Raw genomic sequence first — 45,256 nt, 5'->3', positions numbered from 1 at the left:
AACAGTTTAAGTTTGGCGGCCATAGCGAGTTGGTCCCACGCCTTCCCATCCCGAACAGGACCGTGAAACGACTCAGCGCCGATGATAGTGTGGTTCTTCCATGTGAAAGTAGGTCACCGCCAAACACTCATTCCGAAGCCCCCGACTGATGTCGGGGGCTTTTTACATGCCTGTCGGTTCTGTCGGTTTGATGACTCATGCATTCTTGTTGTTTAAATTAAAGGATGATAACTATGTTGTTATTCTTGAACATAAAGTGCCGAAAGTTACGGTTAACTGTTTAGAATATTTGAAATCGAACGGTATTTGCGTTATTATGTCGTATGCATTTATATGGAATAGGGCCGTGTTCTACTGTCGTGTGGCAGTGTCTGCGGGGAAGTAAAACTGTCCTGCAGCCGGCCCGGTTGATTCAATCCAACACGTTATAGGAAAACCCTGATGAAGAAATTTTTATTTGGTGTCTTTGCCGCCGTGTGTACGGCATTCTCTTTGGCTGCCGTGAACGTCAATACGGCCTCTTCTGCCGAACTGGAGGCATTGCCGGGTATCGGCCCGGCTAAGGCGAAAGCGATTGTGGAATATCGTCAGAAGAACGGTGCGTTCAAATCGGTGGAGGAGCTGAAAAACGTGAAGGGCATCGGTGATGCGGTGCTGAACAAGTTGAAGGCGGAGGCGACGGTTTCTTCTGCCGCGCCTAAGGCCGCGCAGCCTGCCGTGAAAAAATAAGTCTGACGGACGTTTGTGCCGTATATGCCGCCCCGAGGCCGAACCGTTTGCCGGTTGGGCCACGGGGCGGCTTTGTTTGGGGGTGGGAATAAAACTTGAACCAGTGGAGACTTTACATGGGGTGAAGGGATAAACGGATAGGGTGCCTCTTGTTGGATAGAGATATAGAAGATAAAGGGAAGAAAGATATGTACTTAAAGGCATTTGACAGAAAATGGGATAGGGCAACTGTGCAGAGGGGCTACTCCTTGATACAGCTGCTGGTGGTGATGCTGCTGGTTTCGATCTTGGCAACGGCGGCCTTTACGGTCTATCGGGAATCGGTCCGCTCGGCCAACCTGCGTGCGGCTCATGCAGCGCTGCTGGAAAATGCGCGCTTTATGGAGCAGTTCTATACGAAAAAGGGCAGCTTTAAGCTGACGTCGACGAAGTGGCCGGAACTGCCGGTGAAGGAGGCGGGCGGTTTCTGTATCAGGATGAGCGGTCAGGCTAAGGGCATCCTGGAGGGTAAGTTTACCTTGAAGGCGGTGGCGCTGGACAGGGAGGCGGAGCCGAGGGTGCTGCGCTTGAACGAGTCGCTGACGGCGGTGGTGTGCGGGAAGATGAAGGGGAAGGGCAGCTGTACGGACGGTGAGGAGATATTTAGGGGCAATGATGCGGAGTGTCGGCCTTTTACGGGGTAGAAACCTGATCTAAAGGGAGGAAGCGGATAAAGAAATAGGACGTGCTCAGGCACGTCCTTTAGGGAGAGGGGCTATTCGCTCCAGCTGACCCAGCCCAGCATCCAAGTAAGGAGAATCAGACCACCAAATACAATACGGTAGTAGGCAAAAGGTACATAGTTTTTACTGGAGATAAATTTCAGCAAAGCTTTTACTGCCAATAGACCGGCGATAAATGCTGCGATAAAACCGATGGCAATTTGTCCGACATCTTGTAAGGTAAAGAGTTTGTAGTTTTTTAAGATGTCGTAACCTGTTGCCGCAATCATCATTGGTACAGCAAGGAAGAATGAAAATTCGGTAGCCGTTTTACGTTCTAATCCCCACAGCATACCGCCCATGATGGTGCTGCCTGAACGTGATGTCCCAGGGATAAGGGCACAAATTTGGGCGCATCCTACAACAAATGCGTCGATTGGGCGCATATCGTCTACATGATTGACTTTAGGTTTGGCTGTTGTTTGGCGTTTTTCAACCCATAAAATGAAGAAACCACCGAGTACTAGCATAGTAGCAACAGTAATGGGGTTGAAAAGATGCAATTTAATTTGTTTACTGAATAAGAGGCCAACAATCGCAGCGGGGATGAACGCGATAAATAAATTCAGCACAAAGCGATTGGCTGTTCGCTCTTTGCCTAGTCCTTTTATGATATGGGTAAATCGTTGGCGATATTCGAATACGACGGCTAATACGGCACCGAGCTGGATGGCAATTTCGAATACTTTTCCGTTGCTTTGGAAATTCATTAAGTCGCCAAATACAATCAAGTGACCGGTACTTGAAATAGGGAGGAACTCGGTTAAACCTTCGATAATACCGAGAATAAGTGCTTTAAATAAAATCAAAATGTCCATAAGTTTTCAGACGGCCTTGAGGCCGTCTTTCTTTTGTTGAATAGTTAAAGTGGTTTTGAGGATTGTTCGCGGCGGACTTTGACGATGAGCTCGTCTATGGTTTTCATACCGACTTTCCAGTCGCTACCATTGAAATTGACTTTGTATTTACCACCGACGATGACAGTTGGTGTGTTTTCAATTCGATAAGTTTCCGTCAATTGCTGCATTTTTGCAGCAGCCGACGCGGCAGCAGGGCTATTGTAGGTTTGAAGTAGTTTTTGACTGTCAAAACTTGTCTGTTTGCCGACCCATGATCGGAATACATTTGCATCAGCCAAGTTAATCTTCTGTTCGTAAACAGCTTTGAAGATGACTGGATTGGCCTGATATTTTAAACCTGAAAGATTGACGGCAGCGGCTACTTTGGCCAAGCCTAACATTTCAGGCATCCAAACGACGTGTTCTGTCCGTAAGGAAACATCTTTGGCAAAGGTTTTGCTGTGTTGCAACAAAACTGGATCGAGATGGTAACAATGGACGCAGAAGTAGCCGAAAAATTCTAGCACTTCAATTTTTCCGGCTTGCTGCTGCGGGATAGGGCGACTAAGAACGGTATAGTCCACGCCTTCGGTAGCAGCCTGCGCACTCAGACTGAGCAGGATCAGGCTGAGTACGGCAATGGTTTGTTTCATACGCTGCTTCATCAGTGATTCCATTATTTGGTAGAACGAATCAAGCTGTTGATATTATGGTCTTGCAGGTTTTTTTGCAGTTTCACAGCGGCTTCCTGCTGCATAGTGTTACTTTGAACTCGGTAAATGGTTTTGTCGCCGTTTTGCGATTCAACCACTTTGGAAGAAACACCTAAAATAGCCAGTTTTGCACGTTGTGAATCTGCGCTGGAACGGTCTGCATATGAACCAAGTTGCAGGAAGGCTTTTTTACCGCTGTTGGCAGCTGCTTCGGCTTTTTCTGCTGACTGTTTATTTGCAGCGTTGCTGCTTTCTTTTGTTGCAGAGGCATTTGCTGCTTTACGTGCTTTTTCGATGCTGCCGCTGTTGAGGATTTGCTCAGGTGTCGGCTTGTTTTGTTTTTTGGCTTCGGCTGCTTTTTTCTCAGCCAATTTGCGCTCGGCACGCTCTTTTTGTTTGTCGGTCAGTTGGTCGGCTGCTTTTTTATCTTTTGCAGTTTTATCAGTAGCTTCTTTTTCAGCTTTGGCTTTTTCTGCGCGTTTTTTCTCTAATTCGGCTTTTTTCTCGGACAGTTTTTTCTTGGCGGCTTCTTTTTCTGCTTCCGTTTTTGCGGCTTTTTCTTTGGCTTCACGTTCGGCTTTGTCGGCGGCGGCTTTTTCAGCTTTTTCTTTGGCTTCACGTTCTGCTTGTTCGGCTTTTTCCTGAGCTTCTTTTTCCGCTTGAGCTTTTTCTTCAGCTTCTTTGGCAGCCTTTTCAGCCTCTTCTTTAGCTTTGGCTTCTTTCTCAGCAGCTTCTTTTTCTGCTTTGGCTTTTTCTTCATCTGCTTGGGTAGATGAAGTGTCGGTGGTTGGGCGTTTCTCTGCTTTGTCCTGAGGTTTCAGGATTTCAGGTTCTTCGCTTTGTTTAGGCTGAGTCAGCTCTTTGAAAACGTTTTGGTTGCCTTGGTTCAAGAAGAACAAAATACCGGCAATAATACCTGTTGCCAGTATCAGGCCGAAAAAGAAACCGGCCAAGCCTTTGCCATATTGTGTAGATTTTTTCATGACTTACCTTGTAATAATGTGTTCAGACGGCCTGAAGGGAGACTGTCTGAGTTTGGATTCGATATTTTATCAATAACCGTTATGGACGGCAAAATCCTGATGCTTTGTTTACTCTAGTTTTACTTAAACATAAAGATTCAGGCCGTCTGAAAAGTTAAAGGGCGCGACGGAAGCCGATGGCTTTCATCACATGGGTTTTGCTGACTTCTTCGTCGCCTGCCAAATCAGCCAGCGTACGGGCAACGCGCATGATGCGGTGGAAGCTTCGAGCGGAAAGGGATAGTTTTTCGAGCATGGTTCCCAAGGCTTCTTGCGCTTCTTTTTGGATGCGGGCTTTACCATCGAGCTCGCTGACACTCAGTTCGGCATTGACTTTGCCTTGTCTGTTGTATTGGATTTTGCGTGCGGCGGTAACGCGTTCCAATACTGTGGCACTGGATTCGCCTGCTTCTTGTTGCATCAATTCGGCAGCGGAAAGGCTGGGTACTTCGATGGTTAAATCAATACGGTCGAGCAATGGCCCTGAAATTTTGTTGCGGTAGCGGGCAACGCTTTCAGGCGTGCAGCAGCAAGGTTTGGATGGATGACCAAGATAGCCGCAAGGGCAGGGGTTCATGGCGGCGACAAGTTGGAACTTGGCCGGATAAACTGCTTGGCGTGCGGCGCGGGAAATATGGATTTCGCCGTTTTCCAAAGGTTCGCGCAACACTTCTAATACTTTACGGTCAAACTCGGGCAATTCGTCTAAAAACAACACTCCGTGGTGCGCCAATGAAATTTCGCCCGGACGCGGGTCTGAACCGCCACCCACCATAGCAGCCGAGCTGGCACTGTGATGAGGGCTGCGGAAAGGACGGTTGCTGTCGAGTTGCTGTTGATGGTTGGGCAGGAGCGAACGCAAAGCCCATACTTCGACCAATTCGTCTTCGGTCAAAGGCGGAAGGATGCCGGGCAAACGTTGCGAAAGCATGGATTTGCCCGTACCCGGCGGGCCCATCATCAACAGGCTGTGTCCGCCTGCCGCTGCGATTTCTAAAGCAAGGCGAGCGGTATGCTGGCCTTTAACATCGGCTAAATCAGGTATTTTACTTTGTTCAGACGGCCTTTGCGTCAGCTTGCATTCAGTTTGTGTCAGCGGTTCGATACCGTTTAAATGTGCGGCCACTTCGCCTAAAGAACGCGCACCATAAACCGCGATACCGCGCATAACGGCAGCCTGTTCGGCATTTTCTTGCGGCAAGACGAACGAACGACCTGCCTGCATTCCCTGCCATGCCATGGCCAGCGCGCCGCGTACGGGACGCAGCAGCCCGGACAGCGCCAATTCTCCGGCAAACTCATATTGCGCGAGCTTTTCAGGATTAATTTGTCCCGATGCGGCAAGAATGCCCAAGGCAATCGGTAAATCGAAACGGCCGGATTCTTTGGGGAGGTCGGCCGGTGCGAGGTTGACGGTAATTTTCTTGGCGGGGAAGTCGAAACCGCTTTGGATGATGGCGGCACGCACACGGTCGCGGCTTTCTTTGACTTCAGTATCGGGCAAGCCGACGATATTGAAATGTGGCAAGCCGTTGGCAAGGTGGGCTTCCACTTCGACCAACGGCGCATTCATGCCGCTTAAGGCGCGGCTGTAAACCAAAGCAAGCGACATGTTTCAGACGGCCTTATTCGGCAGCTTCAGTTTGTTGTTTGATTTCGGCAACAGCTTCTTCCGCAGCAGCTTCGGCCGCTTTCAAAGCAGCTTCTTCAGGCTCTTGAGCGGCTTCGAGTTTGACCAAACGGGCTTCCAATTCGGCCAGTTTGGTACGGGTTTTAATCAAAACCTGTTGTTGGATGTCGAATTCTTCGCGGGTCACCAAGTCCATGCGGTTGAACGCGCTGCCGAGCATGGCTTTAACGTTTTTTTCCATGTCTTTGGCAGGGCTGTTGGCGATGGTTTCGCTGATTTTGGAGCTGACTTCTTCAAAAAGTTGTTTGCCGAACATAATCCGTATCCTTTATTCAGAATGTATATAGAAATTCAAGTGGCTATTGTATAAGGAAAAAGGCCGTCTGAAAACGGGAATTTTGAGACGGCCTTTGCTTTCTATCGTAAATATTCCGTGTATTTTAACGTTCAACACGGGCTTCAAAAATAGGCATCAGCCACGCGCCGCCTGTGAAGCCTTTGCATGAACCGGTGGTGTGTTCCTCACTGCGGACAAACGTTTTACCGTCCCACACCGCTGCATTACCAGACCAGCAGTCGCCGATCCCTCGGCCTTTGAAGCTGCCGCTAAGGGTGGCTGTTTTCTCATCGAATCCACCGTGACCGCCGTATGTCATTGGCGGTAGCACTTGTTCGATTTTGGTTAATTCTTTGTTGGCAATGGCATAGTAGCCGCCGGTTTGATAGGCTCCGCCGATACAGATGGCCTCTACCAATACTTGTTGTTTGTTGAGCGGATAAATACTTAGGCTGCGATTCCAATCCATGTGCTCTTTATCATGCAGGGCGGGGCAGTAATTGTCATCGTCAGTGGGAGCATAGTTGTTGCTGTCTCGCAGCAGTTTCATGACGGCATTGTGGCGCGGCGTGTTTTGCTCCAGCGTATCGCCTGCATTTTTCGGCACGGCAACGGCGCGGATAACGGGTTTGGGTTGAGGATTGAGGACTGCCTGACTGCTGTTGCCTTTGCGTATCAGTGCGGAAGGTGTGTTCAGACGGCCTTGGAATTCGTCCGTTTTCAACATCGCCGCCGCTGCGCCTTTGTCGGACAAATGCCATTCATATTTTCCAGAGCGGATGCTGATTTTGCTCTCTTTTTTCAATGCTTCGAGTAAGGCACTGGTTTGCGCGCTGCTCAATTTGCCTTGGCCTTTTTTATTGAACGCCAATTTGCCCAGTGATTTACCGTTCAATACCAATTCGTTGCGGGTTGCAATGCTGGCGAGTTGTGCTTCATCGTCATTAAATGGCAGTAGGGAAACTTCGCCAATTACTGCGGCATTCGCCCCTGCTTGTCGGGTAAACAGGATAGAAACCGGTGGTTCTATTTCATCTGCTTGGTATCCGGCAAGACGGCAGGTGCCGGTATTGTCGCAAGCAATGTCCCAGTCTTTGTAATTTTGATAAAAGCCTTGAGGCGGAGCAGCCAGTGCGGTGGCAGGCAAAACAGCCAGCAGCCATTTCTTCATGATGTATGCTTTCAATTTTATTTATGTAGATTCACAAAGACAGCATAGCAATCCAAGGTTTCGTTGCGCTGTTTTTGTGAAAATACGATGTGTCGTTCGTAAAAAGGTTTTGAATATTTAGATGTAAAAAGGCCGTCTGAAACTCCCGTTCAGACGACCTTTATTATTTTTTTACACGCCTGCGGCTGCTTTCAATGCGGCTGATTTGTCGGTGCACTCCCAAGTAAATTCAGGCTCTTCGCGACCGAAGTGGCCGTAGGCGGCGGATTTTCCGTAAATCGGGCGCAGCAGGTCGAGCATTTGGACGATGCCTTTAGGGCGCAGGTCGAAATGTTCGCGAACCAGGGCAATCAGTTTTTCTTCGCTGATTTTGCCGGTGCCGAAAGTATCGATGGAAATCGAAGTCGGTTCGGCAACGCCGATGGCGTAGGAAACTTGGATTTGGCATTGGGTTGCCAAACCGGCGGCGACGATGTTTTTCGCAACGTAGCGGCAGGCGTAAGCGGCGGAACGGTCCACTTTGGACGGATCTTTGCCGGAGAATGCACCGCCACCGTGCGGAGCTGCGCCGCCGTAGGTATCGACGATGATTTTGCGGCCGGTCAAACCGCAGTCGCCTTGCGGGCCGCCGATAACGAAGCGGCCGGTCGGGTTGATCAGGTATTTGGTTTCGTCGGTCAGCAGTTCAGACGGCAGAACCGGTTTGATGATGTGTTCGATCACGGCGTTTTTCAGCTCTTCGTAACCGATAGACGGATCGTGCTGGGTAGACAGGACGACTGTGTCGATGCGTTTTACTTTGCCGGTTTCGCTGTCGTAAACCACGGTCAGTTGGGCTTTGGCATCAGGACGCAGCCAAGGCAGGCGGCCGTCTTTGCGCAATTCGCTTTGGCGTTGCATCAGGCGGTGGCTGTAATAGATGGCAAACGGCATCAGGGTAGGGGTTTCGTCGCAGGCATAGCCGAACATCAAACCTTGATCGCCCGCGCCTTGGTTCAGGTCGATGCCTTCGCCTTCGTTCACGCCTTGGGCGATGTCCGGAGATTGTTGGTCGTAGTACACGCCGACTGCGCAGCCGTTGGCATCAAAGCCCAGCTCGGAGGAGTTGTAGCCGATGCGTTTGATGGTTTCGCGTGCAACTTTGATGTAGTCCACTTGGGCGGTGGTAGTGATTTCGCCTGCCAATACGCACAAGCCTGTGTTGACCAAGGTTTCTGCTGCGACACGCGCTTTGGGGTCTTGCGCCAAGATGGCATCCAAAATCGCATCGGATACTTGGTCGGCAACTTTATCCGGATGGCCTTCGGATACCGATTCGGAAGTAAACAGATATTCGCTCATTGCTATTCTTTCATTAAAAACAGGCTGCTGTGTTTTCAGACAGCCTTTTATTTCGGACAGCGGAAATCATAACAAAAACTCCGCTTTTTCTCTATACAAGTGAGAAACATTCGCACTTGTCTGCTGTTTCGGAATCCTGTTGCACGTTTCTTACAGGCAAAAAAATTCCCGCATTAAGCGGGTTTGGATTGCTCTGGCGAGCCACATCGGTTTTTCAACCGTCCACCTTACCTTTCCGTTTGAAAAGCAGGTTGGCATGGAATTCCCAACTCTTAATGCAGCGCGGATAGTAGCAGAAAAGCAGGTGTGCCGCAATATATTTGCCCGAAGTCTGTTTTGTTCAGACGGCCTGTTTCGTTTACAATCTGTCCACTTCATTTTGGTAAAACCTTATGCAAACGCTTGTTACCTTTGTTTTTAAATTTTTGGCCGCGCTGCCTTTGGCTTGGTTGCACAAATTAGGCAATCTGCTGGGCAGTTTGGGTTTCCGTTTGCTGTCGAAAGATCGCCGACGTGTTTTCGAAAACATGAAACTTGCCGGCTTGAACCCGACGGACGAGGCGGTGAAAAAAGTTTTCCGTGAAACGGCAAAAGGCGGCTTGGAATTGCCGGTGGCGTTTTTCAGACGGCCTGAGGAAATTGAAAACCTGTTTGTCAGCGTCAATGGTTGGGAACATGTTCAGACGGCCTTGAGCGCGGGCGAAGGTTTGCTGTTTATCACGCCGCACATCGGCAGCTATGATTTGGCCGGCCGCTACATCAGCCAGCAGCTGCCGTTTCCGCTGACGGCGATGTACAAGCCTCCGAAAATCAAGGCTTTTGATGCGGTGATGCAGGCGGGGCGCGTGCGTGGCAAGGGTAAGACTGCGCCGACCAGCATTCAGGGCGTCAAACAAATCATCAAAGCGCTGCGCGGCGGCGAAGCGACCATTGTGTTGCCGGACCATGTGCCGTCTCCGGAAGAAGGCGGCGACGGCGTGTGGGTAGACTTTTTCGGCAAACCTGCCTACACTATGACGTTGGCGGGCAAGCTGGCGCAAGTCAAAGGCGTGAAGGCTTTGTTTTTCTGCGGCGAGCGTCTGCCCGATGGGAAAGGCTTTGTCTTGCACATCGAGCCTTTGCGCGGCGAATTGAACGGTGATAAGGAGCACGACGCGCGTGTTATCAATGAAAATACCGAATATTGGATACGCCGTTTTCCGGAACAATATTTGTTTATGTACAACCGCTACAAACATCCCGAAGGCGCGCCTTTCCCGCCGGAAGTATAGGCTTGCCGAATGTAAAAAAACCTGCTTGGACTCAAGCAGGTTTTGTATTTGGTCGGAATGAGAGGATTCGAACCTCCGACCCCTTCGTCCCGAACGAAGTGCGCTACCGGGCTGCGCTACATTCCGAATGTGGGAAATTATAGGATAGGGGAAGCCGGTTTGTACAGAGGTCGATAAATAATTAATAATTGGCTGCTGATGGGTTTGTTGTGTTTTAGGCCGTCTGAAGCGATGTGTTTCAGACGGCCTGTGTTTTTGTTTGCCGCTTCTGCTGAAGCATTTGTCCTAATGGCATTATAATGTGGGCAATTGTTTTTTAGATTGTCTGCTATGTTTTATCTTTATCAGTCCGACCGTTTGGAAGCGCTTGCCGAAATGTGCGCGCATATTCATCAGGCCTTGCCTTTGGATGTGGTATTGGCACAGGAAGAAGTGGTGGTGCAGAGCCAGGGGATGCGGCGTTATCTGAATGTGTTTTTCGCGCGCAAACTCGGCGTGGCGGCGAATTTGAAGTTCAGCCTGCCTGCCGGTTTGGCGTGGCAGCTGATGCGCAAATTGGTTCCCGATGTGCCGCCGCTCAGTCCGTTTTCGCCTGAAGTTATGCGCTGGCGTTTGCTGGATTTGTTCCGCAGCGAAGCGTTTCAGACGGCCCCGGAGTACGAAAACGTGCGCCTGAAGCTGGAAAGTTATTTGCACAGCTCGGCATCGGCGGATTATCAGCTTGCCGGACAGATGGCAGATATTTTCGACCAATATTTGGTGTACCGCCCGGATTGGATTGATGCGTGGCAGGCTGGGAAGCTGCTGGGTTTGGGCGATGATGAGGATTGGCAGGCGCGGCTGTGGCGTTATTTGGATGATGGCAGCCAATCGGCGCCGCACCGCGTGGCCTTGTGGGAAAAGCTGTTGGCGCAGTTGGATAAATCGGTTTTGCCGCAAAGGTTGTTTGTATTCGGCATTTCGACAATGGCACCGATGTATCTGCAACTGCTGCACCAAATTTCCAAGCATTGCGATGTGTTTGTGTTCGCGCTCAACCCGAGCAGCCAATATTGGGGCGAGGTCATCGACGAGGCGCAAATTTTGAAAAGGGGCGATGAGGCGGATTTGTCGCAGGCAGGGCATCCGCTGTTGGCTTCTTTGGGCAAGCAGGGACGCGATTTCTTTGATTTTCTGTCGGAAGTGGAAACCGAGCAGGATATTCAGGTTTATGAAGAGGGAAGAGACGATACCTTGTTGCATTGCCTGCAAAACGATATCCAAAACTTGATCATGCCGTCTGAACGCTTATATCAACAGGAAGAAGGCGAAGCAGGCGCGCAGCAGGCTTTGGTTCAGGTTCACGATGCGGACGGCAATCCAGTGTGTGTCGAGCCGGACAAGCTGCTGAACGACGGCTCAGTCAAAATCGTTGCGGCACACAGCCCTTTGCGCGAATTGCAGATTTTGAAAGAAGAGCTGTCGCTGGTGTTGCAAAAAAATCCCGACTGGCAGCCGCACGATATTGCCGTTTTGACGCCGAACATCGAGCCGTACAGTCCGTTTATCGAAGCCGTTTTTGGACAGGAGCATGTAGGCAGCCAGGCTTTGCCGTATTCGATTTCGGATGTGAAACTCAGCCGCCGTCAGCCCTTGCTGTATGCTTTGGCGCAAACTTTGGACTTGCTGGAGAGCCGGTTTGAAGTGGACAAGGTTTTGCCTTTACTGGAGAGTTGGTTGGTGCTGCAACGCTTCGGTTTGAGCGAAGAGGATGTGCCGCTGCTGCATGAGACTGTTGCCGGATTGAATGTGCATTGGGGGTTGGACCAAACCATGCGCGAGGGTAAAGACAACCTCTTTACTTGGCAGCAGGCGGTAGAGCGTTTGGCCTTGGGCTGGATGCTGCCTGAAGGCGGCAACGGCATGTGGCAGGGCGTGAGCGCGTGGCATAGCAATGTCAATCAGCTGGACGTGTTCAGCGGTTTTGCCGAATTTATCCGTACTTTAGCCGATATGGCGGCGCAATGGCAAGAGCCTGCCAATGTGGAGAGCTGGGTGCAGCGTTGCCGTGATTTGCTGGAGAAACTGTTTGCTCCGGATACGGACGACCAATACGCCAAGCAGCAGTTTGAGCAGTCTTTGGCGAAATGGCAGGAAGAGGCGCAGTTGGCCGAATTTGACGGATTGTTGCCGTGTAAAACCGTTATCCGCCATATCCGCCGCTTTTTGGACAGCGAAAGCCAAGCCGGATTTTTGAGCGGCGGCATCACTTTTTGCAGTATGGTGCCGATGCGCAGCCTGCCGTTTAAAATGGTTTGCCTACTGGGTTTGAATGACGGCGATTTTCCTCGCAATACCAAAGCGGCGGTGTTCGACCTGATTGCCAAACATCCGAAAAAAGGCGACCGCGCCCGCCGTGACGACGACCGTTATCTCTTCCTCGAAGCCTTAATCAGCGCGCGCGAAATGTTGTATTTGTCTTATATCGGCCGCGATATACGCAATGATGCCGAGTTTGCGCCGTCTTCATTAATCAGCGAGCTGCTGGATACCATCGCCGCCATGACGGGGAAAAGCGGGCGTGAGTTGTCGGAGAAATGGGTGAAACATCATCCTTTGCAGGCGTTTTCGCGCCGTTATTTCCAAAAGGACGCGCTTTCAGACGGCCTCTTCAGTACGCGCCAAGATTATGCCGATGCATTGAACCAACCGCAAGCGGAAGCGCAGCCGTTTTTCCTTGAGGCTTTAAGTCAGGAAGAGCCGGGCAAAACCATTCATCAAGGCGAACTCATCAGTTTTTGGCGCAATCCTGTCAAAGTTTGGCTGAAGAAAAATTTAAGCTGGGATCAGCCGTATCTGGACGGCGCATGGGAATCTGCCGAACCGTTTGAGCCGCAACATGAAGGTCGGATTGCCGATGCCTATTTGGATGCGCGGCGCAAAGGTGAAGATTTTGAAGATACGGCCATTCGGCTGAATGCAGAAAGTCTGATGCCGGTAGGCGAGTTGGGCGGCTTATGGCAGAAGCAGTATCAGATATCTGCGAAAAACGTGGATACCGAGTTGATACACAGTAACAAAAGGCCGTCTGAACCTTATGAAGAATCCTTTGACGATTTGGTTTTACAAGGCACCATCGGCAATCTTTATGAGTGCGGCCGCATTGTGTTCCTAAATCAAAAAGACAATGCACCCAACCGCATTGCCCGTTTATTGGAGCATTTGATTTTTTGCGCCATCGCCCCTAAATCCGTTGAAAGCCGACAAACCTATATTGTCAGCCTGGGACAGACCGAAACCTATGCCGCCATCGGGCAAGAGGTGGCGAGGGCACTTTTGAAAGAATGGTTGGTATATTTCCGAATCGGACAAAATACCCCCTTGCCGTTTTTTGCCAAAACCAGCCTTGCCGCTGCGGAGGAGTACAACAAGAAAGAGGATTGGGATGCTGCCTTGAGAAAAGCCCATGATGTTTTTAATGGCAATAAAATGAGCAAAGGGCAGAAAGAATATACCGAAGTGAAGCTGGTGTTTGGTCATTCGGAAGAATCGCCGCTTGATGAGCCACTATTTGAAAACCTCGTCGTCAATCTACTTGTTCCACTTTTGACCGGCGTAGCAGGGAAAACCAATGCAACAGAACAGGAGTAAAGCATGGCCACTTATGCAGAATATTTGGATTTTGATACTGAAGAAGACAAATTGAAACAGCAGCAACTCTATCAGGCGACCGAGTTGTCGGCGCAAACGGTAGCAGAGGTTAAAAAGATCAGTCGTCCGCAAAACTGGTTGCTTGCCGCTGCGCCATATTGTCCTGATTGTCGCGTGTTTGTGCCGTTTATTCAGAAAATGGCGGAGTTGAACCCCAATATCCGCGTCAACTATATTGCCCGTAACGATTTTGACGACAGCAGCCGTTTCGATAATCCTCGCCAACAGGAAATCGTCCGTACCAACCAAAAAATTCCTGCACTGTTCCTGATGGGGCATGAAGAGGCCGGGCCTGTGTTTAACGAGTTTCCGCAAGTGGTGTTAAACCAAATTGCGGCAGATGAAACCGGTCGCACGGAATTGCGCGATGCGTACCGTGCCGGCGAATTTAATGCCGATATTGAGGCTCAGATTGTAGCGGCGTTGGCATGGGCAGAGCAGCGTTGTTGAGTAGATATTGTTGGTGTGTAAGACTATATTTTGAGCCACTTTGATAAAGGGGACAATTTCTAGTGTAATTTAGTTCTTACCTAGATTTTCTCATTATGTATTTACGTTCTGGAACTTCAATGGTTTGAACAATTTCAAATCCCTCTTTTTGGTAGAGGTCTCTAGCTATTTGATTTGACTCAAAAACCGTTAGGGAAATACTTTCTATTTCTTCATTTTCAAACATTTCTTGAAGAAAGTATTGAAAAGCTTTTCTACCTAATCCTTTTCCCTGCTTCTGTGGAGCTATGAGAAATCTTCCAATATGAAGATTTTTATCTTCTAGTTTGATTTTCTGGATGATGCCTACAAACTCTTCTCCAACAAAAATGGAAAAAATCCCTTCCATCTTTTGCAAGGATTGGGCAATCAAGGGATAAGAAATCTTTGGCCCCATCCATTGCTTCTGAAAACTTTCTCCCAAAGCATTAGACCACTGACAAATGAGTTGGGCATTTTCTAACTGAAGTCCTTTTTCAAAGTGAATTTTCATATTTGCTCCTAAAACTTCTCTTATATCCAACTATTATACTCTTTCTCATATTTTTTCCGAATAATTAAGTATGATTCAACTTTATTTTTTTCTTGTTGGAACGATTCTTGCTTCCTTTCTTTGCTTTGTAATAAAAAGGCCGTCTGAAAAGATTTCAGACGGCCTTTTTTGATGCTCAACGTTTGATCAAATCTCGATTTTATTCGGCGTAAAGGTTTGCCATTTGTTGCAGGCTGGGCAGTGCCAGAAGAAGACTTGGGATTTGAAGTGGCAGTTGCGGCAGCGGTACATAACGCTTTTTTGCAGCTGGCGGCCGATAATGGAACGAATCATATCGGTGTCGGCTTTCCACTCCGGATTCATACTGCTGAGTTTCAAGCCAAGCAGGCGGTACACGCCGTTGAGGTCGGGTTTTTGGCGGACGAGTTCGACAGCGATTTGCGCCGCTTCGGTTTCGCCTTTGAGCAGCAGAGCCTTTTCGTAGATGACGTTGATCAGGTCAAGATCGGGAAAGGTTTGCATATAGCCGATGAGGCGGTTGAGGCCTTCTTCCTGCTTGCCTTGCGCGGCATAGGCTTCATAGAGCTTCTCGCCGACCATGCTCAGATAGGCGTGGTTTTGCTGCTCGATGGCGGAATACGCTTCCACTGCGGCAGGGAAGTTGCCCTGACGGTATTCGATGTCGCCGAGGATGATGTTGGCGCGCGTACATTTCTTGTTGGCTTCGAGTGCTTTGCCGATGTTGTAGCGTGCGGCGTCGAAGTTGGACTTGAACAGTGCGGCTTGGGCGATTTCGCAATAGAACTGGGCGATTTCAAACTGGTAGGTTTGTTCGTCATGGCTCAAGAGTTGCGCCATTTCGATGGCTTTTTCCCAGTCGCGGTCTTGTTGGTAAATACTCAAAAGGTGTTGGCGGGCTTCGCGTGCCATATCGCCTTCCTGCAAGCCGAGGAAGATTTGTTCGGCACGGTCCACCAAGCCTGCGCTTTGGTAGTTTTGCGCCAATTCAAAAAGCACGCGCGCGCGTTTTTCGTTGACTGTGTCGGGCGAATCGAGCAGGGCGCGGTGCATATTGATGGCTTTGTCGTTTTCGCCGCGTTGACGGTAGAGCTTGCCTAGGGTCAGGTTTAAGTCGTATGACTGCGGCTGTTGGTCAATCACTTCCGCCAATTCGCGCGCGGCGCGGCCACTGTTGCGGTCAACGAGGGCGTCAAGGCTTTTGTAAAACCCTGCCGGTATGCTTTTAGCCTGTTTCAGGACGGTCTTCATATCGACGCGCGCGGCAAACCAGCCCATAGCGAAGAAAACGGGGAGGAGGACGATGGGCAGTAAGATGACCCACAATTCGTTGTCCATGGTATTCCTTTATTGATTGGTGGCATTACGCTTTGGGAGTGGCTTCGGAAGTCGTTGCCGGTGTTTCGGTTTTGACCGGGGTCAGGTCTTTTTCGGAAAGGTGGGCGTATTTTTTCACTTCGGCACGCAGGCGGTTGTTTTCGCTGCGCAGGGACAGCAGACGGCCGAAGAGGGCAAACATACCGAACACGATACCGATAATAAATGCACCGAAAAGCACGACAATTAGCGGCAGATTGATGTTTTGGCCGGGCAGGTAGAAGAAGGATACGGTGTGGGTATTGGTAATGGCCAGCAGGAGGAAAACAAGAAGAATCAGGATTTTGATGATGGTATAGATGAGTTTCATGGGTTACTCCGGGTTGGCTGCGGTTGGGGCAGGCCGTCTGAAAAATGGTATCAGTTTAAACGATTTGCCGGATTTCGGATAGAACGGCATGTTTCAGACGGCAGGGGAGATGGTGTCTTTATGCTGACGGGTACTTGTCAAACCCATATTGAAAGGCGTATTGTTCAGTCTTTAGTTATTATCTTACAAATCAGAATAAGAAAGGCAATCATCATGAGCAGACCAGTCCCAGCCGTATTCGGCAGCGTTTTCCACGCTGAAATGCCCGTTATCGCTTATCGTGAAGGTAAATGGCAACCGGTAGAATGGCAATCTTCCAAAGACCTGACACTCGCCCCCGGCGCACATGCTTTGCATTATGGCAGCGAATGTTTTGAAGGTTTGAAGGCATTCCGTCAGGCAAACGGCAAAATCGTGATGTTCCGCCCGACTGCTAACATCGCGCGTATGCAGCAAAGCGCAGATATTCTGCACCTACCGTGTCCTGAGACAGAGGCTTATTTGAATGCTTTGATCGAATTGGTCAAACGTTCCGCCGAGGAAATCCCTGATGCGCCTGCCGCTTTGTACCTGCGTCCGACTTTGATCGGTACCGACCCTGTGATCGGCAAAGCCGGTTCTCCTTCCGAAACAGCCTTGCTGTACATTCTGGCTTCTCCTGTCGGTGACTATTTCAAAGCCGGTTCGCCCGTTAAAATCTTGGTGGAAACCGAACATATCCGTTGCGCCCCACATATGGGTCGTGTGAAATGCGGCGGCAACTACGCTTCCGCCATGCCTTGGGTATTGAAAGCCAAAGCAGAGCATGGTGCAAACCAAGTATTGTTCTGCCCGAATGGCGACGTTCAGGAAACCGGCGCGTCCAACTTTATCCTGATTAACGGCGATGAAATCATTACCAAACCGTTGACAGATGAATTCCTGCACGGCGTTACCCGTGATTCCGTGCTGACTGTTGCCAAAGATTTGGGTTACACTGTTACCGAGCGCAACTTTACTGTCGACGAGCTGAAAACTGCGATTGAGAATGGTGCGGAAGCGATTCTGACTGGTACGGCTGCGGTTATTTCTCCAGTAACTTCTTTCGTGATTGATGGCAAAGAAATTGAAGTGAAGAGCCAAGAGCGCGGTTACGCAATCCGTAAGGCGATTACCGACATTCAATACGGTTTGACAGAAGACAAACACGGCTGGTTGGTCGAAGTTTGTTAAGTAGAACGTTAATATAAAAGGCCGTCTGAAATATTTTTTCAGACGGCTTTTTTTATTGGCATTTAGAAGGAAAAAGCGATAATAAAATGCTAAATTTTTTAAACAAACGGTAGTATTTTTAGATAATCGGTATATAATGCGCAGTCATGTTGTAAAAATACATATTGGAAATATCGAATTTTATTGATTTTTAGAAGAAGTTAAAAACAGTTATAGATATTTATTCTGTATATTTTGTAAATTTAGTTAAATAGGGAATGCTAAAAACATATCGTGTTAGAATTTCCCTCCTTTTTGGCTTCGCGGGATTCACTCTGTCAAGTCAAAAAGGAAACCAGTGCAAGATAAAACCATTTTTATTTTGCTATAAAAATCAAAAATAACTTAACTCTGGATGAACTAATCAATTAAAAAGGGACTCTGATACATTTCCGTCAAAAATAACCGGATACATGGTACGCGGACAGATCGCCTATATAAAGTCATCCAAGGGTTCTGTCTGACACCATGACCGTTTCCAATCAGAAAACCGGCAGAAGGGGAAACGCTGCCGAGTTTCTCAAAGCGGCCAACTTCAGTTTGGCCTTTATACAGGCAATTGTTGTTACGACAGAATCCGTCTTACCTCTTTAATCAATCGGCTTTTTTGTTGCACGCTTGTGCGGTGGGAAAGGCGATATTCGATACAAGGAAATACGCTGATTATGTCACATAAACTTGCTCCTCTTGGCCGTACCCACATTCGTCACGGCTCATCCACACCTGAAGCAAATTCCAAATCATCTTCTCCTCTAAAAGAATGGATACACACCCACAATTGGGGGGATATGCCGTCGGTTTCTCCTGAGCTTAAGCAATTAAGCGGTAAAAATACGGTAACGAGAGAAGTAGTGCATGTGGCGGAGGCAGCAAGATTTGACAGTTCATCATCATCTTCAGACGGCCTTGTGACAAAAATGCATGTTGCACGGGCCAGTGTTGCTTCTGTAAGCAGCGTTTCCAGTAAACATATCATTGCGCCTAAAGTAACAAATAAACCTGCCGCTACCGATAAAGCAACGGCAGCTAAACCAGTCAATAAATCGATGGAAAAAATTCTGGCTGAAAAGCAAAAAATTTACGAAGAGGCTAAAGCAAAAAAAATAGCCGAGGCTGCCGCTGCCAAAGCAAAGGCGGTCGAACGCGCAAAAGAAGCGCATAAAGCGGCAGTCGAAAAAGCGATTGCAGAGCGTAAAGCCAAACAAGAAGCCGCCCGCAAAGAGAAAGAGGAGGAAGACAGAATTGCCGAAGAAAAAGAAACCGTTGAGATTGTTCATAAAAAGAATCTGAAGGATTCAGACGGCCATGACAAAATAGCGGGCGTTTCTTCCGGTAAAAAAGCAATCAATAGCCACGACGGCCACCTCAGTTCGGGTAAAGCAAACAAAATTGACGACCATGCTGAAAGCAGGGTAGGCCTATCCGGAAAATACCGCGTGTATGAATCTAAAGAGTACGGTAATTACGTTCGTGTGAATGATTTTGGTGCCGATGCGCAGGGTAAAAAAGACAGTCTTCAGGCATTTAAAGCAGCTTTAGAAGCGGCTCATAAAGAAAAAGCCATGGTCTTCTTGGATGGTACTTACTATATTTCCAACCAGATTGTGATGGATAAAACCGTTTCCGGCGCACGCGGTTTGTTTGGTTCGGGTATGGGCAAAACCAAAGTAACGTTTGATAAAGCGCAGACGGGCGTGTTCAATCCGGACACCAACCATGACGATATCCGCGAATTTGCCGGTATTTTGGTTGATGGGCAAAACAATAAAACCATTGCCGACTTGTCGGTTCAATATACCAACCCTGATTTTTACCGCAAAGGCTTAAGCTATTTTGGCAAGGTAAACGGCATTTTAGTGAACGATGCGGACAATACTTTAATCAGCAAAGTAGAGGTTTCCGGTGCCAATCGTGCTGGTGTGATGTTTACGTCAACCGCTTCTTTGGAAACGGAAAAAGGTCAAAAACTGACCTTTAAAGCGCGCGTACAAAGCGGCGAAATTGATGAAAAATACGAAGCGCTGCCTTTGGGTGAAAACAACCGTATTGTTGATTCGTATCTGCACCACAACCGCGTTGCCGGTGCGCTGATCGGTTTCCAACAAAACTTTATCGGCGAGGGCAACCGTTTGGATTGGAACGGCCACGAAGCGGACGGCGGTACCGGCTATGGTATGGCTGTGGCTGCGGGTAGTTACAATTACGGCATCACATACCGTAAAAACACGACTGACCACAACTACCGCAAAGGCTTGGATGTGCATGATGGTACAGGCATTGTCATTGAAGACAATGTGTTAACGGGTGACCGGCTGTATGGTATTGTTGCCTACAACCGCCAGTTTTCTATGGATAAAGTCAAAATTACGGGCAATACCATTATCCAAGACCCGAGCTTCCGTTTGAATGTTGATGATGACTTGGGTAAGTACTACCACATGTATTCAGGGATTCAGGTACAAACCAATACCCAATACAAAGATTTGCACTCGGCTGATAAAGGTTATTTCGATATTAGCGATAATGTCATTAAAAATCTGACGGTTTATCAAAACAATATTCAGACCTACGCGATTGAGTTCCGTAACCATGAAAGCAAAATGGATTACACGCTCAATATGGCAAACAACAAGATCAGCGGCGAATCTACCAAATATCTGATTGCCGTCATCAACGATACCTACGACCGCGTTTTATCTAAAAACGGCATTGGTAGCGGTACCATTACCATCAGCGGCAATGATGCCGATATTGGTAAGATTATGAAAGGCGCAGTACCGGTTTATGTGGAAGAACACCATGGCAATGTCGCTATGCATGGTGCGGTGACAATTCACAACAACAAAATTTCCGTGCGCGAAGAATCTGAAGGCTATGTTGAATTTGCCTATTTAAAGAGCAATGCCAAAGAGTACAACATCACCAATAACACATTGAAACTTGGTGGTGCCCTGAATGATGCTTTGGTAGACGTACACAGTACCAACCCTAAAGGCAAAGCATCTTTAAATGTAGCCAACAACAAAATCATGACGGACATTAAAGGCAAACTGTATGATTCATGGCTGCGCTTTGAAAACGACATCAAGACGTATTCTGAAGGCAATAGCCATAACGGCGCAGCACTGAAAAAGGTGAATACGACCGGCAGTAAAGTGGCATTGAGCGATATCTTGTCAGAAGCTAACCATATTGTTGAAACGACTAAAGAGACTGTGTATCACCATACTCAGAACGTGTATACATCAGGAGTGGAAGAACATCATACAACGACAGGGATTTTGTAAGTTGTTGAAGTCGTAATCTTTATGTTTTAAATATTGATAAATAAAAAAAGGCCGTCTGAAAATTTTCAGACGGCCTTTTCATCTAACTCACATTATTTAGCCAGTTCGGCACGCAGTTTGTGGGTTACGTTCATCATCACTTGGAGTTGTTCCAGAGTTTCTTTCCAGCCACGGGTTTTCAGGCCGCAGTCCGGGTTAACCCACAGACGTTCAACCGGTACAACCTCGATGGCTTTGCGCAACAGATGCTCAACTTCAGCTTCAGTCGGTACGCGTGGGCTGTGGATGTCGTAAACACCTGGGCCAATGTCGTTCGGGTATTTGAATTCGCCGAACGCGGTCAAGAGCTCCATATCGGAACGTGAAGTTTCAATGGTGATGACGTCAGCGTCCATAGCAGCGATGGCAGGCAGGATGTCGTTGAACTCAGAATAGCACATATGAGTGTGGATTTGGGTGCTGTCTTCGCAACCGGTAGAGGACAGGCGGAAAGATTCGCCGGCCCAGTTCAGGTAGGCATCCCAATCGGCACGTTTCAAAGGCAGACCTTCGCGGATGGCAGGTTCGTCAATTTGGATGACTTTGATGCCGGCTTTTTCCAGATCCAATACTTCGTCGTTCAGAGCCAGTGCGATTTGTTTGCACACGGTAGAGCGAGGAATATCATTGCGGACAAAAGACCATTGCAGAATGGTTACAGGGCCGGTCAACATACCTTTCATCGGGCGTTTGGTCAGGCTTTGAGCGTAAGTAGACCAAGCCACAGTCATGGCTTCAGGACGACTTACGTCACCAAAGATGATAGGTGGTTTAACGCAACGTGAGCCGTAGCTTTGTACCCAGCCGTATTGGGTGAATGCAAAACCGCTCAACAATTCGCCGAAGTATTCAACCATGTCGTTACGCTCGGCTTCGCCGTGTACCAGTACGTCCAAGTCCAGTTTTTCTTGCTCTTCAACCACCAAGGCGATTTCTTTTTTCATCGCGGCTTCGTAATCTGCGGCAGACAGTTCGCCTTTTTTGAAGGCTGCACGTGCTTGGCGGATTTCGGTAGTTTGTGGGAAAGAACCGATGTTGGTAGTCGGCAGTAAAGGCAGGTTCAACCATGCTTGTTGCGCTTTGATACGGTCGGCAAATGGAGATTTGCGTTGGTCTGCGTTGGCAGGCAAATCGGCCAGGCGTTTGGCAACGTCTGCACGGTGGATTTCGCTGCTGTTGGCACGGGAGTCGGCGGCAGCTTGGCTAGCGGCCAGTTCTTCGGCAACAGAATCACGACCTTCGTTCAATGCGGCTTTCAGAACGCGCAATTCTTGGGTTTTTTGCAGGGTGAATGCCAACCAAGAGTACAGGTCAGGTTTGTTGGCTTTCAGTTTTTCTTCAACTGACAAGTCAAATGGAGTGTGCAGCAGAGAGCAAGAGCTGGAGATCCACAAACGGTCGCCCAGTTTGGCTTGCAGAGGCTCGACAGTTTCCAAAACTTTGTTCAGGTTGGCGCGCCAAATGTTGCGGCCGTCGATAACGCCGGCAGACAGAACTTTGTCGTAGTCGGCAAATGCGTCCAGCTGTTCAGGAGCGCGTACCAAGTCGATGTGCAGGCCGTCAACAGGCAGGGATTTCAGCAAAGTAGCGTGTTCGGCAACAGAACCGAAGTAAGTGCTCAACAGGATTTTGGCGCTTACTTTGCTCAAAGTAGCGTAAACGTCTTTGTATGCTTCTACCCATTCTTTAGGCAGGTCAACAGTCAAAGCAGGCTCGTCGATTTGAATCCACTCGGCACCGGCTTCAACCAAAGCAGTCAGGATTTCAACGTAAACAGGCAACAGTTTAGGCAACAGGCTCAGACGGTCGAATTCAACAGCGCCTTTTTCTTTACCAACCCACAGGAAAGTCAACGGACCAACAACGGTCGGTTTGGCTTTCAGACCCAAAGCTTGGGCTTCTTGCAGTTGTTGAACGTAGTGTTTGGCGTTGGCTTTGAATTCGGTATCGGCGTGGAATTCAGGCACCAAGTAGTGGTAGTTGGTGTCGAACCATTTGGTCATTTCGATAGCGAATTGGTCTTTGTTACCGCGGGCCAGTTGGAAGAATTGTTCCAAAGACAGGTTTTGGTTGTCGAAGCCGAAACGGGCAGGGATGGCACCGGTAGCAACTTGCAGGTCGAGGATGTGGTCGTAGAAAGTGAAATCGCCTACAGCAACGTAATCAGCGTTGGCAGCAGCTTGGTGTTTCCAGTTTTTCTCGCGCAAGTCTTTAGCAACAGCCAGCAATTCTTGCTCGCTGATTTCTTTGCGCCAGTATTTTTCTTGTGCGAATTTCAATTCGCGGAAGGCACCGACGCGCGGGAAGCCTGAAAAATGCAATGTTGTCATGTTAACTCTCCTAGTTGGAATTTTGAATCAGGCCAGTATGGCCTGAATGTTCGATATTGTAAATCAGAATGGGGAGGCCGTCTGTTTTATTAACGGGGGCGTACACCCAAAATATGGCAGATGGCGTAAGTCAGTTCGCTGCGGTTGAGGGTGTAGAAGTGGAAGTCTTTGACACCTTCGCGCGAGAGGACTTTGACCATGTCGATGGCGATGCTGGCGGCAACAAGGTTGCGCGTGCCTTGGTCGTCATCCAAACCTTCGTACATTTTAGACAGCCAGCTTGGGATTTTGACATTGGTCACTTGGGCCATTTTGGTCAATTGTTTGAAATTGGTTACGGGCAGGATGCCGGGAACAATTTCAACGTCAATGCCCATCATCACGCAACGGTCGCGGAAGCGCAGATAGCTTTCCACGTCAAAGAAAAATTGGGTAATAACGTGGTTTGCACCCGCATCAATTTTGCGTTTCAGATTGATTAAGTCGGCTTGTGCGGATTTGGCTTCCGGGTGCACTTCTGGATAGGCTGCTACGGAAATATCAAAGTCGGCAACGGAGCGCAACAGTTTGACCAAATCTTCGGCATAGAAAGGTTTTTTCTCGTAGCCGGGCGGCTCGTCGCCACGCAGGGCGACAATGCGGCGGATACCGCTATCCCAATAATCTTTGGCGATTTGGCGCAACTCGTCAGGGCTGGCGTCGATACCTGTCAGGTGGGGGGCAGCGTCAAGGCCGGTTTCTTGTTTGATGCGTTTGACGATGCTGTGTGTGCGGTCGCGTTCGCCGGAGTTTGCACCGTAGGTTACGGAAACGAATTTCGGATGCAGGGTTTGCAGGCGATGGATGGAATCCCACAGCATGGTTTCCATTTGTTCGTTTTTCGGCGGGAAAAATTCGAATGAAACATTGATGTCGCCTTTTAAATCAGAAAGGCTGTTGTTTAAAGCGGCGATTTCTCGAGCGTGATTCATGGCTATGCACCTTCTGCATATCTTTTATTTGTTGTCAGGTTGCATAATAAATTTGAGGTTGGTATGAGTCAATTTCGAAATTTTCCGAAATTGTATGAATAAATTTAATAAAGACCTCAGGCCGTCTGAAAAACTGTCTGAGGTCTTGTTTGATAGGGAAGTGGGGAAAGATTATTCTGCTTCATCTATCCACGCTTGTTGCACGGCTTCGAGAATACGCTCGCCGCAACGCGTCGGGTCATCGTCAAATTCAGGCAAAGCCATAATTAAATCACGCAGTTGGGTAAAGCGTACGGTTTTCGGATCGATGCTGTCGCCGTGTAAGTCGTAGAGTTCTTCGGCGATGCGTTGGGTATCTGTCCATTTCATGATGTGTTCCTTTATTGGGTTTGGGCTATTAGTAATTATTTTAATCAAGAAGAAGTTGGACTGCCAGATTGTTTTACGGAAGATTGGCAGATAAATGATGGCGCTATTTTTTAACAAAATAGCATAGTTGCGTTAAAATACGGCAAGACACTTAAAATTCACGGCAATCTGCCGTTTTATACTTTCTATTCCGCTTTGTATGATTTGGTTTTCATACAAAATTTACACTTTGTTATGCAACCAAATTTTTTGGAACGGCTCTTAAGACAATCCATCGCTTAAAAATAAAAGGAAAAAAGATGAATAACGCACTCAACGCCAAGCTGTCCAAGCTGATTTACGCGCTCGCTTCCGATGATCCGGAGTATCTGTCCCAAGCAGGTGCATTCGACCGTTTGCTGTTGTTGGTTCGTGAACTTTATCGGATGCTGGACGAAACAGAAGGTTTGAAGCAGCTGGTGTTCCGTCTGTATTACGGCAAGCATTATGGTTTGATTAAACTGGATGCCGCTTCACCCAATGACGATGCAGGCGCATTGAGGTTGAAACGTTGGATGGTTTATTCGCGTATCGCAGAGCGTATCGAAAATTGCGGCAAGCATTTGTCGGTCGTGCTTGAAAATGCTGTATTGGAAAATGGCGCAAACAAATCTCATTATATAGATGAAGCCAATGCCATTATCGAGCGTTTCGGTTTAGTAAGGGATGAGGCTGCACTTTCGGCCATTGAGGCGGAGGAAGCGTTGAAGGTAGAGGCTGAACTGCCGACCGTAAACAAATCTCAAAACGCGGCTCCCCGTTATAACGGCAATGTGCATCAAATCAGAATGCAAGAAAAAATTGAAAATTACTCCGCTACGCAGAAAGTGGCCTCCATGCAGATTTCGCGTATGCGTTTTATTTTCCCTCATATCAAATAGTTTGCTGCATAACCAAAAGGCCGTCTGAAAACCATGAATTTGTGGTTTTAGACGGCCTTCTTCATACAATCTTGTTTTAGTGGTCTTCACGTGCATGGTTGATCGTATATTTGGGGATTTCTACGACCAAATCTTCATCGGCAACGACTGCCTGACAGCTCAAGCGTGAATCGGCTTCCAAGCCCCATGCTTGGTCGAGCAAGTCTTCTTCCAATTCGGTCGGTTCTTCCAGGCTGTCAAAACCTTTGCGGATAATCACGTGGCAGGTGGTGCAGGCGCAGGATTTTTCGCAGGCGTGATCGACTTCGATATCGTGGTCGAGCAGTACGTCAAGGACGGTTTGGCCTTCCGGTGCATCTTCGATAACTGCGCCTTCAGGGCATAATGTCGCGTGTGGGAGTACGGTAATTTTTGGCATTTTTATTGTCTCGGTTGTTTAAGAGTGGTTGTGGTTAAAGTGGTTTCAGACGGCCTTGGGTATTCAATATTCAGGCCGTCTGAAAAATGGGTTTATAACATGATGCCTTTACTTTTTAAATTTTCCAGACATTCGTCCAAGTAAGCATCATCATGTTCAGCATAAATCGGCGAAGTAGCTGTTTCAGCCGCGTGCGAATGGTATGGGGCAACGGCTTTGCCGCGATACAGCGGGTCTTTCCATAAGGTATCGGGTTTGTAACCGCGCTTTTCCATCTCTTCCATAATCAACGCGTGATACAGATAGAGTTTGTAGGGCGAATGGGTAAAAACGTAATTAACCGTCGCATGCGGTCTGCCCCAGCCCGCTCCGCGTAAAGCAGCGCATTCGCGGTGTTGCCCCAAAAGCTGGGCGCGGGGTAGTAGGGGGATAAGGGTTTGGTGCCAGAGTCTCATTGTGATTCAAATAATTTTGAATATTCTGCGTAAGCTTTCTCTAAATTTTCTTTTGAGTAGGTAGTATAAATATGAAGACCTTCTTCAATTTCAGTAGTTAGCTTTGTTCCACTTTTCCCAAAGTATTCGTCTTTATAGAGACGGACTTTGGAATTTTTAGGTTTATGTGTATTTTTCGAAGAGATGAGATTTCTTAATATAGAAGGATTTTGTTGGTGCTTTTCTTTGATAAAGGAGATAAATGCACTTCTGTCTATTTCAAAAATTTTTTCTTGATGATGTTCTTCGACAGTTTTTTCAAAACCCAACTCTGCTATTTCATTTTTAGGAAATACAATTTCACCTCTTAATGAGAGAAAAAGCCTTTTCACAAGATTTTCATCAATTGCAAAAAGCTCAGTTTCTCCTATTCGGCTTTTGCCGAAAATTTCATGAAGTAAGGTTTCTTTTTCTTTATAGTTGTCGGTTTTAATCGCTAGAATACGTTCTAACCCGGCAACGTTTGCGTAGCCGTTGTTTTCCAAATGGCGCATTCTAGTTTCAAAATTATTTTCGTCAGTAATACCAATTTTATATACGCCTTTGATGACGGTTTTCATCAGGTAGACAATGCCCGCTTTTTCCATTGTTGTCCTTTATTTTTATTTCTGTATGAAGATATCTTTTCAGACGGCCTTTTTATCAAAGTCCGTCTGAAACCATTTGCCGTCAAATATTATCAACGCTTTGACCTGTCAACGCACGTTGGATGTTGCGGTTCATGCGTTTGGCGGCGAAGTTGTCTGTGCTGTGGCTGAGCTTGGCGACGGCGGAGCGGATGTCTTCGGCTTTGCCGTCTTTCAGACGGCCTTGCAAAACGGCGATGTCTTGTTGAATTTGTTGCAACTCTTCGGCATCCAGCAAATCGCTATCCAACTCAAGGGCAGCATTAACGGCGTCGGTCAGGCTTTCGGCTTCGACTACGGCTTCGGCGCGTGCGCGTGCGGCCATGTCTTCGGCGGCGTTGCTCATGCTGTCTTTGAGCATTTGAGTGATGGTGCTGTCGTCCAAGCCGTAGGAAGGTTTGACTTCGATTTGCGCCTGTACGCCGGTGCTTTGCTCTTGTGCGGAAACGGACAGCAAACCGTCGGCATCAACTTGGAAGGTCACGCGGATACGCGCTGCGCCTGCAGCCATGGGCGGAATGCCGCGCAGGGTAAATTTGGCAAGGCTGCGACAGTCGGAAACGAGTTCGCGCTCGCCTTGTACGACGTGTATCGTCATGGCGGTTTGACCGTCTTTGAAAGTGGTGAAGTCCTGTGCGCGTGCGGTAGGAATGGTGGAGTTGCGCGGGATAATTTTTTCGGCAAGACCGCCGTAGGTTTCCAATCCGAGTGACAAAGGTGTAACGTCAAGTAGCAGCCATTCGCCGTCGGTTTTGTTACCCGCAAGGACGTTTGCCTGTATGGCGGCGCCGAGTGCGACCACTTCGTCAGGATTGAGGTTGTTCAGTGGAGTTTGGCCAAAGAAGGTGGCAACTGCTTGTTGAACGTGCAACATGCGGGTAGAGCCGCCAACCATAATTACGCCCTTGACATCCGCCTTGGTTACGCCGGCATCTTTCAAAGCCTGTTTGACGGGCTCGATGGTTTTTTGTACCAGATTTTGGGTCAGATTGTGAAACTCTTGGCGGGTAATGACGGTATGAACTTTATGGCCGTCTGAAAGTATGGTCTCGATGACGGCTTCGGTTTGAGTGGTCAGTTTTTCTTTGGCGGTACGGGCAAGGGAAAGTAGAAGCTGGCTGTCTTGTTCGTTGAGTTTGGAAAGGTCGTTTTGTTCGAGTAGGTAGCAGAACAAACGATGGTCGAAGTCATCGCCGCCCAATGCGCTGTTGCCGCCGGTGGCTTTAACTTCAAACAGGCCTTTAGTCAGTTGCAATACGGATACGTCGAATGTGCCGCCGCCCAAGTCGTAAACGACAAACGTGCCTTCTGAGGCGTTGTCCAGTCCGTAGGCGATTGCGGCGGCAGTCGGCTCGTTGAGGAGGCGCAAGACGTTCAAGCCCGCCAAGCGTGCGGCATCTTTGGTGGCTTGACGTTGGGCGTCGTCAAAATAAGCGGGTACGGTAATGACGGCACCGACCAAATCACCGCCTAATGTTTCTTCGGCACGCGATTTAAGGGCTTTGAGGATTTCAGCCGATACTTCGATAGGCGTTTTTGCACCTTGACGGGTGTTTAATTCAACCACGCGCTCATTGGGTGTAAATCGATAGGGCAGGTATTGCGCCTCTTGTGCGAGGTCGGTAAGGGTACGGCCGATCAGGCGTTTGGCGGAGCTGACTGTATTTAACGGATCGGTTTTTTGGGCAGAAAGGGCGTTTTTGCCGACTTCAACTTCGCCATCCAAATAACGGACAACCGAAGGCAGGGTGGCGCGGCCGTCTGAATCGGGCAGGCAGACTGCGCTGCCGCTGCGGACTGTGGCAACCAAGCTGTTGGTTGTGCCTAAATCAATGCCTACGGCGAGGCGGTGTTGATGGGGGGCGGCGGACATGCCGGGTTCTGAAATCTGCAAAAGAGCCATGATTGTGTGCCTTCTGATGCTGTATTTATTAGGATGGGGCAGATTTTAGCAGATTTTTGGCAGATAGTTGAGTGGATTGCTAGGAAATAACCATAAGGCTTAATGTTGTTTTTTAATTGAAAAGAAAGTGGATTTTGAATTCAGACTTGTATTTTTTAAGAAATACGGATAAAATTCAGCCTCTTTGCCTTGCCTTTTACTTCGCATGGTGAAAGGCTGTTTTTAATCATCCATAAGGAGATAACATGCGTCATTACGAGATCGTGTTTATCGTTCATCCTGATCAAAGCGAGCAAGTGCCTGCTATGGTTGAGCGTTACAAAACCATGATTACTGAAGCCAACGGTAAAATCCACCGTTTGGAAGACTGGGGCCGTCGTCAATTGGCTTACCCAATCAACAAAATCCATAAAGCACACTATGTTTTGATGAATATCGAAACTACTCCCGAAGTGGTTGAAGAGCTGGAAACTGCTTTCCGCTTCAATGATGCCGTACTGCGTCACCTGACCATCAAAACAAAACACGCTGTAACTGAAGCTTCCCCAATGCTGGGCGGCGAAAAAGCAAAAAACTTGCTGAACGGTGCAGCTGAAGAAGTTGCAGCAGCTGAATAAGATTGAACAATCTGATTAAGCTTACCGCCCGTATCTTGCAGGTTCAGCCTTTGAGATATACGCCGGCAGGAATCCCTGTTTTAGATATTGTGTTGCAACATGAATCTTGGCAGGAAGAAAACGGACAAAAATGTCTGGTCAAATTTGAAATTCCCGCGCGGATTTTAGGTAAGCAGGCTGAGGAATGGCAGTATCGGCAAGATGCAGTCATCGAGTCGGAAGGTTTTTTGGCGCAACGCAGCCAACGCTTCCCCAAGCCGGTACTACGCATACAGAACATTAAAGAATATAAAGGTTAAACGACAATGGCTCGTCAATCATTCAAACGTAGAAAATTCTGCCGCTTTACGGCTGAAAAAATCCAAGAAGTTGATTACAAACAAGTTGATTTGTTGAAAGACTTCATCTCTGAAAACGGCAAAATCATCCCTGCCCGCATTACTGGTACTAAAGCACACTACCAACGTCAGTTGGCTACTGCTGTGAAACGTGCCCGTTTCCTGGCTCTGTTGCCTTACACCGATCAACACAAATAATTTTGGAGTTTAAATCATGCAAATTATTCTGTTAGAAAAAATCGGCGGTCTGGGTAACTTGGGTGACATCGTTACCGTTAAAAACGGTTACGCACGCAACTTCCTGATCCCTGCCGGTAAAGCAAAACGTGCAACCGAAGCCAACATGAAAGAATTCGAAGCACGCCGCGCTGAATTGGAAGCCAAACAAGCTGAAATCTTGGCTGATGCTAAAGCCCGTCAAGAAAAACTGGAAGGCCAAACCATTACTGTTGCTCAAAAAGCCGGTGTTGATGGTCGTCTGTTCGGTTCTGTTACCAATGCTGACATCGCTGAAGCGATTGTTGCTGCCGGTATCCAAGCTGCTAAAGCAAACGTACGTCTGCCTAACGGTCCGTTGAAAGCTGTTGGCGAATACGAAGTTGAAGTAGCTCTGCACACTGACGCTGTTGCTAAAATTACCGTTGCTGTTGTTGCAGCCGCTGAGTAATTGATTCATTCAAGGCCGTCTGAAAATCAAGGGTTTCCTTGAATTTCAGACGGCCTTGTTTATCTGCTTGAGCCGAAGTAAGTAAATATTGATTTGTCTATATTTTTAAGTCTGTCTAGAAATATAGCGGAAGAGATGATGTATTGGCCGAATATTCATTCGTGTTCGGGTTTGTCGTATTATTTAGTAAAGAGATTATTTATGAATAAAATCAAAATCTTTGGGATAGGTTTGACTGCTTTGGCTTTAGCTTCATGCGGCACTCCGCAAAAGCCTGCTGTTGATACGGCAAAACCTGTCGAGCCTGTTTCCTCTGCAAAACGCCCTGTATTTGATGCTGCGGCTGAATCTGTTGCCAGCAGCGGTTTTAATGAGAACGTCAATGTTCAGCAGTTTATCCAATATGAAGTGAAAAATCGCCGTTTCAGTGCGGAAGAGTTGCGCAATTTCTTTAATGGCGTGGTGTATAAAGGCAACATTATTACCATTATGTACCGCCCAAGCACTTCGCGTCCTTGGTATGAATTCCGCACCGGTAACTCTGGTGCAGCCAAATTTAATGGCGGCAGACAATTCTATGCGGCAAACCGTGCCGTAATTGATGATGTGGCACGCAAATACGGCGTACCTGCCGAATTGATTGTGGCGATTCTCGGGATTGAAACCAATTATGGTAAAAATACAGGCAGCTTCCGCGTTGCCGATGCCTTGAGTACATTGGCCTTTGATTATCCTCGCCGTGCCGAGTTTTTCCAAAATGAATTGAGTGAACTTTTGCAGATGGCAAAAGAAGAAAAAGAAAATATCTTTGACTTCAAAGGCAGCTATGCCGGCGCGATGGGCATGCCGCAATTTATGCCTTCAAGCTACCGTAAATGGGCGGTGGACTATGATGGTGATGGTCATCGCGATATTTGGAATAATGTTGGCGATGTGGCGGCTTCTGTCGCCAATTATATGAAACAGCATGGCTGGCAGACCGGCGGTAAGATGGTTGTGCCGGTAAGTCTGACGATTACTCCGCACTTGCAGGCGATTATCGATGAGAAAACTGCCTTGACGCGCACTGTCGCAGATTTCAAAGCTTTGGGTGTCGTGCCTCAAGCTGCTATTGCCGATAATGAAAAAGCTGTGCTGTATGCTTTGGAGACCAGCCCGGGCGTATTTGAATACTATTTGGGTCTGAATAACTTCTACACGGTATGGCAATACAACCACAGCCGTATGTATGTAACAGCGGTACGCGATATTGCGAATGCAATCAATAACAATGGCCTGTAAGCCATAAGAAAACCACCCTTTGGGGTGGTTTTTAAATATCGAGGATTTGTAAAGGGGGTTAAGCTATCAGTCTGATTTTCATGGCGTAACGTTTTTTGCTGTGTCCTGAAACAAACTGTCCTCCTCGGGCAGGGGATAAAAACGCATTGCCTTCTGCGGTTGGCTCTGCACAAGTATATTGACCGTTTCGATCGCTCCAAAGGGCATACACAGGCAGATTGTGGGTACGGATATCCAGTTTCAAGCCGTCAAATGCAACGTGTGCATCCTGGTCGGAGGAAACAAATTCGGTATGGGAGATATAGTCGGCATCGTATGGGGCGCCGTTGAAATCAAATTGTGTGCCGGCGGCGGTAAAGTAGGGGTGGAATCCTGGGGACGTGCGGATGGGTGATTCGCCGTAATTGCAGACAGTTAGGATGGCGATGGCTTCATTTTCGTTAGGCAGACTGTAATCGAGCAACCATTCGACGTGTTCATAGCCTTTTTCTGTGCTGATTAATTTTAAGCCGATATCTGATTCATTTTGATGGCGGATTTCCCAGTCTGAAGTTCTGCCGAAACCATGTTGGGCCAGATGATTTTTGCTGTCAGGTCCGAATTGAGGTAGGCAGACGTGCATGCCGCCGCGTAATTTTGTGTCATCGCCTACTTGAACGCTGGTTTTCGGAAATAAGACTTCCCATCCTTTTAGAATCAGGGAATCAATATATCCGCCCATTGTATTTACTTGCATAGTGGCTGATTGGTTGCGTAGTATGATTTCGGACATGATGTTTCAAACTTCAAATTACTTATCATTTATGTAGCATTCTAACATTGCAATGACATGCTGTCGCTGTCGGTTTGATAGAAAATCCTTAATAAAAATCAAAAAAATGCTAGAATATATGCCATTTTCTGAGGCCGTCTGAAAAGCGGAGAATTCTTTTCAGACGGCCTTCCGATTTATTTCCCGTAGAGAAACAACATGGCTTATCAAGTTCTTGCACGAAAATGGCGTCCGAAAACCTTTGCCGATTTGGTCGGTCAGGAACACGTCGTCAAAGCCCTGCGTAACGCGCTGGACGAAGGCCGTCTGCACCATGCCTATCTGCTGACAGGGACACGCGGTGTGGGTAAGACCACGATTGCCAGGATTTTGGCCAAGAGCCTGAACTGCGAAAATGCCGTGCATGGTGAGCCGTGCGGTCAGTGTGAAAGCTGTACGCAAATCGACAGCGGCCGTTATGTGGATCTATTGGAAATCGACGCGGCATCGAATACCGGTATCGACAATATCCGCGAAGTGTTGGAAAACGCGCAATACGCGCCGACTGCGGGTAAATACAAAGTCTATATCATCGACGAAGTGCATATGCTTTCCAAAAGCGCGTTCAATGCCATGCTGAAGACTTTGGAAGAACCGCCTGAACACGTTAAATTTATTTTGGCGACCACCGATCCGCATAAAGTCCCCATTACTGTATTGAGCCGCTGTTTGCAATTTGTGTTGCGCAACATGACAACCCAGCAGGTTGCCGAGCATTTGGCGCATGTCTTGGATCGTGAAAACGTTCCTTATCAGCCACAGGCTTTGCAACTTTTAGGCCGTGCCGCCGCCGGCTCGATGCGCGATGCGTTGAGCCTTTTAGATCAGGCGATTGCCATGGGTTCGGGTAAAGTGGCCGAACAAGATGTCCGCCAGATGATCGGAGCGGTCGATAAACAATACTTGTTTGAATTGCTTGAAGGAATCATCAATCAAAACGGGGAAGCCTTGCTGGAAAAGGCTCAGGAAATGTCCGCCAGAGCGATTGGTTTTGACAGCGCGTTGGCAGAATTGGCCATGTTGTTGCAACGTTTGGCTTTGATTCAAACCATTCCTTCCGCCTTGGCAAATGACGATCCTGAACGTGAAACTTTGCAGCGATTAAGTCAGGCTTTGAGTGGCGAGCAGATTCAGCTTTATTATCAATGCGCTATTCATGGTAAACAGGATTTACCGCTGGCTCCAGACGAGTATGCCGGTTTTGTCATGACGCTTTTGCGCATGCTTGCATTTGCGCCGTTGGCCGCTTCGGGTTGCGATACGCAAAGTCAGATTGAACACACGGATTTGCATTCCGACCATCAGAAAGCTGAGGCCGAAAAAAAGCCTTTTCAGCTGCCGAAATCTGAGCCGATAGCAGCACCGGCGGTTGAGAAAGAGGCTGTTCCGACTAAACAGGATATCGTTGAAAGGCCGTCTGAAGAAACTATTCAGTCTGCTCAACAACAGGGGGATGTCCCGCCTTGGGAAGACATGCCGAGCCAAGTATCGGCTGAGCCGCCTCAAACACAAACGGCGCAGATGCAAGAAACTGCGGAGCCATTGCCTGTTGCAAAAGTTCAGACGGCCCCTGAACCGGAAGAATATCCGCACATAGATGAGGAAATTCCACCTCCGTATTTTGATGAAGCATATGCATATGAAGATTCACACCGTGCTGATGTGATGGAAGTACTGCAGCCGGTTGTGTCTGAAGAAGAGGAGGGAGATGAAGAAGAGCTTCAGTTCGCTCCTTTGCCTGAGTTTAAAACTGAGAATTGGCACAGCATTATCGAACGATTTGCCCGTAAATTAGGCGCGGCGCAGATGTTGGCACAAAATGCGGCATGGACGAGTTATGATACGGAAGCAGGATTAATCATGCTGTCGTTGACGGATGAGGCCAAAGCTACTGCCAATAAAGAGCGCTTGGACAAAATCTGCCAGACGTTGAGCGAGGCTTACCATCTTGGCAATTTAAGGCTGCAAACCGAGCCTTGGCAGGATGATAAAGGCTGGGAAACGCCGGTGATGCGCCGCAAACGTATTCAAGAAGAAGGACGGCAGCAGGCGCAAGATTTGCTGGAAGCGGATACAACGGCGCAGAAAATTTTGCAAATCTTTGAAGCGCAATGGCTGCCGGATTCTTTAGAGTTAGTAGGGCATTCTTAAAATACTGACATACAAGGCCGTCTGAAAGGCAATAGCGTTTTTCAGACGGCATGAGTGAAACCCATTTATTCAAACCCATAGGAGTAAAACATGTTCGGAAAAGCCGGATTAGGCGGCCTGATGAAACAGGCTCAACAAATGCAAGAAAACATGAAAAAGGCACAAGCCAAGCTGGCTGAAACCGAAGTTGAAGGTGAAGCAGGCAATGGTTTGGTGAAAGTTGTGATGACGTGTTCGCACGTTGTTCGCAAACTTGAAATCAGCCCTGATTTGATTCAAGAAGCCGCAGACGACAAAGAAATGCTGGAAGATTTGGTATTGGCCGCTATCAATGCCGCTTCTGAAAAAGCCGAAGAAACGACCAACAAAACCATGGGTGCATTTACCCAAGGCCTGCCGGCAGGCATGGGCGACTTCTTCCGTTGATTTAAAAATAAATAAAAGGCCGTCTGAAGCCAGATTTGGGTTTCAGACGGCCTTTTTTATTATGAGGATTCATGGGCTTTCTTTGGGAAAGAACAAGCGTTCCTTATTGATGTAAAAAAGCCTGAACAGAAGTTCAGGCTTTTAAATTTGGCTCCCCGACCTGGGCTCGAACCAGGGACCTGCGGATTAACAGTCCGTCGCTCTACCGACTGAGCTATCGGGGAATGGGGCGTATTATAATGGCTGGAAAAAATGTGTCAATCAATATTTTTAAGGAAATGGTGCAAAATATTTCAAATGTTTGAATGTTAAAAATATTTTGTAATCAAGTTTCACATGCTCCTCAGCCGTTTCAGACGGCCTTTAGTATTTGGCGTTAACCAATTTGCCGTTTTGGAATACTTGTTGCTGCATCACCGTGCCGTTGTAGGCGTAAGTGGTTAACGAGCCATTGCTTGGCGTGGCGCGGAACTGCATCAGTTGGTTACGGCTGAGAACGTAGGGGTCCGTGCGTTTTTGACTGTTGTCGCTGTAAAAGTCTTGGACGACGTATTCGTTGTTACGTTTGCTGATCAGTTGGCGATGGAAGCCACCTTTGACTGCGCTGTTGCTGGGTGTGCCGTGTGCATCAAAATAGGTCACGATTTGTTCTTCTGAGATACGGATGCCGTCTGAATCCGTGCCTTTGGTGGTTTTGGTTTTATCCAAGCCGACAGGGATGTTGATGGATGTACCCAGGCCGACATGGCGGCCGATGCTGGTGCCGACGCCTAAGCCGACGGAAACACCGGGCGTGCCGACTGTACATGCGCTGAGTGAAGCGGCCAAAAGGGCAGGTAAGAGAATTTTTTTCATAATGTGTATCCTTGTAATAAGAAATATTTGTAATGTGGGAAGTATAGTATTTTTGCGGGGTGGCTGGTGTTAGTATTGGTAAAAGGGCGCAAGGCCGTCTGAGAAACAAGATAGAAACGAATATATCATTCTGGTGTAGAATGTGCCGAAATAATGATTTAATAAGAATGTGAATAAATAATGAAAACTTTGAAATTTACGAAGATGCACGGCTTGGGCAATGATTTTATGGTGGTTAATGCCATCGATCAGGACTTTGATCCGTTGACTGCGCCGCTTGCCCAATGGGCAGACCGCTATCGCGGCGTGGGTTTTGATCAGTTTTTGGTAGTGGAGAAGCCTTCTTCTGATGCGGTCGATTTTCGGTACCGCATTTTCAATGCCGATGGTCGGGAAGTAGAGCAGTGCGGCAATGGAGCGCGTTGTTTTGCGCGTTTTGTCGCGGATAAGGGTTTGACGGATAAAACGGAAATTTTGGTCGAAACGGCCAAAGGGATTATTGTACCGAAGCTGTTGGATAACGGTTTGGTTACCGTCAATATGGGTAAACCGCGTTTCATGCCGTCTGAAATTCCGTTTGTGCCTGCACATGGTGAAAATGAAGATGCGCTGACACATATTGTCTTGGTCGGTTTGGAGTCTGTACCGGTAAGCTGTGTGAATATGGGTAATCCGCATGCGGTGATTTTGGTTGATGATGTTGAGACTGCGCCGGTGGAATATTGGGGCGGCGCTATTGAATCGCACGAGCAGTTTCCTGAACGGGTCAATGTCGGCTTTTTGCAGGTTGAAGATGAATTGTCAGTCCGCCTGCGAGTGTTTGAACGCGGGGTGGGGGAAACTCAGGCTTGCGGCACTGGAGCGTGTGCGGCCGTGGTGGCAGGCGTGCGCAATGGCTTGCTGAAAGCGGGTGCGCCTGTGCGTGTTACTCTGCCTGGAGGTGAATTGTTTATCAGTTGGGAAGAAGGTGGCGATGTGCAAATGACCGGCCCTGCGGAAACTGTTTTTGAAGGCGAGTTGCAGTATTCATGATGGTTTCTTTGGATTTTTGGTTTGCCGTCGCGTATGCTGCGGTATCGTTGGCATTTATTTTTCGCGCGCAGCGGTTTCAATGGCTTTGGGCTACGGTGTTGTTGTGGCTGGGGATTTCGGCACTGGGCGCACGCTTGTTGCCCGGAATATGGGGCTTTACGCATACAGGCCCTTTGTTCATCCCTCATTTTTATCTGACAATCGCCAGTATTTTCTTCTTTATTGATGACTGCAGTAAAACGGAAGACAAAAAGTTTTGGTCGGCAGGCGAATATGCCGGTTTGACCTTATTTGCGGTTTCCAATGTCGTCATGACTTTGGCTTTTGTTTTCTTGGTAGGCGTGGTTTATTTCATCTTGCCGCTGGCGGGCGCGGTTTTTGCGTGGGCGGCCTTGCTGAAAATTTATGCTTTGAAACCCATTTATTGGTTTGCATTGCAGGGCGTCCTGATGCTGGTGTTTTATCTGCACAGAGTGGTTGTTTGCAAGCAGTCTGCCTCTCTTTTCAGTATGCGGCAGATGTGGGCAGGTTGGATGGTTGCCGTCGTGATGCAGGCTGTAGTTGCCGTTACATTGATTTTTGAGCGCAGTGGATATTGACCGCGCTTGAACCAAAAGTTATAAAGAAAGAAATTTTCGATATTGGTTTTTCAGACGGCCTGAGTTTAATATGCAGGCTGTATTACATCTAAATCAGGAGCAGGAAATGAAAATTGCAAATAATATTACCGAGCTGATCGGCAACACACCTCTGGTGAAACTGAACCGCCTGACCGAAGGTTTAAAAGCGCAAATCGCCGTTAAACTTGAATTCTTTAATCCAGGCAGCAGCGTGAAAGACCGTATTGCCGAATCTATGATTGAAGCGGCCGAGCAAGCCGGTAAAATCAATAAAGATACCGTTATCGTCGAGGCAACCAGTGGCAATACCGGTATCGGTTTGGCCATGGTGTGTGCGGCCCGCGGTTATAAATTGGCGATTACTATGCCTGAAAGCATGAGTAAAGAACGCAAAATGCTGCTGCGTGCATTCGGTGCAGAGCTAATTTTGACACCTGCTGCCGAAGGTATGGCGGGCGCTATTGCTAAAGCCCAGTCTTTGGTGGACGAACATCCAGATACTTACTTTATGCCGCGCCAATTTGATAACGAGGCTAATCCTGAAGTTCACCGCAAAACCACTGCCGAAGAAATTTGGCGCGATACAGACGGTAAAGTAGATATTTTCGTGGCCGGTGTAGGTACAGGCGGTACGATTACCGGTGTGGGCGAAGTATTGAAAAAATACAAACCCGAAGTTCAAATCGTGGCTGTCGAGCCTGAAGCTTCCCCAGTATTGAGCGGTGGCGAGAAAGGTCCGCATCCGATTCAAGGTTTGGGTGCAGGCTTTATCCCCAGCGTTTTGAATACGACTGTTTACGACAGCATTTCCAAAGTACCTAACGAGGCAGCGTTTGAAACTGCGCGCGCTATGGCTGAAAAAGAAGGCATTTTGGTAGGTATTTCTTCAGGTGCCGCAGTATGGAGCGCATTGCAACTGGCTAAAAAACCTGAAAACGAAGGTAAGTTGATCGTTGTCTTGTTGCCATCATATGGCGAACGCTATCTTTCTACGCCTCTGTTTGCCGATTTGGCATAATATAGGATTGTTGTTAAAAGGCCGTTTTCAGACGGCCTTTTTTGCGTATGGGCTTGAGATATCGTATGAAATCTGTTGTAATTCAGTTAATGAGCTTTGAATACCATTATTCAAAAGTTGGTTTCTTCAACGAATCATGCTTATAATGCGCATTATGAAAAAATACATTCTTCCTATCTTTGCTGTGGCGGCACTTGCCGGTTGTGAATCGATTTATGTTCCAACATTGAAAGAAGTGCCAGTTCGACCAACCAACGTTAAGAAACCTAAGGCTGATTCACAAGTTTCAGCTACCGGTTATCATTTAGCTCCTTCGCATTGGGCAGATGTTTCCAAGATTCATGATGAAGCACGTCGCTTGAGTACCCAAGTGAGCCAAGGTAGTCTGACCAAAGTTCAGGCTGCACAATATTTGAACCGCTTCCGTATCCAACAAGTGGGACGCAACTCTGTCGATGACAGTATGTACGAAGTTTATCTGCGTTCTGCCGTTGACAGCCAACGTGGTGAAATTACTACCGAGCAATCCAAACAGTACATCCAAGGTGCTTTGCGCGGTTGGCAACAGCGTTGGAAAAACATGGATACCAAACCAAGCAATCCTGCGTTTACCAACTTCCTGATGGAAGTTATGGGTATGCAGCCTTTGAAATAAAAAGTCATAAACTGAGAAGGCCGTCTGAATATTCAGACGACCTTCTTTTTGTATTTATATATGTGTAGTCGGACTTTATCCAATTAAGAACCAAACAGCTTGTCAGCCGCTTGACGGGCTTTTTCTTGAATATCTTCGGTCAGATAGTTTTTCATCTGAGAATAAACCAGCGCAATGACGGCAATGTCATCGCTGAAGCCAAATGGAATCAGAAGGTCGGGAATGCTGTCAATAGGACTGAGGAAGTAAACCAGTGCGCCGACAATAATCATTTTTGCACGTTTGGGTGTATGTTCGGATTCCCAGAGATAATAAAGCGCATAAAGCTGGCGGACGACAGGTTTACCCAAGCGACCGGCAAAGCGTCCGAGTTTTTTCATGAAGCCGGATGTGTCTAAGTTTCGACGGCGGAAGGAGGGGATGTAGTCTTCCGGATCGGGTGTGTTTTGATGAGGGGAGTGTGTCATGATGCAGCTTCCTTTTTAGGTATGGAAACATGGTTGGTGTTACGTCGTATTTTAGTCTATTTTGGGCGGATGAAATGTCTTTGAATGTATAACTATGTAAGAGTAGTGATGATAATGCAATGGTAATAAGTTAAGAATGGCTTATGCCTTTGTAAAGATTAGGTATCAAGAGTGAGAATTTATCTCACAATAGATACAATTCTCAAACAATAATGATGTTATCGTAAGTGCTTTGATGGGGAGATGGCTTAATTGCAGGAAAGTAACAAAAAAGGCTAGCCACACAAAAAAAATCTAAGAATGATTGTTTGATTTTATTAGTCTTTTGGTAAAAATCATTAGAGCATTCATAAATTGCACTGTTCAAAATGAGATAAAACAGGTAAATTATGGTTTATGTAGCTTATTGTAGTGCTGAGCTATAGGTTTTGAGCTGATAATAAATCTAGAGGAACTGACCATGTCCGCCAAATCACGCCCGGTATTTTTGGAAATTCCGAATATCCGATTGCCCATACCGGGGATTGTATCTATTCTTCACCGTATCAGCGGCGTCGGCTTGTTTGTGATGCTGCCTGTTCTCTTGTATTTCTTCTCCGGAACGCTGGATCGCGAAGCGTCGTTTGAAGCATATCGTACTGCTATTTCCAATCCGTTTGTGAAGCTGATCCTTATCGGTCTGTTGTGGGCATATCTGCACCACTTTTTCGCCGGTATCCGCTTTCTGTTTTTGGATGTGCATAAAGGCCTGGAATTAAATACTGCCCGTACTACTGCTAAAGTTGTATTTGCTTCTGCTTTGATTCTGACCGTCGTTTTGGGAGCTTTGTTATGGTAGAACGTAAATTGACAGGTGCGCATTACGGTTTGCGCGATTGGGCAATGCAACGTGCAACTGCGGTCATCATGTTGGTGTACACCGTGGTTCTTTTGGTTGTTTTGTTTACGTTGCCTAAAGAATATTCGGCATGGCAGGCATTTTTTGATCAAACTTGGGTAAAAGTATTTACCCAAGTGAGCTTCTTGGCTGTATTCCTGCATGCATGGGTAGGTATCCGCGATTTGTGGATGGACTACATTAAGCCTTTCGGTCTGCGTTTGTTTTTACAAGTTGCCACCATCGTTTGGTTGGTAGGCTGCTTGGTGTATTCTGTTAAAGTAATTTGGGGGTAAATATGGGTTATCCTGTTCGCAAGTTTGATGCCGTGATTGTTGGCGGTGGTGGTGCAGGTTTACGCGCAGCCCTCCAATTGTCTAAATCCGGCCTGAATTGTGCTGTTTTGTCTAAAGTCTTCCCAACCCGTTCTCATACTGTAGCGGCTCAAGGTGGTATTTCTGCTTCATTGGGTAATGTGCAAGAAGACCGTTGGGATTGGCATATGTACGATACCGTGAAAGGTTCTGACTGGTTGGGCGACCAAGATGCGATTGAGTTTATGTGTCGCGCCGCGCCTGAAGCCGTAATTGAGTTGGAACACATGGGTATGCCTTTTGACCGTGTGGAAAGTGGCAAAATCTACCAACGTCCTTTCGGTGGTCATACTGCCGAACATGGTAAACGTGCGGTAGAACGTGCATGTGCGGTTGCCGACCGTACCGGTCATGCGATGTTGCATACTTTGTACCAACAAAACGTCCGTGCCAATACACAATTCTTTGTGGAATGGACGGCACAAGATTTGATTCGTGATGAAAACGGCGACGTCGTCGGTGTAACCGCCATGGAAATGGAAACCGGCGAAGTTTATATTTTCCACGCTAAAGCCGTGATGTTTGCTACCGGTGGTGGCGGCCGTATTTATGCGTCTTCAACCAATGCTTATATGAATACCGGTGATGGTTTGGGTATTTGTGCCCGTGCAGGTATTCCGTTGGAAGACATGGAATTCTGGCAATTCCACCCGACCGGTGTAGCCGGTGCCGGTGTATTGATTACTGAGGGTGTGCGCGGTGAGGGTGGTATTCTGTTGAATGCCGATGGCGAACGCTTTATGGAACGTTATGCTCCAACCGTAAAAGACTTGGCTTCCCGTGACGTGGTTTCCCGTGCGATGGCGATGGAAATCTACGAAGGTCGCGGCTGTGGTAAAAACAAAGACCACGTTTTGCTGAAAATCGACCATATCGGCGCAGAAAAAATTATGGAAAAACTGCCGGGCATCCGCGAGATTTCCATCCAGTTTGCCGGTATCGACCCGATTAAAGACCCAATTCCTGTTGTGCCGACTACCCACTACATGATGGGCGGTATTCCGACTAACTACCATGGCGAAGTTGTCGTTCCGCAAGGTGAAGATTACGAAGTGCCTGTAAAAGGTCTGTATGCGGCAGGTGAGTGTGCTTGTGCTTCCGTGCACGGTGCGAACCGCTTGGGTACCAACTCCCTGTTGGACTTGGTGGTATTCGGTAAAGCTGCCGGCGACAGCATGATTAAATTCATCAAAGAGCAAAGCGACTGGAAACCTCTGCCTGCTAATGCCGGTGAGTTGACCCGCCAACGTATCGAGCGTTTGGACAACCAAACCGATGGTGAAAACGTTGATGCATTGCGTCGCGAACTGCAACGCTCCGTACAACTGCATGCCGGTGTGTTCCGTACCGATGAGATTCTGAGCAAAGGCGTTCGAGAAATCATGGAGATTGCCGAGCGCGTGAAACGTACTGAAATCAAAGACAAGAGCAAAGTATGGAATACCGCGCGTATCGAAGCTTTGGAGTTGGATAATCTGATTGAAGTAGCGAAAGCGACTTTGGTGTCTGCCGAAGCACGTAAAGAATCGCGTGGCGCACACGCTTCAGACGACCATCCTGAGCGCGATGACGAAAACTGGATGAAACATACCCTGTATCATTCAGATACCAATACTTTGTCTTACAAACCGGTACATACCAAGCCTTTGAGCGTGGAATACATCAAACCGGCTAAACGCGTTTATTGATGAGTTTTCAGACGGCCTTTACCTTAAAGGCCGTCTGAAACCTAACCATACCCACATTGAACTGCTTGAATTCATAATACAAAATCATTGAGCAGTTTATGAGAAAAGGAACACTTCTCATGGAAAAAATGAGTTTTGAAATTTACCGTTACAACCCGGACGTTGATGCCAAACCTTATATGCAACGTTACGAGTTGGAATTGGAACCAACCGACGTTAAGCTTTTGGACGCTTTAGTGCGCCTGAAAGCACAAGACGATACATTGTCTTTCCGCCGTTCTTGCCGCGAAGGTATTTGCGGTTCTGACGGTATGAACATCAACGGTAAAAACGGCTTGGCATGTCTGACCGATCTGCGCAGCCTGAAACAGCCGGTTAAAATCCGCCCTCTGCCAGGTCTGCCTGTTATCCGCGACCTGATTGTGGATATGACCCAGTTCTTCAAACAATATCACTCAATCAAACCTTACGTTGTCAACGACAACCCTATCGATGCGGACAAAGAGCGTCTGCAAACTCAGGAAGAGCGTAAAGAGTTGGACGGTTTGTACGAGTGTATTTTGTGCGCCTGCTGTTCGACTGCCTGCCCGTCATTCTGGTGGAATCCTGATAAATTCGTTGGTCCGTCTGGCTTGCTGAATGCTTACCGTTTCATTGCGGATAGCCGTGATACCATCACTAATGAGCGTTTGGATAATCTGAACGACCCATACCGTTTGTTCCGTTGCCACACCATTATGAACTGCGTAGACGTATGTCCTAAACACTTGAATCCGACCCGAGCCATCGGTAAGATTAAAGAGATTATGTTGAAACGAGCCGTTTAAGAAATGATGGTTTTTGACGATATTGCCAAACGGAAAATCCGTTTTCAAACCCGCCGGGGATTGTTAGAACTAGACTTAATCTTCGGCAGGTTTATGGAAAAAGAATTCGAGCACCTGAGTGATCAGGAGTTGTCCGAATTTTCCGAAATCCTCGAATTTCAAGACCAAGAGTTGCTTGCCTTGATTAACGGACATTCGGCAACGGACAAGAAACACCTGATTCCCATGCTTGAAAAAATCAGACAGGCATGATGTGTTATAGAGCTTGTTTGCGATGCCAATCCGAACAAGCTTTTTCCATACTGAGGCCGTCTGAAAAAAGGACCGTGCCGCTTGGGCGGCAACGAAAGCCCCAACTTACAAAGGAGTTTAAGAATGTCTAAATCAGTCAAGCTCACCACCCCAAATCAAGAGACCTTGGAACTGCCAGTATTGGAAGCAAGTATCGGCCATGATGTGGTTGACATCCGTGCGTTGACAAAAAATACAGGTCTGTTTTCATTCGACCCAGGATTCGTGTCCACTGCAAGTTGCGAATCCAAAATCACTTATATTGACGGCGATAAAGGTCTGTTATATTACCGTGGTTATCCTATCGAGCAGTTGGCCGAAAAATCCGATTACTTGGAAGTTTGTTACCTGTTGATCTACGGCGAGCTGCCTACGCCCGAACAGAAAAAAGAATTTGATGCTACAGTCAGCCACCATACTATGGTGCATGAACAGTTGACTTGGTTCTTCCGCGGTTTCCGTCGCGATGCGCACCCGATGGCGATGATGGTGGGTGTGGTTGGCGCTTTGTCTGCTTTCTATCAAGACAGCTTGGATATTACCAATCCTGAACACCGCAAAATCGCGATTTACCGCTTAATCTCCAAAATTCCGACCATTGCGGCAATGTGTTACCGTTATTCCAACGGTTTGCCGTTCAATTATCCAAAAAATAACCTTTCCTATGCTGAAAACTTCTTGCACATGATGTTTGCCACACCGTGTGAAGAATACAAACCTAATCCAGTCTTGGCCCGCGCGCTCGACCGCATCTTTATTTTGCATGCCGACCACGAGCAAAATGCTTCTACTTCGACCGTACGTTTGGCAGGCTCTTCAGGGGCGAACCCATTTGCCTGTATCGCTGCTGGTATCGCCTGTCTGTGGGGTGCTTCACACGGCGGTGCAAACGAAGCTGTGTTGAAGATGCTGGATGAAATCGGCGATGTGTCTAATGTTGCCGCATACATGGAAGGTGTGAAACAACGCAAATACCGTCTGATGGGCTTCGGTCACCGCGTATACCGCAATATGGACCCACGAGCCAACATCATGCGCGAAACCTGTTATGAAGTCTTAAAAGAATTGGGCTTGGAAGACAGTCCTAAATTCAAGCTGGCGATGGAATTGGAACAAATTGCACTGAAAGACCCATTCTTTGTTGAACGCAAGCTGTATCCAAACGTCGACTTCTACTCTGGTATCGTCTTGTCTGCATTGGGCATTCCAACTGAAATGTTTACCGTTATCTTCGCATTGTCGCGCAGTGTAGGTTGGATTTCTCATTGGCATGAAATGATTAGCGATCCGGCACTGAAAATCGGTCGCCCACGTCAACTTTATACCGGTGCAGAACGTCGCGATTACGTTCCGGTAGATAAACGCTAATAAACAATACATTAATATATTGTTGAAAAGTCGTTTGAAAAAATCGAATTGCCGTTTTCAATGAGGTTGGTCGTAATTAATTAAGTTGATAGCA

Annotated in this window: 45 protein-coding genes, 2 tRNA genes, 1 rRNA gene and 1 riboswitch; of the genes, 26 read left to right on the top strand and 22 right to left on the bottom strand. The window is 47.7% G+C overall.

What is annotated here, in order from left to right:
* The first annotated feature begins 11 nt into the window (after nt 1–11).
* The 3 genes from rrf to ACTHUM_RS05500 all read left to right on the top strand — a co-directional run bounded on the left by rrf (nt 12) and on the right by ACTHUM_RS05500 (nt 1,412).
* Nucleotides 12–125: ribosomal RNA gene (gene rrf, locus ACTHUM_RS05510) — 5S ribosomal RNA — on the top strand.
* 316 nt (nt 126–441) lie between these two features.
* On the top strand, nt 442–729 hold the full coding sequence (locus tag ACTHUM_RS05505; protein WP_004520163.1) for a ComEA family DNA-binding protein: 288 nt from the start codon (nt 442–444) through the stop codon (nt 727–729).
* Nucleotides 730–917: 188 nt separating this feature from the next.
* Nucleotides 918–1,412, top strand: coding sequence for a type IV pilin protein (locus ACTHUM_RS05500; protein WP_049337096.1), 495 nt, complete (start codon nt 918–920; stop codon nt 1,410–1,412).
* A 71-nt stretch (nt 1,413–1,483) separates the two neighbouring features.
* Here ACTHUM_RS05500 and ACTHUM_RS05495 read toward each other — a convergent pair whose 3' ends face one another.
* The 7 genes from ACTHUM_RS05495 to metK all read right to left on the bottom strand — a co-directional run bounded on the left by ACTHUM_RS05495 (nt 1,484) and on the right by metK (nt 8,543).
* Entirely contained in the window at nt 1,484–2,308 is an 825-nt protein-coding gene (locus ACTHUM_RS05495) for an undecaprenyl-diphosphate phosphatase (protein ID WP_049337089.1), read from the bottom strand.
* A 44-nt stretch (nt 2,309–2,352) separates the two neighbouring features.
* Complete coding sequence (locus ACTHUM_RS05490; protein ID WP_049344447.1) at nt 2,353–2,994, bottom strand: thiol:disulfide interchange protein DsbA/DsbL; 642 nt, start codon at nt 2,992–2,994, stop codon at nt 2,353–2,355.
* An 11-nt stretch (nt 2,995–3,005) separates the two neighbouring features.
* On the bottom strand, nt 3,006–4,025 hold the full coding sequence (locus ACTHUM_RS05485; protein WP_440361151.1) for an SPOR domain-containing protein: 1,020 nt from the start codon (nt 4,023–4,025) through the stop codon (nt 3,006–3,008).
* Between the two features lie 154 nt (nt 4,026–4,179).
* Nucleotides 4,180–5,676 carry a YifB family Mg chelatase-like AAA ATPase gene (locus tag ACTHUM_RS05480; protein ID WP_049337086.1) on the bottom strand — a complete coding sequence of 499 codons (1,497 nt, stop codon included), beginning with the start codon at nt 5,674–5,676 and terminating at the stop codon, nt 4,180–4,182.
* Nucleotides 5,677–5,689: 13 nt separating this feature from the next.
* Complete coding sequence (locus ACTHUM_RS05475; RefSeq protein WP_004521053.1) at nt 5,690–6,010, bottom strand: accessory factor UbiK family protein; 321 nt, start codon at nt 6,008–6,010, stop codon at nt 5,690–5,692.
* A gap of 124 nt (nt 6,011–6,134) precedes the next feature.
* Nucleotides 6,135–7,202 carry a DUF1176 domain-containing protein gene (locus tag ACTHUM_RS05470; RefSeq protein WP_004521055.1) on the bottom strand — a complete coding sequence of 356 codons (1,068 nt, stop codon included), beginning with the start codon at nt 7,200–7,202 and terminating at the stop codon, nt 6,135–6,137.
* Between the two features lie 171 nt (nt 7,203–7,373).
* Nucleotides 7,374–8,543 carry a methionine adenosyltransferase gene (gene metK, locus ACTHUM_RS05465; RefSeq protein ID WP_004521057.1) on the bottom strand — a complete coding sequence of 390 codons (1,170 nt, stop codon included), beginning with the start codon at nt 8,541–8,543 and terminating at the stop codon, nt 7,374–7,376.
* Between the two features lie 173 nt (nt 8,544–8,716).
* Nucleotides 8,717–8,827, bottom strand: a riboswitch (SAM-I-IV-variant riboswitch).
* Nucleotides 8,828–8,935: 108 nt separating this feature from the next.
* Between metK and ACTHUM_RS05460 the strand changes: the two genes are divergently transcribed.
* A complete protein-coding gene (locus ACTHUM_RS05460) occupies nt 8,936–9,814 on the top strand; it encodes a lysophospholipid acyltransferase family protein (protein WP_440361150.1) in 879 nt (292 codons plus the stop codon).
* Between the two features lie 49 nt (nt 9,815–9,863).
* Here ACTHUM_RS05460 and ACTHUM_RS05455 read toward each other — a convergent pair.
* Nucleotides 9,864–9,940 (bottom strand) — tRNA-Pro (locus tag ACTHUM_RS05455).
* A gap of 204 nt (nt 9,941–10,144) precedes the next feature.
* On the opposite strand from ACTHUM_RS05455, the gene recC reads away from it, so the two are divergent.
* The gene (recC, locus tag ACTHUM_RS05450) at nt 10,145–13,444 is read left to right on the top strand and encodes an exodeoxyribonuclease V subunit gamma (RefSeq protein ID WP_004521059.1); all 3,300 of its coding nucleotides are present in this window, start codon (nt 10,145–10,147) and stop codon (nt 13,442–13,444) included.
* A gap of 3 nt (nt 13,445–13,447) precedes the next feature.
* Nucleotides 13,448–13,954 (top strand): thioredoxin family protein, encoded by a 507-nt coding sequence (locus ACTHUM_RS05445; protein ID WP_004521060.1) that lies wholly within the window; start codon nt 13,448–13,450, stop codon nt 13,952–13,954.
* A 76-nt stretch (nt 13,955–14,030) separates the two neighbouring features.
* Here the strand turns inward: ACTHUM_RS05445 and ACTHUM_RS05440 are convergent, their stop codons facing one another.
* From ACTHUM_RS05440 to ACTHUM_RS05430, 3 genes are all read right to left on the bottom strand, one after another.
* A complete protein-coding gene (locus tag ACTHUM_RS05440) occupies nt 14,031–14,516 on the bottom strand; it encodes a GNAT family N-acetyltransferase (protein ID WP_440392563.1) in 486 nt (161 codons plus the stop codon).
* Nucleotides 14,517–14,672: 156 nt separating this feature from the next.
* Complete coding sequence (gene lapB / locus ACTHUM_RS05435; protein WP_003684462.1) at nt 14,673–15,842, bottom strand: lipopolysaccharide assembly protein LapB; 1,170 nt, start codon at nt 15,840–15,842, stop codon at nt 14,673–14,675.
* A gap of 25 nt (nt 15,843–15,867) precedes the next feature.
* The gene (locus ACTHUM_RS05430) at nt 15,868–16,191 is read right to left on the bottom strand and encodes a LapA family protein (RefSeq protein ID WP_004521063.1); all 324 of its coding nucleotides are present in this window, start codon (nt 16,189–16,191) and stop codon (nt 15,868–15,870) included.
* 213 nt (nt 16,192–16,404) lie between these two features.
* Here ACTHUM_RS05430 and ilvE point away from each other — a divergent pair, with 213 nt between their 5' ends.
* The gene (gene ilvE / locus ACTHUM_RS05425) at nt 16,405–17,403 is read left to right on the top strand and encodes a branched-chain-amino-acid transaminase (protein WP_049344435.1); all 999 of its coding nucleotides are present in this window, start codon (nt 16,405–16,407) and stop codon (nt 17,401–17,403) included.
* A 1,085-nt stretch (nt 17,404–18,488) separates the two neighbouring features.
* On the top strand, nt 18,489–20,729 hold the full coding sequence (locus tag ACTHUM_RS05420) for a right-handed parallel beta-helix repeat-containing protein (protein ID WP_070588515.1): 2,241 nt from the start codon (nt 18,489–18,491) through the stop codon (nt 20,727–20,729).
* Between the two features lie 92 nt (nt 20,730–20,821).
* Here ACTHUM_RS05420 and metE read toward each other — a convergent pair whose 3' ends face one another.
* The 3 genes from metE to iscX form a co-directional block, all read right to left on the bottom strand.
* Nucleotides 20,822–23,098 (bottom strand): 5-methyltetrahydropteroyltriglutamate--homocysteine S-methyltransferase, encoded by a 2,277-nt coding sequence (metE, locus tag ACTHUM_RS05415; protein ID WP_004521067.1) that lies wholly within the window; start codon nt 23,096–23,098, stop codon nt 20,822–20,824.
* Nucleotides 23,099–23,187: 89 nt separating this feature from the next.
* Nucleotides 23,188–24,069: a methylenetetrahydrofolate reductase gene (metF, locus tag ACTHUM_RS05410; RefSeq protein ID WP_049323818.1), complete on the bottom strand. Its 882-nt coding sequence runs from the start codon at nt 24,067–24,069 to the stop codon at nt 23,188–23,190.
* A gap of 171 nt (nt 24,070–24,240) precedes the next feature.
* Nucleotides 24,241–24,438 carry a Fe-S cluster assembly protein IscX gene (gene iscX, locus ACTHUM_RS05405; protein ID WP_039861945.1) on the bottom strand — a complete coding sequence of 66 codons (198 nt, stop codon included), beginning with the start codon at nt 24,436–24,438 and terminating at the stop codon, nt 24,241–24,243.
* A gap of 299 nt (nt 24,439–24,737) precedes the next feature.
* Between iscX and ACTHUM_RS05400 the strand changes: the two genes are divergently transcribed.
* Nucleotides 24,738–25,358, top strand: coding sequence for a hypothetical protein (locus ACTHUM_RS05400; RefSeq protein ID WP_049337078.1), 621 nt, complete (start codon nt 24,738–24,740; stop codon nt 25,356–25,358).
* A 76-nt stretch (nt 25,359–25,434) separates the two neighbouring features.
* Here ACTHUM_RS05400 and fdx read toward each other — a convergent pair whose 3' ends face one another.
* From fdx to hscA, 4 genes are all read right to left on the bottom strand, one after another.
* Nucleotides 25,435–25,776: an ISC system 2Fe-2S type ferredoxin gene (fdx, locus tag ACTHUM_RS05395; RefSeq protein ID WP_003686005.1), complete on the bottom strand. Its 342-nt coding sequence runs from the start codon at nt 25,774–25,776 to the stop codon at nt 25,435–25,437.
* Nucleotides 25,777–25,868: 92 nt separating this feature from the next.
* Nucleotides 25,869–26,231 carry a TIGR02328 family protein gene (locus tag ACTHUM_RS05390; RefSeq protein WP_049337076.1) on the bottom strand — a complete coding sequence of 121 codons (363 nt, stop codon included), beginning with the start codon at nt 26,229–26,231 and terminating at the stop codon, nt 25,869–25,871.
* The gene (locus ACTHUM_RS05385; protein WP_049337074.1) at nt 26,228–26,857 is read right to left on the bottom strand and encodes a GIY-YIG nuclease family protein; all 630 of its coding nucleotides are present in this window, start codon (nt 26,855–26,857) and stop codon (nt 26,228–26,230) included. The genes ACTHUM_RS05390 and ACTHUM_RS05385 overlap by 4 nt, the downstream gene beginning before the upstream one ends.
* An 82-nt stretch (nt 26,858–26,939) precedes the next feature.
* Nucleotides 26,940–28,799 (bottom strand): Fe-S protein assembly chaperone HscA, encoded by a 1,860-nt coding sequence (hscA, locus tag ACTHUM_RS05380; RefSeq protein WP_049337073.1) that lies wholly within the window; start codon nt 28,797–28,799, stop codon nt 26,940–26,942.
* Between the two features lie 245 nt (nt 28,800–29,044).
* On the opposite strand from hscA, the gene rpsF reads away from it, so the two are divergent.
* The 5 genes from rpsF to mltB all read left to right on the top strand — a co-directional run bounded on the left by rpsF (nt 29,045) and on the right by mltB (nt 31,702).
* Entirely contained in the window at nt 29,045–29,416 is a 372-nt protein-coding gene (gene rpsF / locus ACTHUM_RS05375) for a 30S ribosomal protein S6 (RefSeq protein WP_004519252.1), read from the top strand.
* Nucleotides 29,413–29,715 (top strand): primosomal replication protein N, encoded by a 303-nt coding sequence (gene priB, locus ACTHUM_RS05370; protein WP_180947864.1) that lies wholly within the window; start codon nt 29,413–29,415, stop codon nt 29,713–29,715. The genes rpsF and priB overlap by 4 nt, the downstream gene beginning before the upstream one ends.
* A gap of 6 nt (nt 29,716–29,721) precedes the next feature.
* Nucleotides 29,722–29,952, top strand: a complete 231-nt coding sequence (gene rpsR / locus ACTHUM_RS05365) for a 30S ribosomal protein S18 (RefSeq protein ID WP_003678863.1) — start codon at nt 29,722–29,724, stop codon at nt 29,950–29,952.
* 16 nt (nt 29,953–29,968) lie between these two features.
* A complete protein-coding gene (gene rplI / locus ACTHUM_RS05360) occupies nt 29,969–30,421 on the top strand; it encodes a 50S ribosomal protein L9 (protein ID WP_003678862.1) in 453 nt (150 codons plus the stop codon).
* A gap of 201 nt (nt 30,422–30,622) precedes the next feature.
* Nucleotides 30,623–31,702, top strand: coding sequence for a lytic murein transglycosylase B (mltB, locus tag ACTHUM_RS05355; RefSeq protein WP_049337071.1), 1,080 nt, complete (start codon nt 30,623–30,625; stop codon nt 31,700–31,702).
* Between the two features lie 58 nt (nt 31,703–31,760).
* Here the strand turns inward: mltB and ACTHUM_RS05350 are convergent, their stop codons facing one another.
* Nucleotides 31,761–32,474: an aldose epimerase family protein gene (locus ACTHUM_RS05350; protein ID WP_004519255.1), complete on the bottom strand. Its 714-nt coding sequence runs from the start codon at nt 32,472–32,474 to the stop codon at nt 31,761–31,763.
* Nucleotides 32,475–32,672: 198 nt separating this feature from the next.
* Between ACTHUM_RS05350 and dnaX the strand changes: the two genes are divergently transcribed.
* Both dnaX and ACTHUM_RS05340 read left to right on the top strand, forming a co-directional pair.
* The gene (gene dnaX / locus ACTHUM_RS05345; RefSeq protein ID WP_049337069.1) at nt 32,673–34,664 is read left to right on the top strand and encodes a DNA polymerase III subunit gamma/tau; all 1,992 of its coding nucleotides are present in this window, start codon (nt 32,673–32,675) and stop codon (nt 34,662–34,664) included.
* Nucleotides 34,665–34,754: 90 nt separating this feature from the next.
* Entirely contained in the window at nt 34,755–35,090 is a 336-nt protein-coding gene (locus ACTHUM_RS05340) for a YbaB/EbfC family nucleoid-associated protein (protein ID WP_003678854.1), read from the top strand.
* A 148-nt stretch (nt 35,091–35,238) separates the two neighbouring features.
* Here ACTHUM_RS05340 and ACTHUM_RS05335 read toward each other — a convergent pair.
* Nucleotides 35,239–35,314, bottom strand: a tRNA-Asn gene (locus ACTHUM_RS05335).
* A gap of 139 nt (nt 35,315–35,453) precedes the next feature.
* Nucleotides 35,454–35,945: a hypothetical protein gene (locus ACTHUM_RS05330; RefSeq protein ID WP_049336771.1), complete on the bottom strand. Its 492-nt coding sequence runs from the start codon at nt 35,943–35,945 to the stop codon at nt 35,454–35,456.
* 180 nt (nt 35,946–36,125) lie between these two features.
* Here ACTHUM_RS05330 and dapF point away from each other — a divergent pair, with 180 nt between their 5' ends.
* From dapF to ACTHUM_RS05310, 4 genes are all read left to right on the top strand, one after another.
* Complete coding sequence (dapF, locus tag ACTHUM_RS05325; protein WP_049336770.1) at nt 36,126–36,977, top strand: diaminopimelate epimerase; 852 nt, start codon at nt 36,126–36,128, stop codon at nt 36,975–36,977.
* Nucleotides 36,974–37,576 carry a hypothetical protein gene (locus ACTHUM_RS05320; protein WP_049336767.1) on the top strand — a complete coding sequence of 201 codons (603 nt, stop codon included), beginning with the start codon at nt 36,974–36,976 and terminating at the stop codon, nt 37,574–37,576. Before dapF ends, ACTHUM_RS05320 begins: the two co-directional genes overlap by 4 nt.
* A gap of 106 nt (nt 37,577–37,682) precedes the next feature.
* Nucleotides 37,683–38,615: a cysteine synthase A gene (cysK, locus tag ACTHUM_RS05315; protein WP_107723629.1), complete on the top strand. Its 933-nt coding sequence runs from the start codon at nt 37,683–37,685 to the stop codon at nt 38,613–38,615.
* 154 nt (nt 38,616–38,769) lie between these two features.
* Nucleotides 38,770–39,270 (top strand): membrane lipoprotein lipid attachment site-containing protein, encoded by a 501-nt coding sequence (locus tag ACTHUM_RS05310; RefSeq protein WP_371440888.1) that lies wholly within the window; start codon nt 38,770–38,772, stop codon nt 39,268–39,270.
* 83 nt (nt 39,271–39,353) lie between these two features.
* On the opposite strand, the gene ACTHUM_RS05305 is transcribed toward ACTHUM_RS05310, so the two are convergent.
* Entirely contained in the window at nt 39,354–39,737 is a 384-nt protein-coding gene (locus tag ACTHUM_RS05305; RefSeq protein WP_049329785.1) for a YkvA family protein, read from the bottom strand.
* Between the two features lie 460 nt (nt 39,738–40,197).
* On the opposite strand from ACTHUM_RS05305, the gene sdhC reads away from it, so the two are divergent.
* From sdhC to gltA, 6 genes are all read left to right on the top strand, one after another.
* Entirely contained in the window at nt 40,198–40,575 is a 378-nt protein-coding gene (sdhC, locus tag ACTHUM_RS05300) for a succinate dehydrogenase, cytochrome b556 subunit (RefSeq protein WP_049336763.1), read from the top strand.
* Nucleotides 40,569–40,910, top strand: coding sequence for a succinate dehydrogenase, hydrophobic membrane anchor protein (gene sdhD / locus ACTHUM_RS05295; protein WP_003678837.1), 342 nt, complete (start codon nt 40,569–40,571; stop codon nt 40,908–40,910). Before sdhC ends, sdhD begins: the two co-directional genes overlap by 7 nt.
* Nucleotides 40,911–40,912: 2 nt before the next feature.
* The gene (sdhA, locus tag ACTHUM_RS05290) at nt 40,913–42,676 is read left to right on the top strand and encodes a succinate dehydrogenase flavoprotein subunit (RefSeq protein ID WP_049336762.1); all 1,764 of its coding nucleotides are present in this window, start codon (nt 40,913–40,915) and stop codon (nt 42,674–42,676) included.
* A gap of 119 nt (nt 42,677–42,795) precedes the next feature.
* Nucleotides 42,796–43,503 (top strand): succinate dehydrogenase iron-sulfur subunit, encoded by a 708-nt coding sequence (locus tag ACTHUM_RS05285; protein ID WP_003678833.1) that lies wholly within the window; start codon nt 42,796–42,798, stop codon nt 43,501–43,503.
* A 3-nt stretch (nt 43,504–43,506) separates the two neighbouring features.
* A complete protein-coding gene (locus ACTHUM_RS05280; protein ID WP_003678830.1) occupies nt 43,507–43,755 on the top strand; it encodes an FAD assembly factor SdhE in 249 nt (82 codons plus the stop codon).
* Nucleotides 43,756–43,878: 123 nt separating this feature from the next.
* A complete protein-coding gene (gene gltA / locus ACTHUM_RS05275) occupies nt 43,879–45,162 on the top strand; it encodes a citrate synthase (RefSeq protein WP_004519267.1) in 1,284 nt (427 codons plus the stop codon).
* The last annotated feature ends 94 nt before the right edge of the window (nt 45,163–45,256 follow it).

The organism is Neisseria sp. P0021.S006 (genome assembly GCF_051956895.1).
This window is presented reverse-complemented; position numbering and strand designations above follow the sequence as displayed.

Coding starts and splice junctions, on each gene's coding strand:
- rpsF (WP_004519252.1), top strand. CDS start 29,045: ATGCGTCATTACGAGATCGTGTTTATCGTTCATCCTGATCAAAGCGAG.
- fdx (WP_003686005.1), bottom strand. CDS start 25,776: ATGCCAAAAATTACCGTACTCCCACACGCGACATTATGCCCTGAAGGC.
- ACTHUM_RS05420 (WP_070588515.1), top strand. CDS start 18,489: ATGGAAAAAATTCTGGCTGAAAAGCAAAAAATTTACGAAGAGGCTAAA.
- gltA (WP_004519267.1), top strand. CDS start 43,879: ATGTCTAAATCAGTCAAGCTCACCACCCCAAATCAAGAGACCTTGGAA.
- metE (WP_004521067.1), bottom strand. CDS start 23,098: ATGACAACATTGCATTTTTCAGGCTTCCCGCGCGTCGGTGCCTTCCGC.
- ACTHUM_RS05285 (WP_003678833.1), top strand. CDS start 42,796: ATGGAAAAAATGAGTTTTGAAATTTACCGTTACAACCCGGACGTTGAT.
- metK (WP_004521057.1), bottom strand. CDS start 8,543: ATGAGCGAATATCTGTTTACTTCCGAATCGGTATCCGAAGGCCATCCG.
- ACTHUM_RS05495 (WP_049337089.1), bottom strand. CDS start 2,308: ATGGACATTTTGATTTTATTTAAAGCACTTATTCTCGGTATTATCGAA.
- ACTHUM_RS05400 (WP_049337078.1), top strand. CDS start 24,738: ATGAATAACGCACTCAACGCCAAGCTGTCCAAGCTGATTTACGCGCTC.
- ACTHUM_RS05310 (WP_371440888.1), top strand. CDS start 38,770: ATGAAAAAATACATTCTTCCTATCTTTGCTGTGGCGGCACTTGCCGGT.
- rpsR (WP_003678863.1), top strand. CDS start 29,722: ATGGCTCGTCAATCATTCAAACGTAGAAAATTCTGCCGCTTTACGGCT.
- sdhD (WP_003678837.1), top strand. CDS start 40,569: ATGGTAGAACGTAAATTGACAGGTGCGCATTACGGTTTGCGCGATTGG.
- ACTHUM_RS05330 (WP_049336771.1), bottom strand. CDS start 35,945: ATGAAAAAAATTCTCTTACCTGCCCTTTTGGCCGCTTCACTCAGCGCA.
- recC (WP_004521059.1), top strand. CDS start 10,145: ATGTTTTATCTTTATCAGTCCGACCGTTTGGAAGCGCTTGCCGAAATG.
- lapB (WP_003684462.1), bottom strand. CDS start 15,842: ATGGACAACGAATTGTGGGTCATCTTACTGCCCATCGTCCTCCTCCCC.
- rplI (WP_003678862.1), top strand. CDS start 29,969: ATGCAAATTATTCTGTTAGAAAAAATCGGCGGTCTGGGTAACTTGGGT.
- ACTHUM_RS05460 (WP_440361150.1), top strand. CDS start 8,936: ATGCAAACGCTTGTTACCTTTGTTTTTAAATTTTTGGCCGCGCTGCCT.
- ACTHUM_RS05470 (WP_004521055.1), bottom strand. CDS start 7,202: ATGAAGAAATGGCTGCTGGCTGTTTTGCCTGCCACCGCACTGGCTGCT.
- ACTHUM_RS05350 (WP_004519255.1), bottom strand. CDS start 32,474: ATGTCCGAAATCATACTACGCAACCAATCAGCCACTATGCAAGTAAAT.
- dnaX (WP_049337069.1), top strand. CDS start 32,673: ATGGCTTATCAAGTTCTTGCACGAAAATGGCGTCCGAAAACCTTTGCC.
- ACTHUM_RS05500 (WP_049337096.1), top strand. CDS start 918: ATGTACTTAAAGGCATTTGACAGAAAATGGGATAGGGCAACTGTGCAG.
- dapF (WP_049336770.1), top strand. CDS start 36,126: ATGAAAACTTTGAAATTTACGAAGATGCACGGCTTGGGCAATGATTTT.
- ilvE (WP_049344435.1), top strand. CDS start 16,405: ATGAGCAGACCAGTCCCAGCCGTATTCGGCAGCGTTTTCCACGCTGAA.
- ACTHUM_RS05490 (WP_049344447.1), bottom strand. CDS start 2,994: ATGAAGCAGCGTATGAAACAAACCATTGCCGTACTCAGCCTGATCCTG.
- ACTHUM_RS05340 (WP_003678854.1), top strand. CDS start 34,755: ATGTTCGGAAAAGCCGGATTAGGCGGCCTGATGAAACAGGCTCAACAA.
- ACTHUM_RS05385 (WP_049337074.1), bottom strand. CDS start 26,857: ATGGAAAAAGCGGGCATTGTCTACCTGATGAAAACCGTCATCAAAGGC.
- ACTHUM_RS05505 (WP_004520163.1), top strand. CDS start 442: ATGAAGAAATTTTTATTTGGTGTCTTTGCCGCCGTGTGTACGGCATTC.
- ACTHUM_RS05280 (WP_003678830.1), top strand. CDS start 43,507: ATGATGGTTTTTGACGATATTGCCAAACGGAAAATCCGTTTTCAAACC.
- metF (WP_049323818.1), bottom strand. CDS start 24,069: ATGAATCACGCTCGAGAAATCGCCGCTTTAAACAACAGCCTTTCTGAT.
- mltB (WP_049337071.1), top strand. CDS start 30,623: ATGAATAAAATCAAAATCTTTGGGATAGGTTTGACTGCTTTGGCTTTA.
- ACTHUM_RS05480 (WP_049337086.1), bottom strand. CDS start 5,676: ATGTCGCTTGCTTTGGTTTACAGCCGCGCCTTAAGCGGCATGAATGCG.
- sdhC (WP_049336763.1), top strand. CDS start 40,198: ATGTCCGCCAAATCACGCCCGGTATTTTTGGAAATTCCGAATATCCGA.
- ACTHUM_RS05320 (WP_049336767.1), top strand. CDS start 36,974: ATGATGGTTTCTTTGGATTTTTGGTTTGCCGTCGCGTATGCTGCGGTA.
- ACTHUM_RS05430 (WP_004521063.1), bottom strand. CDS start 16,191: ATGAAACTCATCTATACCATCATCAAAATCCTGATTCTTCTTGTTTTC.
- sdhA (WP_049336762.1), top strand. CDS start 40,913: ATGGGTTATCCTGTTCGCAAGTTTGATGCCGTGATTGTTGGCGGTGGT.
- ACTHUM_RS05485 (WP_440361151.1), bottom strand. CDS start 4,025: ATGAAAAAATCTACACAATATGGCAAAGGCTTGGCCGGTTTCTTTTTC.
- ACTHUM_RS05445 (WP_004521060.1), top strand. CDS start 13,448: ATGGCCACTTATGCAGAATATTTGGATTTTGATACTGAAGAAGACAAA.
- hscA (WP_049337073.1), bottom strand. CDS start 28,799: ATGGCTCTTTTGCAGATTTCAGAACCCGGCATGTCCGCCGCCCCCCAT.
- iscX (WP_039861945.1), bottom strand. CDS start 24,438: ATGAAATGGACAGATACCCAACGCATCGCCGAAGAACTCTACGACTTA.
- ACTHUM_RS05390 (WP_049337076.1), bottom strand. CDS start 26,231: ATGAGACTCTGGCACCAAACCCTTATCCCCCTACTACCCCGCGCCCAG.
- ACTHUM_RS05475 (WP_004521053.1), bottom strand. CDS start 6,010: ATGTTCGGCAAACAACTTTTTGAAGAAGTCAGCTCCAAAATCAGCGAA.
- cysK (WP_107723629.1), top strand. CDS start 37,683: ATGAAAATTGCAAATAATATTACCGAGCTGATCGGCAACACACCTCTG.
- ACTHUM_RS05305 (WP_049329785.1), bottom strand. CDS start 39,737: ATGACACACTCCCCTCATCAAAACACACCCGATCCGGAAGACTACATC.